Source organism: Labrenzia sp. THAF82, from assembly GCF_009363435.1.
In the GTDB taxonomy this organism is placed as follows: Bacteria; Pseudomonadota; Alphaproteobacteria; order Rhizobiales; family Stappiaceae; genus Roseibium; species Roseibium porphyridii.
Genome location: NZ_CP045354.1, coordinates 702,125 through 758,231, shown reverse-complemented (window position 1 = coordinate 758,231; position 56,107 = coordinate 702,125). Strand labels below are relative to the sequence as shown.

Annotated in this window: 52 protein-coding genes, 2 tRNA genes and 12 pseudogenes (2 of these 66 cut by a window edge); 31 read left to right on the top strand and 35 right to left on the bottom strand. The window is 55.9% G+C overall.

Going from position 1 to position 56,107, the window contains the following annotated elements; all coding sequences use genetic code 11:
• The 5 genes from FIV00_RS03790 to FIV00_RS03775 all read right to left on the bottom strand — a co-directional run.
• Positions 1–29: the start of a MucR family transcriptional regulator gene (locus FIV00_RS03790; RefSeq protein WP_152499395.1), read on the bottom strand. 400 nt of this gene lie to the left of the window's left edge; only the first 29 of its 429 coding nucleotides appear in the window; it begins with the start codon at positions 27–29; its stop codon lies beyond the left edge, outside the window.
• A gap of 313 nt (positions 30–342) precedes the next feature.
• Positions 343–609 (bottom strand): WGR domain-containing protein, encoded by a 267-nt coding sequence (locus FIV00_RS03785; RefSeq protein ID WP_247649335.1) that lies wholly within the window; start codon positions 607–609, stop codon positions 343–345.
• Positions 610–676: 67 nt separating this feature from the next.
• Positions 677–753: transfer RNA gene (locus tag FIV00_RS03780), tRNA-Arg, on the bottom strand.
• Between the two features lie 10 nt (positions 754–763).
• Positions 764–925, bottom strand: coding sequence for a hypothetical protein (locus FIV00_RS29590; protein ID WP_173005872.1), 162 nt, complete (start codon positions 923–925; stop codon positions 764–766).
• A 217-nt stretch (positions 926–1,142) separates the two neighbouring features.
• On the bottom strand, positions 1,143–2,831 hold the full coding sequence (locus FIV00_RS03775) for an ATP-binding domain-containing protein (RefSeq protein ID WP_371419567.1): 1,689 nt from the start codon (positions 2,829–2,831) through the stop codon (positions 1,143–1,145).
• On the opposite strand from FIV00_RS03775, the gene FIV00_RS03770 reads away from it, so the two are divergent.
• Entirely contained in the window at positions 2,806–3,570 is a 765-nt protein-coding gene (locus FIV00_RS03770; protein ID WP_371419578.1) for an IS110 family transposase, read from the top strand. The two genes, FIV00_RS03775 and FIV00_RS03770, sit on opposite strands and share 26 nt — an antisense overlap.
• Positions 3,571–3,833: 263 nt before the next feature.
• On the opposite strand, the pseudogene FIV00_RS03765 reads toward FIV00_RS03770, so the two are convergent.
• Positions 3,834–3,941: pseudogene (locus FIV00_RS03765) on the bottom strand (integrase core domain-containing protein); the annotation flags it as partial.
• 141 nt (positions 3,942–4,082) lie between these two features.
• On the opposite strand from FIV00_RS03765, the pseudogene FIV00_RS03760 reads away from it, so the two are divergent.
• Both FIV00_RS03760 and FIV00_RS30235 read left to right on the top strand, forming a co-directional pair.
• Positions 4,083–5,341, top strand: a pseudogene (locus tag FIV00_RS03760) (IS110 family transposase).
• A gap of 491 nt (positions 5,342–5,832) precedes the next feature.
• On the top strand, positions 5,833–6,060 hold the full coding sequence (locus FIV00_RS30235) for an antirestriction protein ArdA (RefSeq protein ID WP_247649337.1): 228 nt from the start codon (positions 5,833–5,835) through the stop codon (positions 6,058–6,060).
• A gap of 24 nt (positions 6,061–6,084) precedes the next feature.
• On the opposite strand, the gene FIV00_RS03750 is transcribed toward FIV00_RS30235, so the two are convergent.
• The 4 genes and pseudogenes from FIV00_RS03750 to FIV00_RS03735 all read right to left on the bottom strand — a co-directional run.
• The gene (locus FIV00_RS03750; protein WP_152499515.1) at positions 6,085–6,384 is read right to left on the bottom strand and encodes a type II toxin-antitoxin system RelE/ParE family toxin; all 300 of its coding nucleotides are present in this window, start codon (positions 6,382–6,384) and stop codon (positions 6,085–6,087) included.
• Entirely contained in the window at positions 6,374–6,634 is a 261-nt protein-coding gene (locus tag FIV00_RS03745) for a type II toxin-antitoxin system ParD family antitoxin (RefSeq protein ID WP_152499514.1), read from the bottom strand. Before FIV00_RS03745 ends, FIV00_RS03750 begins: the two co-directional genes overlap by 11 nt.
• 53 nt (positions 6,635–6,687) lie before the next feature.
• The gene (locus FIV00_RS03740; protein ID WP_152499513.1) at positions 6,688–6,996 is read right to left on the bottom strand and encodes a hypothetical protein; all 309 of its coding nucleotides are present in this window, start codon (positions 6,994–6,996) and stop codon (positions 6,688–6,690) included.
• A 226-nt stretch (positions 6,997–7,222) separates the two neighbouring features.
• A pseudogene (locus tag FIV00_RS03735) lies at positions 7,223–7,858 on the bottom strand (IS6 family transposase); the annotation flags it as partial.
• Between the two features lie 292 nt (positions 7,859–8,150).
• On the opposite strand from FIV00_RS03735, the gene FIV00_RS03730 reads away from it, so the two are divergent.
• Positions 8,151–9,238, top strand: a protein-coding gene (locus tag FIV00_RS03730) for an IS3 family transposase (protein WP_371419552.1) whose coding sequence is annotated in 2 segments (ribosomal slippage) — positions 8,151–8,412 and positions 8,412–9,238 — 1,089 coding nt in all. Because the reading frame shifts where the segments join, the coding sequence is not laid out codon by codon here.
• A gap of 180 nt (positions 9,239–9,418) precedes the next feature.
• On the opposite strand, the pseudogene FIV00_RS03725 reads toward FIV00_RS03730, so the two are convergent.
• From FIV00_RS03725 to FIV00_RS03715, 3 genes and pseudogenes are all read right to left on the bottom strand, one after another.
• A pseudogene (locus tag FIV00_RS03725) lies at positions 9,419–9,535 on the bottom strand (transposase); the annotation flags it as partial.
• A 183-nt stretch (positions 9,536–9,718) separates the two neighbouring features.
• The gene (locus tag FIV00_RS03720; protein ID WP_152499435.1) at positions 9,719–10,210 is read right to left on the bottom strand and encodes a GNAT family N-acetyltransferase; all 492 of its coding nucleotides are present in this window, start codon (positions 10,208–10,210) and stop codon (positions 9,719–9,721) included.
• 14 nt (positions 10,211–10,224) lie between these two features.
• A pseudogene (locus FIV00_RS03715) lies at positions 10,225–10,521 on the bottom strand (IS6 family transposase); the annotation flags it as partial.
• 83 nt (positions 10,522–10,604) lie between these two features.
• Between FIV00_RS03715 and FIV00_RS30230 the strand changes: the two are divergent.
• Positions 10,605–10,856 (top strand): annotated as a pseudogene (locus tag FIV00_RS30230) (IS630 family transposase); the annotation flags it as partial.
• Here FIV00_RS30230 and FIV00_RS03705 read toward each other — a convergent pair.
• Together FIV00_RS03705 and FIV00_RS03700 are read right to left on the bottom strand one after the other, a co-directional pair.
• Positions 10,820–12,322 carry a hypothetical protein gene (locus tag FIV00_RS03705; protein WP_152499512.1) on the bottom strand — a complete coding sequence of 501 codons (1,503 nt, stop codon included), beginning with the start codon at positions 12,320–12,322 and terminating at the stop codon, positions 10,820–10,822. The pseudogene FIV00_RS30230 and the gene FIV00_RS03705 overlap by 37 nt on opposite strands.
• Before the next feature lie 286 nt (positions 12,323–12,608).
• Positions 12,609–12,977 carry a hypothetical protein gene (locus FIV00_RS03700; protein WP_173005873.1) on the bottom strand — a complete coding sequence of 123 codons (369 nt, stop codon included), beginning with the start codon at positions 12,975–12,977 and terminating at the stop codon, positions 12,609–12,611.
• Between the two features lie 454 nt (positions 12,978–13,431).
• On the opposite strand from FIV00_RS03700, the gene FIV00_RS30465 reads away from it, so the two are divergent.
• Positions 13,432–14,874 (top strand): calcium-binding protein, encoded by a 1,443-nt coding sequence (locus FIV00_RS30465; protein WP_152499509.1) that lies wholly within the window; start codon positions 13,432–13,434, stop codon positions 14,872–14,874.
• Between the two features lie 203 nt (positions 14,875–15,077).
• Here the strand turns inward: FIV00_RS30465 and FIV00_RS03685 are convergent, their stop codons facing one another.
• From FIV00_RS03685 to FIV00_RS29580, 3 genes are all read right to left on the bottom strand, one after another.
• The gene (locus FIV00_RS03685) at positions 15,078–15,344 is read right to left on the bottom strand and encodes a WGR domain-containing protein (RefSeq protein ID WP_247649335.1); all 267 of its coding nucleotides are present in this window, start codon (positions 15,342–15,344) and stop codon (positions 15,078–15,080) included.
• Between the two features lie 67 nt (positions 15,345–15,411).
• Positions 15,412–15,488: transfer RNA gene (locus FIV00_RS03680), tRNA-Arg, on the bottom strand.
• A 10-nt stretch (positions 15,489–15,498) separates the two neighbouring features.
• A complete protein-coding gene (locus tag FIV00_RS29580; RefSeq protein WP_173005872.1) occupies positions 15,499–15,660 on the bottom strand; it encodes a hypothetical protein in 162 nt (53 codons plus the stop codon).
• 82 nt (positions 15,661–15,742) lie between these two features.
• Here FIV00_RS29580 and FIV00_RS03675 point away from each other — a divergent pair, with 82 nt between their 5' ends.
• The 20 genes from FIV00_RS03675 (at position 15,743) to FIV00_RS03585 (ending at position 35,922) form a co-directional block, all read left to right on the top strand.
• Complete coding sequence (locus tag FIV00_RS03675; RefSeq protein ID WP_152499508.1) at positions 15,743–16,525, top strand: conjugal transfer protein TraL; 783 nt, start codon at positions 15,743–15,745, stop codon at positions 16,523–16,525.
• Entirely contained in the window at positions 16,522–17,031 is a 510-nt protein-coding gene (locus FIV00_RS03670; RefSeq protein WP_152499507.1) for a hypothetical protein, read from the top strand. Before FIV00_RS03675 ends, FIV00_RS03670 begins: the two co-directional genes overlap by 4 nt.
• A gap of 12 nt (positions 17,032–17,043) precedes the next feature.
• Positions 17,044–17,382 carry a TrbC/VirB2 family protein gene (locus FIV00_RS03665; protein ID WP_152499506.1) on the top strand — a complete coding sequence of 113 codons (339 nt, stop codon included), beginning with the start codon at positions 17,044–17,046 and terminating at the stop codon, positions 17,380–17,382.
• 3 nt (positions 17,383–17,385) lie between these two features.
• Positions 17,386–17,706, top strand: coding sequence for a hypothetical protein (locus FIV00_RS03660; protein ID WP_152499505.1), 321 nt, complete (start codon positions 17,386–17,388; stop codon positions 17,704–17,706).
• Positions 17,706–20,057: a VirB4 family type IV secretion system protein gene (locus FIV00_RS03655; protein WP_152499504.1), complete on the top strand. Its 2,352-nt coding sequence runs from the start codon at positions 17,706–17,708 to the stop codon at positions 20,055–20,057. Before FIV00_RS03660 ends, FIV00_RS03655 begins: the two co-directional genes overlap by 1 nt.
• Entirely contained in the window at positions 20,039–20,887 is an 849-nt protein-coding gene (locus FIV00_RS03650) for a hypothetical protein (RefSeq protein WP_152499503.1), read from the top strand. Before FIV00_RS03655 ends, FIV00_RS03650 begins: the two co-directional genes overlap by 19 nt.
• The gene (locus FIV00_RS03645; RefSeq protein WP_152499502.1) at positions 20,887–21,936 is read left to right on the top strand and encodes a type IV secretion system protein; all 1,050 of its coding nucleotides are present in this window, start codon (positions 20,887–20,889) and stop codon (positions 21,934–21,936) included. The genes FIV00_RS03650 and FIV00_RS03645 overlap by 1 nt, the downstream gene beginning before the upstream one ends.
• Before the next feature lie 27 nt (positions 21,937–21,963).
• Entirely contained in the window at positions 21,964–22,131 is a 168-nt protein-coding gene (locus tag FIV00_RS29575; RefSeq protein ID WP_173005868.1) for a hypothetical protein, read from the top strand.
• Complete coding sequence (locus FIV00_RS03640) at positions 22,131–22,832, top strand: VirB8/TrbF family protein (RefSeq protein ID WP_152499501.1); 702 nt, start codon at positions 22,131–22,133, stop codon at positions 22,830–22,832. Before FIV00_RS29575 ends, FIV00_RS03640 begins: the two co-directional genes overlap by 1 nt.
• Positions 22,829–23,833 (top strand): TrbG/VirB9 family P-type conjugative transfer protein, encoded by a 1,005-nt coding sequence (locus FIV00_RS03635; protein ID WP_152499500.1) that lies wholly within the window; start codon positions 22,829–22,831, stop codon positions 23,831–23,833. Before FIV00_RS03640 ends, FIV00_RS03635 begins: the two co-directional genes overlap by 4 nt.
• Before the next feature lie 3 nt (positions 23,834–23,836).
• Complete coding sequence (locus tag FIV00_RS03630; protein ID WP_152499499.1) at positions 23,837–24,196, top strand: hypothetical protein; 360 nt, start codon at positions 23,837–23,839, stop codon at positions 24,194–24,196.
• The gene (locus FIV00_RS03625; RefSeq protein ID WP_152499498.1) at positions 24,196–25,296 is read left to right on the top strand and encodes a TrbI/VirB10 family protein; all 1,101 of its coding nucleotides are present in this window, start codon (positions 24,196–24,198) and stop codon (positions 25,294–25,296) included. Before FIV00_RS03630 ends, FIV00_RS03625 begins: the two co-directional genes overlap by 1 nt.
• A gap of 10 nt (positions 25,297–25,306) precedes the next feature.
• Entirely contained in the window at positions 25,307–27,832 is a 2,526-nt protein-coding gene (locus FIV00_RS03620) for a hypothetical protein (RefSeq protein ID WP_152499497.1), read from the top strand.
• A gap of 98 nt (positions 27,833–27,930) precedes the next feature.
• Positions 27,931–28,875 carry a CpaF/VirB11 family protein gene (locus tag FIV00_RS03615; protein ID WP_152499496.1) on the top strand — a complete coding sequence of 315 codons (945 nt, stop codon included), beginning with the start codon at positions 27,931–27,933 and terminating at the stop codon, positions 28,873–28,875.
• Complete coding sequence (locus FIV00_RS03610; RefSeq protein ID WP_152499495.1) at positions 28,872–29,282, top strand: type IV secretory system conjugative DNA transfer family protein; 411 nt, start codon at positions 28,872–28,874, stop codon at positions 29,280–29,282. The genes FIV00_RS03615 and FIV00_RS03610 overlap by 4 nt, the downstream gene beginning before the upstream one ends.
• The gene (locus FIV00_RS03605; protein WP_209006801.1) at positions 29,273–31,171 is read left to right on the top strand and encodes a type IV secretory system conjugative DNA transfer family protein; all 1,899 of its coding nucleotides are present in this window, start codon (positions 29,273–29,275) and stop codon (positions 31,169–31,171) included. Before FIV00_RS03610 ends, FIV00_RS03605 begins: the two co-directional genes overlap by 10 nt.
• Positions 31,168–31,383, top strand: coding sequence for a hypothetical protein (locus FIV00_RS03600; RefSeq protein ID WP_152499494.1), 216 nt, complete (start codon positions 31,168–31,170; stop codon positions 31,381–31,383). Before FIV00_RS03605 ends, FIV00_RS03600 begins: the two co-directional genes overlap by 4 nt.
• Before the next feature lie 10 nt (positions 31,384–31,393).
• On the top strand, positions 31,394–32,929 hold the full coding sequence (locus FIV00_RS03595) for a DUF5710 domain-containing protein (RefSeq protein ID WP_152499493.1): 1,536 nt from the start codon (positions 31,394–31,396) through the stop codon (positions 32,927–32,929).
• Positions 32,926–34,953: a DNA topoisomerase gene (locus tag FIV00_RS03590; protein ID WP_152499492.1), complete on the top strand. Its 2,028-nt coding sequence runs from the start codon at positions 32,926–32,928 to the stop codon at positions 34,951–34,953. Before FIV00_RS03595 ends, FIV00_RS03590 begins: the two co-directional genes overlap by 4 nt.
• 132 nt (positions 34,954–35,085) lie before the next feature.
• Positions 35,086–35,922: a hypothetical protein gene (locus tag FIV00_RS03585; protein WP_152499491.1), complete on the top strand. Its 837-nt coding sequence runs from the start codon at positions 35,086–35,088 to the stop codon at positions 35,920–35,922.
• Between the two features lie 475 nt (positions 35,923–36,397).
• On the opposite strand, the pseudogene FIV00_RS03580 reads toward FIV00_RS03585, so the two are convergent.
• Both FIV00_RS03580 and FIV00_RS03575 read right to left on the bottom strand, forming a co-directional pair.
• A pseudogene (locus FIV00_RS03580) lies at positions 36,398–36,775 on the bottom strand (transposase); the annotation flags it as partial.
• Positions 36,756–36,926 (bottom strand): hypothetical protein, encoded by a 171-nt coding sequence (locus FIV00_RS03575; RefSeq protein ID WP_247649458.1) that lies wholly within the window; start codon positions 36,924–36,926, stop codon positions 36,756–36,758. The pseudogene FIV00_RS03580 and the gene FIV00_RS03575, both read right to left, overlap by 20 nt.
• Positions 36,927–37,058: 132 nt before the next feature.
• Between FIV00_RS03575 and FIV00_RS03570 the strand changes: the two are divergent.
• Together FIV00_RS03570 and FIV00_RS03565 are read left to right on the top strand one after the other, a co-directional pair.
• A pseudogene (locus tag FIV00_RS03570) lies at positions 37,059–37,337 on the top strand (transposase); the annotation flags it as partial.
• A 345-nt stretch (positions 37,338–37,682) separates the two neighbouring features.
• Complete coding sequence (locus FIV00_RS03565; protein ID WP_152499489.1) at positions 37,683–38,144, top strand: hypothetical protein; 462 nt, start codon at positions 37,683–37,685, stop codon at positions 38,142–38,144.
• Positions 38,145–38,235: 91 nt separating this feature from the next.
• Here FIV00_RS03565 and FIV00_RS03560 read toward each other — a convergent pair whose 3' ends face one another.
• The 3 genes and pseudogenes from FIV00_RS03560 to FIV00_RS03550 form a co-directional block, all read right to left on the bottom strand.
• Positions 38,236–38,988: an IS6 family transposase gene (locus tag FIV00_RS03560; RefSeq protein WP_152499488.1), complete on the bottom strand. Its 753-nt coding sequence runs from the start codon at positions 38,986–38,988 to the stop codon at positions 38,236–38,238.
• A 335-nt stretch (positions 38,989–39,323) separates the two neighbouring features.
• A pseudogene (locus FIV00_RS03555) lies at positions 39,324–39,542 on the bottom strand (IS110 family transposase); the annotation flags it as partial.
• A 39-nt stretch (positions 39,543–39,581) separates the two neighbouring features.
• Positions 39,582–39,860 (bottom strand): annotated as a pseudogene (locus FIV00_RS03550) (transposase); the annotation flags it as partial.
• A 274-nt stretch (positions 39,861–40,134) separates the two neighbouring features.
• Between FIV00_RS03550 and FIV00_RS03545 the strand changes: the two are divergent.
• Positions 40,135–40,887, top strand: coding sequence for an IS6 family transposase (locus tag FIV00_RS03545; protein WP_152504096.1), 753 nt, complete (start codon positions 40,135–40,137; stop codon positions 40,885–40,887).
• Between the two features lie 467 nt (positions 40,888–41,354).
• Here FIV00_RS03545 and FIV00_RS03540 read toward each other — a convergent pair whose 3' ends face one another.
• The 4 genes and pseudogenes from FIV00_RS03540 to FIV00_RS03525 form a co-directional block, all read right to left on the bottom strand.
• A complete protein-coding gene (locus FIV00_RS03540) occupies positions 41,355–41,675 on the bottom strand; it encodes a hypothetical protein (protein WP_152499487.1) in 321 nt (106 codons plus the stop codon).
• Positions 41,676–41,836: 161 nt separating this feature from the next.
• Entirely contained in the window at positions 41,837–42,343 is a 507-nt protein-coding gene (locus FIV00_RS03535; RefSeq protein WP_152499486.1) for a hypothetical protein, read from the bottom strand.
• 665 nt (positions 42,344–43,008) lie between these two features.
• Positions 43,009–44,534, bottom strand: a pseudogene (locus tag FIV00_RS03530) (type IV secretory system conjugative DNA transfer family protein).
• A gap of 601 nt (positions 44,535–45,135) precedes the next feature.
• A complete protein-coding gene (locus FIV00_RS03525; protein WP_152499485.1) occupies positions 45,136–45,423 on the bottom strand; it encodes a mobilization protein in 288 nt (95 codons plus the stop codon).
• Positions 45,424–45,639: 216 nt separating this feature from the next.
• Between FIV00_RS03525 and traA the strand changes: the two are divergent.
• Positions 45,640–49,305: pseudogene (gene traA, locus FIV00_RS03520) on the top strand (Ti-type conjugative transfer relaxase TraA).
• An 8-nt stretch (positions 49,306–49,313) separates the two neighbouring features.
• On the top strand, positions 49,314–50,045 hold the full coding sequence (locus FIV00_RS03515; RefSeq protein WP_152499484.1) for a DUF6118 family protein: 732 nt from the start codon (positions 49,314–49,316) through the stop codon (positions 50,043–50,045).
• Between the two features lie 80 nt (positions 50,046–50,125).
• On the opposite strand, the gene FIV00_RS03510 is transcribed toward FIV00_RS03515, so the two are convergent.
• The 8 genes from FIV00_RS03510 to FIV00_RS03480 all read right to left on the bottom strand — a co-directional run.
• Positions 50,126–50,968, bottom strand: a complete 843-nt coding sequence (locus FIV00_RS03510; protein WP_152499483.1) for a TauD/TfdA family dioxygenase — start codon at positions 50,966–50,968, stop codon at positions 50,126–50,128.
• A gap of 2 nt (positions 50,969–50,970) precedes the next feature.
• The gene (locus FIV00_RS03505) at positions 50,971–51,789 is read right to left on the bottom strand and encodes a TauD/TfdA family dioxygenase (protein ID WP_152499482.1); all 819 of its coding nucleotides are present in this window, start codon (positions 51,787–51,789) and stop codon (positions 50,971–50,973) included.
• A 15-nt stretch (positions 51,790–51,804) separates the two neighbouring features.
• Positions 51,805–52,290, bottom strand: a complete 486-nt coding sequence (locus FIV00_RS03500) for a hypothetical protein (RefSeq protein ID WP_152499481.1) — start codon at positions 52,288–52,290, stop codon at positions 51,805–51,807.
• Entirely contained in the window at positions 52,274–53,896 is a 1,623-nt protein-coding gene (locus FIV00_RS03495) for an ABC transporter ATP-binding protein (RefSeq protein WP_152499480.1), read from the bottom strand. The genes FIV00_RS03500 and FIV00_RS03495 overlap by 17 nt, the downstream gene beginning before the upstream one ends.
• Before the next feature lie 48 nt (positions 53,897–53,944).
• Positions 53,945–54,067 carry a hypothetical protein gene (locus tag FIV00_RS30410; protein ID WP_256366673.1) on the bottom strand — a complete coding sequence of 41 codons (123 nt, stop codon included), beginning with the start codon at positions 54,065–54,067 and terminating at the stop codon, positions 53,945–53,947.
• Positions 54,068–54,490: 423 nt separating this feature from the next.
• Positions 54,491–55,198, bottom strand: coding sequence for a UPF0149 family protein (locus tag FIV00_RS03490; protein WP_152499479.1), 708 nt, complete (start codon positions 55,196–55,198; stop codon positions 54,491–54,493).
• Positions 55,195–55,380, bottom strand: coding sequence for a hypothetical protein (locus FIV00_RS03485; RefSeq protein WP_152499478.1), 186 nt, complete (start codon positions 55,378–55,380; stop codon positions 55,195–55,197). The genes FIV00_RS03490 and FIV00_RS03485 overlap by 4 nt, the downstream gene beginning before the upstream one ends.
• Positions 55,381–56,019: 639 nt before the next feature.
• Positions 56,020–56,107, bottom strand: partial view of a YfbU family protein gene (locus tag FIV00_RS03480; protein ID WP_152499477.1) — the 3' end only. It continues 608 nt past the right edge of the window; 88 of the gene's 696 nt are visible here — the last part of the coding sequence; the start codon falls outside the window, past its right edge — the gene reads right to left on this strand; its stop codon occupies positions 56,020–56,022.

Here is a 56,107-nt window from a genome sequence, read left to right as displayed (position 1 = left end):
AGGCTGGTTTCGGCGTTGATGTCGTTCATAAGGTTCCTGCATGTGTTCAAACGGGTGAGGAGAGCTGGCAACATTCCTCTTCTCAAGAGCGGCACAGCCACCATTCTGAATTGCGTTATTCAGTAATGCATACAAGAATGGTCGACAGTGCCGTTTGACACTGCCGACCTGTCTGCGATCGAAGTTATAGCGGGCAATGCGAATGCTTCGACTTCGACCGCACCTGATGTTCAAACACATGTTGAGTGGGTATGCCTGAATACCAGGTCTTCGGCTGACATCATGCCAGCAGACGGAGAACTATAGCTGTCCCTGCCTGTTTTCAATTCTGACCTCTGTCGGTCAGTCAAACATAGTCCTCTGTTGAGGCTCGGCCCAATATCCACGTGCACGTTTGGAAGCCTCCAGGGCCATCAGCGCTGCGACCGCCTGGCTTTCGTGTTCGTAGCAGTCCAGCCGGACCTGCCCACCCTGACCGATGCGGCCCCATTCCCGGTAGAGTGTCCATTCCCCAAACAGGTTCGGCAGAACCGCCATCCGGTAGAACCGGGCGGCATTGTTCGGGGGATCGAGTTTTTCCAGATAGGTTTGCAACATCTGTGTGCCCACGATAGCCCTCCACGCCCGGGCGCTTGCGCACATCGTTCACCTGGACCAAGACGCCAGTTCACGAAGCTGGCGACCCCGACAGGATTCGAACCTGTGGCCATTCGCTTAGAAGGTGAGTGCTCTCTCCAGCTGAGCTACGGGGCCATGTTTTGCGTCAGATCATGAACAGGATCTGCACCCTTGCGGCGATGAAGATACAAATCCTGTCCACAATCTGGGGAGCGAAGAGGCCGGGGGGCCAGCCAAGCCGCTCCAGGGGACAGGCATAGCTCAAAACCTTCCAGGCTTGAAGCCTTGGCGTTGACAATGCTGTCATTCGCTGGCCGAAAGCAGGCAGGCTTTCAGGGTGCCGCGCGTCACAGGTGTGTGGTGTTTTGATGGGCTATCTAAAGATCAGCAGCGAGGCGAGGCTCGTTCGAGCCGAAGGTTCCTCCCAAGACGTCTTGCTGCTGTCTCTTAGCTCCGATAATGAGCGCCCGTTCCTCGTGAGCGGGCGCTCTTTTTTGGAGCACTCGATGGCAACGCGGGGGGCCTCACCGAGACATGCCCCTGTCCTTGCCTCTGTTTCTGGCTGTTGTCTGACTTCGGGCTTTGTTTTCCATCCCGCGTTTCTGGCCCGTCTCTTTCTGCTTGTGGTTTTCCTTTTCTAGGTCAGGCTTGGGGGCCAGTGCCTTGTTCACGGCGTTGGCCAAAGGCTGCGTCTCTGCATTTTGAGCCAGTCTGTCTGCGAGCAGCTTCCAGGCGTCCGGATGCTCGCGTGCCTTTTTGAAAAGGCTGACCATCATTTCCCGCTCTCTGCCTGACTGAGCTTTTTTGTGAAGTGTTGCCCGTCTCGCGAGTGCGGATAGAGCCACGTCTGGATCTTCGTGGTGCGATATTTTTTCCAGCTGCCTGTCCACGAGGCTATCGTTGAAGGGGAGTTGCTTGACTGGCGGCTGCGGGGTCTTCTGTGCCCCGTTGCTTTGCGGTGCCGGCCCGGCTTTTCCGTCCGGCCTTTCCACACGGCCAAACGTTTCGAAGGGATCGGCCTGCGAGCGAACGCGCTCCCCCATAGCGCCGTAGTGAGCCGCAGGTCGGTCCCGGTCTGGACTTGCCTCTGATTCCTGGTCGTTTTCCTTCACAGGTCCTCCCGAATGCTCATCAATGCTGCCGTTGTCCATGGAGAACACGCGCTTTTCCGGCGCGTTGTCGTGCCGAGCCGCCAAGCCGCCCTCAAGCCCCTTGACCTCAATCTCGCTGTTGATGCCAAGGGTGCTGGCAATCCCGCGCCGCTCGGCAAAGGCGGCGGTGTAGTCGAGGGTGGTTTCTTTTGCACCCGAACGCGACAGCTGCTCTGCCAGCTTGTCATATGCGAGCTCTTCGCCGCTCTGCACGGCCCAGGCATTGCGCTCCACCGTGCGCCCGTCGGGAAGACGAACGCTCTGTGATCCCTCACGCCGAAGCCCGATCATGTCGCCAATCTTCGGCCTGGCCTCACCAAGCGCCCGCTCCAGATCAACACCCCATGTGGTGTGCTGCGCGCCCTGGGCCGTTTCCAGGGTGACAAAGTAGCTCTTGGCGTTGCCTTGCTTGTGCTCGAACGGAGCAGCGCCATGAGCGACCAGACGCCCAGAAGTGTGCCCAGACGACTGACCTGAAGCGTGGCTGGCTGAACGGCCGGCAAACGCGCTTGCGTCGGCATAGAGCTGAACGTCCTTGCGATGCCGGGTCATGGCGACATAGGTCAGGTGCCGGTCCATGGTGCTGGAGGCCAGCACAAAGGCCCGGTCCACGGTCGCCCCCTGGCTCTTGTGGATCGTGGTCGCATAGCCATGGTCGATGGCCTTGTAGGTGTCCAGATCAACCTGGACGCTTCTGCCGTTCTCGCCGTCAAGCCGGGCGACGAGCCGGGGTGCAAGGTTGTCCCCGGACGTTTCGATGCGTTCCACCGTGCCAAGCATTCCATTCTTGACACCGAGCTCGCGGTTGTTTTCAAGGAAGACGATCCGGTCTCCGCTCGCAAAGGACCGCGTGCCGTCATTGGTTTCAGCCACGACCTCGCCGGCCTCCGCGCCCTTTGTCAGTGCCCCCCACTCTTGCAGCGTGGACCGGATCGCCTCATTCAAAGCCTTCACATCCGCCCGGCGATGCGCCAGCACCACGCGGCTGGCCTGCGGGTTGCCGTCCATGTCGGCCAGATAATCCCGAACAACAGCGCTGCGCGGTGCGAAGAATGACGCCACTGATGCGGCCGCAATTTGTGAAGCGGTAACCCGTCCCAATATGCGCTTTGTCGCGATCAAATCTCGAGAGGATCAGGCGTTCTTGATGCTGCATAGAGCCCGAGGCCTTTTAGTTCGGCAGCGAACCATGGCGGCATGTGCGTTCCGGGCGCATTTGGCTGAATATGGAGTTGTTGTCGCGCAGGGCCGACACCGGGTAGATGTGCTCATCGCGAAGCTTGACGAGATACGACAAGATCTGCCCGATGATGCGTGCTTTGCCTTGGATGCCCTCATCGGCCAACTGGACGCGTTGAACCGGCAGATCGAGGGGATCGATGCTCGGTTGGTTGAGATACACAAGACCAATGCGATCTGCCGCTTGCTTGCGACCATACCGGGGATAGGTCCGATCACCGCGACTGCGTTTGCCGCCACCATTCCGGATCCGTCCGCCTTCAGATCAGGGCGCGAGTTCGCTGCCTGGCTCGGCCTGACGCCACGCCAAAACTCGTCAGGTGGCAGGCACAGGCTTGGCGGTATCACCAAACAAGGTGATCGGTATCTCCGTCATTTGTTGGTTTTGGGGGCTCGTACGGTGGTGCGATATCCCAAAGCCCGTTCTCGTGTAGATGGTCCATGGATTGAGGCCTTGTTAGAACGGCGTCGACCCATGGTCGTTGCTGTCGCAGTCGCAAACAAGCTGGCTCGGGCGATTTGGGCAATGCTCTCTACCGGAGAGGTGTTCCGGAACGCATAACCGTGAAGATCGAACAAACTGAGACACGAAGAGATGGCACAGGTGCAATGACCAAGTGATGGCAAATCGGCAGAGCTGAGGATCGAGAAAGCCCGGAGAGCTTTAAGCGCGCCAAAGCGCGTCCCGTTGATGAGGCCTCGATCCGCGGATACCATCAGGGCCAGCAGTCATGTATGGGCTGCACGAACAGGCCGAATACATGAACGCACCCGCCGATGAAGATCACGTTCAAAACACTTGCGCCCGCGGGGCCGTCTATACATGAAGCTCTCGACAAAACCATTTTGCATCGGTTTTCCAGGTGCAATGTAGTGCCATTCGACGTTGCGGTCCTGTTGCCATTCAAGCATGGCGTTTGATGTGAGTTCCGTAACGTAACACCTTCGGAATGATGTTGATTTATAGGCTATGATTGCCTGTGCAGCTCTCAAATTGCGGAGCAGGTGATCATAGCCGGGTCTCAGGTCCCTACAGTGGTTTTGCACCAAACCATACCGCGAGGGAGACCGACTATGACCGATGCCAGTATTGCACAGACCGAGCCTGTTCTGGTGGCAATTGATATTGCCAAGTCACGCCACGAAGTCTTGCTGTCCATTCCCGGCAGAAAGCGTCGACGCCGCCTGACCGTTTTGAACCAGCTCGACGATTTCAACCGCTTGATCGCGCTGCTTCGCGATTATGGCCGTCCTGTTCGTGTCGCTTTCGAAGCCACCGGCAATTATCACCGTGCCCTGGCCTACAGGCTTGGAAGCGCAGGTTTTGAGGTGAAGCTTGTCTCTTCGGTTTCACTGGCACGTACCCGTGAAGCCTTGAACAACAGCTGGGACAAGAACGACCCGAAGGACGCACAGGTCATTCTTCATATGATGCAAATCGGGAACGAACAGTTCTACCATGACCCGGTGCTGTGCGGCACGAACGATCTTCAGGAACTCTCCAAGACCCACGACATTGTCTCGCGCTCGAAGACCGAGCTTTGGCACCGGGTTTTGACCCATTATCTGCCGCTGTATTTTCCCGAAGCAGAACGTTTTCATCGCAGTTCACGCAGTGACTGGTTCTTTGCCTTCCTGGAACGCTACCCATCACCGCATTTTATTTCTGCCATGAGCCAAGAGGCATTCATTGCCGACGCTTGGGAGGTTGTTGGCCGCAAGGTCTCAAAAGAGCGTTTGCTCGCAGATATTTATGAGACCGCCAAAACCTCCGTCGGTTTACCAATCGCCCCAGATTCCGATGCCGCAAAGATGTTCCGGATGGTTCTGGCAGAAGGGCGAAGCCTGATTGCGCAACGCAATCAGATTGAAGGGCTTGCCGAAGCTCTGCTGAAGGAAAACGCAGACTACACTCTTCTGACATCCATCCCCGGGATAGGTGCCATCAATGCGCTCACCATCTTGGCAGAGGCCGGAGACCTACGCCGGTTTCAACATCACCGCCAGTTCCTGAAGTTCTGTGGCATGGACTTGGCGACGATCCAGTCTGGCACATTCCGAGGTCAGACCAAGCTGTCAAAATACGGAAACGCCCGATTACGGCGCACCCTTTGGATGGCTGGGCAGGTCGCGATCAATCAACGCACCAACAGCTTTAGGGACAAGTTCGAGCGTTACATCGCCAAGGATCGACAAAACACACATTTACGCCGAAAGGCCTATACCGCAATTGCCGCCAAGATGGCCCGAACCATCCACGGGATAATCAAACGCGGCGAGCCCTATCGCCCCTTCTTTGAGGGGTGATCGAAAGCAGAAGGACCCTTCTCTGATCGGGCCGTAGAGGCAGGCATCTGACCTCGTAGATAATGTTCAGGCATTCTGCTCAACGACCCAAAGATCTCGTCTTAAGGACGGTGAGAGCCGCATAAGCGTACTCTGTGTTTGTTATGGGAGAGACATGTTGTTGACCTAAATGCCGAACTGATACACTTTCAAACATGCTGAAAAGCTTCAGCATGACAATGACCTGATGCCAAGTCTGCTAATCATTCCGAATATAGGACGTTGTCCACCCTGATGTTAAGGGGCTTGCCGCGCCATTCGATGATCCGCTCCAGCGTACGGATTAACCTGTCGCAATAACTGCGGCGAGATTGTTGAAGAATTCGAGTTCAGCTATCACGGCGATAGCGATCTGGATTTCTACCTATTCAGCGCCCTTGGCATCGGGCAAAGCACAATCCTGCCATTTATCGAGAAAGTCGACGAGTGGAGCGAGGATGCAAAATACTGCCTGATCGTTGCTGTCGGTGAGTGCGGGATGGCGTTCGATATTGAAGCCGACGATCCCTATGATCTGGATGTCGATTTCTATCACGATATGAATCTGATCGAACTGGCGCGCGTCTTTGTTGATGAAGGGCTATTCGGGAACATCCCAAGCAATCTAGAATACTATATCGACTATGACGCCATGGCGGCGGACCTAGCCCATGACTACACCGAAATCCTGATCGACGGCGTGGTCTGCGTCTATCGGTGTGCGTGAGGGAGGACTGCTGAACCGATTTGCTCAAGGTTCAATCGGATTATCTTGCCAATCCTCGCGCCCATGCCGAACGCGGATAATCAGGATATCGCGCTGTTCATCAACACTATAGACGATGATATGCGACCCGATGGGGTGGATATGGACAGGCGGATTAATTTCTTCGCGTGCACGAGAGATATGCGGGTTGCCTGCCAGAAGCTCGAAGCAGGCTTCAAGCTTGCCATGATATTTAATCGCTTGGGCTTCGCCGAACATCAATGTGCCTTCACCAAAGATGTTCTGAATATCTTCCGCTGCTTTGCGCGTGAGCCTATAGGCCATCGTCAGTGGAAGCGCTTTTCATCCGAGCGCGTGCAGATTGTAAGATATCCGCCATTGATTGATCGCTGATCCCGCTATCAAGTCCCTCAGAAACAAGCTTTTGCATCTGAGCAATCTTGTCGGCCCGTTCCTGATCGCGGCGGATCAAGTCACGGACATAATCGCTTGCATTTGCATAGCGGCCTGTCGCGGCCTGTGCTTCTACCCAGTCTTTCATCGGGTCAGGAAGGGATACATTCATCGTTGCCATAGTTCTCTCCATACTCTTTAAGTATGGCAGATATTGGCAAAGATTGTCAATCTCTAAATGAACTCAAGCCAGCTTGGGAGCGGATGAAAGGCTTTCTTGCGTTCAGTCATATCGAAATAAAGCCAATCCATCAGGTTTTCAGATAAGGTTCGTTCACCGCGTTCGTTGTCGCAATCGACGATATAGCGTTCAATCTCGACGGCCTCTGCCTCGACCAGCCAATCCACATACCGCCAGTAGGCATCGGGCAGAACGAGCTTTTCCTCAACGCCAAAAGCGTTTTTGACAAATCGCCCGACAGGCTCTGTTCCGCTTATTTTAGGTTGGTTTTCAAGATACTTTTCAAATTCATATTGATCCATAAAACCAGAATAGCAGAGCGGGTGTCCGCTCTGCTATTTGAAGATATTCCTAGCGTTCACGCCCGTGATCTTTGTCTTGTGATGGCGGTGCGATTGGTTTGAACTCTTTTTCTGGAGGATCGAAGTGTTGCTGGATTTTCTCCAGAGCCTGCATGTGTTTTTGCGTTTCCGGCCTCATCGCCCAGCCATTGCTGTAAAAGGCCACCAGATTTGAATCCTTGTTGATCGCCAATCCTGTAATGCGGCCACGCATCACTTCAAATCCTTTGATGGTCGCATAGGCAGACTTTAGGGTTTTGAACCCGCGCACCGGCCGGATCAGCTGCTTCAGCTTGCCGTGATCGGCTTCAACGACGTTGTTTAGATATTTGACCTGGCGGTGCTCAGTGTCTTGTGGGCATTTGCCCTCCGCTTTCAGCTCGGAAATAGCCACGCCGTAGGTGGGAGCCTTATCGGTATTGATCGCATGGGGCTTCTCCCAGTCTTTCAGTCCCCTTAAGGTTTTGCCCAGGAACCGCTTCGCCGCCTTGGTGTTTCGGGTGGCCGAGAGATAGAAATCGATGGTGTTGCCGAACTTGTCCACCGCCCGGTAGAGATAGGTCCATTTTCCGCGGACCTTGATGTAGGTCTCATCGACCCGCCAACTCCCCGAAACTGGCCAGCGCCATTGCCAGCGCAACCGTTTTTCCATTTCAGGTGCATAGGTCTGCACCCACCGGTAGATCGTGGAATGATCGACCCGAACACCGCGCTCGGCCATCATCTGTTCAAGATCCCGCTAACTGACCCCGTAACGGCAATACCAGCGAACAGCCCACAACACGACTTCGCCCGTGAAATGACGGCCCTTAAACGCATTCATAAAATCACCAAAACAAAGTTGAAAGCTGCCTCATCGAAAAATCAGTCGACTTTTGCAACAGAGCCATATTTGCCATGCTGCGACAAAACACGGAGTTCCGTACCGCTTAAACACGAGGGGCACGGCAGAGAGGTGCAAGACTGCGAGAAATGTGACGACCGGTTTGAATCCGGTGTGAAGGGAACCTGAGTATTATAATGGCTCATCGAAGCCGGTCACTTGGTAATCGTCCCCAAAAACCAACGGGTTGAAAATTGGACTTCTCCGGCCTTTGATGCGCTTGGAGAACGACATGAAGAAATCAAGAATTACGGAAAGCCAGATCCTGGCAGTTTTGAAGCAGGGTGAGAGCGGGGTCCCAGTCGCCGATCTTTGCCGGGAGCACGGGATCAGCAACGCGACGTATTACAACTGGCGTTCCAAATATGGCGGGATGGACGCTTCGTTGATGTCTGAGATGAAGGCGATGGCCGAGGAGAACCGCCGACTGAAGAAGATGTATGCCGAGATGGCAATGCAGAACGAACTGCTGAAGGATGCTCTGGGAAAAAAGCCTTGAGGCCGTCTCAACGTAGAGAGATGGCCATGAATGCAATCCGTCTGCGTGGCGTGAGCATTGCGCTTGCTTGCCGGACTTTCCAGATCAGCGAAAGCTGCTATCGCTATGAACGCAAACTGGGCGACGAGAATGCCGAGATCGCAGACTGGCTGGTGCGGCTGACGACAACACACCGTACCTGGGGCTTCGGCTTGTGTTTCCTTTACCTGCGCAATGTCAAAGGCTTTGCTTGGAACCACAAGCGCGTCCGGCGGATTTATCGTGCTCTGGAGTTAAACCTGCGCATCAACCCGAAGAAGCGTCTGGTTCGGGAAAAGCCGGAGCCGTTGGTTGTGCCAAACGAGGCAAATGTCACCTGGTCAATGGACTTCATGTCGGATCAGTTGGCCGATGGGCGTAGCTTCAGGACTCTGAACGTGCTGGACGACTTCAACCGGGAGGGGTTGGGCATTGAGGTGGACATCTCCATTCAGGCCCTACGGGTAATCCGTACGCTGGAGCGGATTATCGAATGGCGCGGCAAGCCCCTTAACATCAGGGTGGACAATGGCCCGGAAAACGTCAGTGCGGCGTTGCAAATGTGGGCTTCACGGCGCGGGATCGGGCTGCAATACATCCAGCCCGGCAAACCGCAACAGAACGCCTATATCGAGCGCTACAACCGAACCGTCCGCCATGAATGGCTCGGACAATACATATTCAACACGATCAAGGAGGCACAGGATCACGCCACACGCTGGCTATGGACATACAACAATGAGCGGCCAAATATGGCCATCGGCGGCGTTACGCCGAAAATGAAACTGACAGCTGCAGCCTGAAGTCCAGTTATCGACCCCGCGAAAAATGGGATGATTACCACTTGTCGAGGCCTTCACACACGCAGATTTCCCATTTGGGCGCACCAGCACCGTTCTGGTGACGCCGGATAGATGTTGGCACCCAGATACCGGCTTCGATCAGATCTCAAAAACCTTGCATCGGGAGAGCTGTCCATAGATGTAATAGGTCGCGTTGCTGATCCCGTGCTCCCGGCAAAGGTCAGCAACAGGAACGCCACTCTCGCCCTGCTTCAAAAGGGCCAGGATCTGGCTTTCCGTAAATCGTGACTTCTTCATCTCGTTCTCCAAGCGCATCAAAGGCCGGAGAAGTCAAATTTTCAACCCGTTGGTTTTTGAGGACGATTACCCAATGCCGTCATTCAAATCGCCCGAACACCAGATTCAATCATAGCTCAATGGCATTCCCCTTAAGACAAAGCCAGAGTTCCGACTACGACAAAAAATTTGCGGCTCTACCGCTCACAAATCAGGAAAGTTATCTAAAATTGGGCTATCTATCCTGAAAAATACTACTGAATCACAGTCTTTGGCCCCAATTTGCTTATAAAAATCATGGGCTTTTTTATTGTCTGCTGAGGCAAGCCAATCGATTCGAAGCATTCCTCTATCTCTAGCGGATGCAACAACTTTTCTGATTAGCATCTTACCTAACCCATGGTTTCTATAGCTAGAAGATACAAAAATCTCCTTCAAAAATAGACCGGCCTTTATCCCCGGCCCAGGAATGGAAGCGCACATTGCCAAACCAACCGGAATATCATTAGCATCGCAGACAACCCAAACTTCAAACGATGCTGGAATATTGTTCAGGTCCCATAAAATGTCTTCTCGGTCCTGCACGCTCAGATCATGAAACACCTGAAGCTCTGCAATTAAATCCGCTACTCGGAATATGTCCGTGGCTTTATACGACCTAACGGAAAAGTTCGATTTAAAAGATATTTCTTGCATTACTTTCCTTGGAAATTGCCGTCAATCGCCCGCCAGAGCCAGTATTTCACACCGCCAATGACAATCACCATCTCATCAAGGTGCCGCTTGTTGTTGGGCTTGGGCCGGTCCTGGCGAATGCAGCGCGCGAAATACCGACCAAACCGGTTCACCCAGTTGCGGATCGGTTCCCGGCTGACACGAATACCGCGCTCCGCTAGAAGGTCTTCAACATCTGCGATACTTAGCGCGAAACGCTGATACGCCCAAACTGCGTAGAAGATGATCGACCTGGGAAAACGGAACTCTGAATTATTAAAGCGATCTACCAAACCGAAACCAGATTAACAACTACGCAACCCCCATCCCTTTTCTCAATCTGATCTAGCGCGAAATGCCCAAGGATGAGGCGATCCACTTCACGCCAACCCCTTCCTCATGGCTCAATGCCGTCGAAGGCTTCTTCGCCAAACTGAGCCGGCGGCAGCTCAAAAACGGCGTCTTTCATTCCATCGTTGATCGCTAGGAAGCCATCAAACGCTTCATCCGAGAGTACAACGCCAACGAGCCCAAGCCAATCGTCTGGAAGGCCGATCCTGACAAGATCATTGCCGCTCGAAATCGAGGGGTTCAAAGGTTGGAGTCAATTCCATTAGCTCTTATTTGAAAGCTGTTGGAGGGTTTTGTCTGGCGAATTCCTTTTTTGCGTGGTGAGCCAAACCATGTTGAAAGATCTTTGAAGGACGCTTCAGGAAACAGCTCTCGTAGCTTTTCGAACCGCCTCACACCACCGGCCTTAAGCCAACGAGCTTCATTAGAAAGCTCTTCAAGGGACGCATTAGGAAACAGCTTTTTCAACTCTTTGAGCCGCCCGATAGTCGCGTAATCAAGACAATTAAGTACATCAACAAGCTCTTTGAAGGACGCATTAGGAAACAGCTTTTTAAACTCTTTGAGCCACCCCACAGCCGCGTCATTAAACATTTCAACTACAACAACAAGCTCTTTGAAGGACGCATTAGGAAACAGCTTTTTAAACTCTTTGAGCCGCCCCACAGCCGCGTCATTAAACATTTCAACTACAACAACAAGCTCTTTGAAGGACGCATTAGGAAACAGCTTTTTCAACTCTTTGAGCCGCCCCATGCCTTCACCATCCAGCTTGCAAGCCGCCTTAGAAAGACTTTTAGGGGATCCATTTTCAAACAGCTGTTTCAGCTCTTTAAGCCGCCTCATGCTCTCGGCATCAAGTGTATGAGCCAGTTTATAACATCTTCTCATGGACGCACCAGGAAACAGCAATAGCAACTCACACATCAGCAACATAAGCTTTTCATCAGTGTTACGAAAGTACAACAGGAAATCAAAGAACTTTGTGCTATTTTCTGAGAATCTGGATTTGCGTACCTGTTCTAGCTTTTCAATTAAAGGCTTTCTTAACTTATTTAAAGCTTTGACCAATGCAGTCTGGATTTTGATCCGTTCTTCGGTTTGCTGTTTGATCCGTTCTTCAGGTCTAAGTTTGCACTCTGCCAATACCTTAAACCAAGCAACAGCTATTTTGGCGACACCCTTTTCTTCTAACTTTTCGTGAAACTGCGAAAACGTCAGGCTGGTTTCCTCGCCTACTTTGGCTTTTCCTGTCAGGAGATTCGTGTCATCACGTAGCGGATCGGTCCTACAGCGATACTCAGACTTTAGCAGTTTTATTAGAGCATTGTATCTATCTAGTCGTGTCCCAAGAGAGGGGCCGACTTGCCGGACAGAGCCGCCCTCGTCGCTCTCTTTTTGCTCTGCCGCATTTCGTGCTAACTTTTCTGACTTATCTAATTTAGTGAGTATTGCTGGTATTGCTGGCATTGCTGATTTAGCGAGTGCACTAAATGTACATTGCGGTTTAAGAGGCGCCGTCAGAGCCGCTCCTCTAAGGGCCTCTATAGCCTCGCTATTTTTATTTTGTGCCAATCGCAACAGATACCTAAAGGCACCTACAGGATCACTCTCCTTTCCAATCTTGACAATCTGATCAACAGTCTTGCCATTAAAGTGACCGGTTATCACCCTTCCTTGGGGAGGCACCGCACCCGACTGGCTAGCTTGTGAGCCAGATCCTGGAACTTTGATGTCACCCATGTGAGCGCCCTCCCTCAACAGTTTGTTGCTGGCGGTATTGCTTCATTGCGGGGCTTGGCCGCACACGACATGTCGCGGGACATGTTGCATCAAGCATCATGGCACTCACATACCTCTTGGGTTTGAAATAGGATTCAACAAATTCAGCTGCTGAATACACGAGGTAAAAGCAAGCAGGAGTAATATTCATCACCGCGTGCCGGACAATCATTTGTGCAACATGTGTAACCTGGGGATTGCCAACTTATTTTGTACGGTCGGCAAGATGCCCTGCTTTTGACGGATTTCAGGCGTTCATTTCGCGTGTGTAGTCGTGCCACAAGCCGAAGGGCTTGATGATGTAGACGCCCTTCCTGGACAGCTTTGCCATGATCCGTCTTCTCATCCAGCGGGCATCGCCGAACAGGTCGCTTTTGGATTGCTTGCGGCTGTCAGGATTGAGACTTGTCCGCGCAATTGCAGCGAGCGCGGCAATTCCAGCCAGGCCGTTGGCGCAGCCAAGAACCAGGAACTGAACGTCTGCTTCTGTCAACAAGCCGAAGACCTGATTGAGGTAGCGCAGGTGTTGAACCGCGTTGCCGTCAGGCATGGCGGCCAGGTGTGGTTGGAACCAAACCCAATAAAGGGTGATGATATCGTCGGACTTCCAAAACACAGAGCCGCCGCGCCGCCCGCAATGAACCGGGCAGCCCCGTTGACGCTTAGGAACGCAACAGCCCCACCCAGAAGCACAACAGACACCAGCCCCTTGACCAATTCCTCGTTGTTGCCTGGCAAGAACAGAACAACACGCCCGGCCATGACCGCGGCAAAGAAATTCTGGAACAGGCGCACATCGCTCGAGATGTAGCGCACGGGCAATATCATGCCGCCCGAAGACGCTCTTCTCGCCGCTGACCAGGGTCAGAAGATCCTCAGGATGGGCTAGAATGGGGATTGCCAACTTATTTTGTACGGCCGGCAAGGTGCCCTGCTTTGGCCGGATTTCAGGCGTTCATTTCGCCGGGCGCATAGCAGAGATCGCACCGGCGTACCTATGACGCGCGTCACTCCCATGAAAAGAACCTATCGTTAGCCTTATATTCGAAAGTACTGAAGGAAATCTTTTCATGAAATCTAACTATTTTGAAATTAACGCGAGTTATCCTACAGAGCAATCAACGGTAGCAACTCAATATCCGACTGCTGAAATGACATATTTGAGCGACGACGCAGCCAATTACAGCCGCGCGACCCACACTGACATGCCCACAAACTTTGCATCCAACGCTATCAGTGATTATTCAGCATCCTTCGGGACCATGTTGGACAACGGGACCGTTCTCGTTTCAAGCGGGCAATTTGATGTGACATGGTCTGCAGGTTCAACCGCCGAACCTCTTGTCTTGACGGGTTCTTCAGGTGACGACACGCTCATCGGAACCGCCGACGATTTCACCATCGACAGAACGACAAGTTCCTCAGGTAGCGACACGCTGACGGGTTCTTCAGGTGACGACACGCTCATCGGAACCGCCGACGATTTCACCATCGACAGAACGACAAGTTCCTCAGGTAGCGACACGCTGACGGGTTCTTCAGGTGACGACACGCTCATCGGAACCGCCGACGATTTCACCATCGACAGAACGACAAGTTCCTCAGGTAGCGACACGCTGACGGGTTCTTCAGGTGACGACACGCTCATCGGAACCGCCGACGATTTCACCATCGACAGAACGACAAGTTCCTCGGGTAGCGACACGCTGACGGGTTCTTCAGGTGACGACACGCTCATCGGAACCGCCGACGATTTCACCATCGACAGAACGACAAGTTCCTCAGGTAGCGACACGCTGACGGGTTCTTCAGGTGACGACACGCTCATCGGAACCGCCGACGATTTCTCCATCGACAGAACGACAAGTTCCTCGGGTAGCGACACGCTGACGGGTTCTTCAGGTGACGACACGCTCATCGGAACCGCCGACGATTTCACCATCGACAGAACGACAAGTTCCTCGGGTAGCGACACGCTGACGGGATCTTCAGGCGACGACAAGCTCATCGGCGGAAAGGGCGACGACAAGCTCATCGGCGGAAAGGGCGACGACAAGCTCATCGGCGGAAAGGGTGATGACAAGCTCATCGGCGGAAAGGGTGACGACAAGCTCATCGGCGGAAAGGGCGACGACAAGCTCATCGGCGGAAAGGGTGATGACAAGCTCATCGGCGGAAAGGGTGATGACAAGCTCATCGGCGGAAAGGGTGATGACAAGCTCATCGGCGGAAAGGGTGACGATCAAATGTACGGCGGTGCCGGATCTGATACCTTTGTATTTAAGCCGGGCTTCGGCTCCGATCGGATCTCTGATTTCGACATGGACGCCGATCGTCTAGACTTTAGCTCCATGATTGATGCAAACGGAGTGTACATGCTGACTGCGACGAAGCAATCCGATCAGGGACTGGAGTTGGCGTTTTCCGATGGTAGCTCACTTATGCTTGACAGTGTATCCGCCACAAAGATAGGTGATCCGAACATGATGTTTTTAGACGACTTAACATTCTAGAGTGAGTCACGTCAAAAGTAGGGCATCTTGCCGGCCATACAAAATAAGTTGGCAATCCCGGCAATCGCCGTGATGAACAAGATGGATATGAAAATCGACCAAAAACTCTACCGCGAATTCCGGTCCTTGATACTGCCCAGGGAAGGTTTCGGGCGGGTCCAGAGGGCCTGAGGGTGACATTCCCTCGGGCTTACTTGACCCGGTCAGTCAAACATAGTCCTCTGTTGAGGCTCGGCCCAATATCCACGTGCACGTTTGGAAGCCTCCAGGGCCATCAGCGCTGCGACCGCCTGGCTTTCGTGTTCGTAGCAGTCCAGCCGGACCTGCCCACCCTGACCGATGCGGCCCCATTCCCGGTAGAGTGTCCATTCCCCAAACAGGTTCGGCAGAACCGCCATCCGGTAGAACCGGGCGGCATTGTTCGGGGGATCGAGTTTTTCCAGATAGGTTTGCAACATCTGTGTGCCCACGATAGCCCTCCACGCCCGGGCGCTTGCGCACATCGTTCACCTGGACCAAGACGCCAGTTCACGAAGCTGGCGACCCCGACAGGATTCGAACCTGTGGCCATTCGCTTAGAAGGTGAGTGCTCTCTCCAGCTGAGCTACGGGGCCATGTTTTGCGTCAGATCATGAACAGGATCTGCACCCTTGCGGCGATGAAGATACAAATCCTGTCCACAATCTGGGGAGCGAAGAGGCCGGGGGGCCAGCCAAGCCGCTCCAGGGGACAGGCATAGCTCAAAACCTTCCAGGCTTGAAGCCTTGGCGTTGACAATGCTGTCATTCGCTGGCCGAAAGCAGGCAGGCCCCCTGGTGCCTGAGGTCAACGGTTTCCGAATGCCGCGCGGATCTCATGGAGGTGCGTCATGGTGAATACGGTTCACTTTGTCATGCAGGGGAAGGGCGGGGCCGGCAAGAGCCTGACCTCTTCCATGCTGGTTCAGTATTTGCGGCATAAGGATCGGCCGGTCCAGGCCTTCGATCTTGATCCGGCGACACCGACCCTGTCGGCGATTTCAGCGCTTGGCGCGCGCAAGATCGACATCATGGCGGGTGATGACATTGACCCGCGCCGGTTTGATGCGGTGATCGAGGGGATCTTCGAGGCAGCTGAGGGCGGGCACACGGTGATCGACACGGGCACGTCCTCCTTCATTGCAACGTGTTCCTACCTTCTGGAAAACAGCGCGTTTGAGCTTCTGGAAGGCTCGGGCGTGCGGGTCTATCTGCACTGTCCGCTGTGCGGTGGTGCTGCGCTGGACGACACGTTCAACTCGTTGCTGGCCATGGCCCGGAATTTTCCGGGCGTGCCGCTGGTCGTGTGGTTGAACGAGTTCTTCGGGCCTGTTGCCAAAAACGGCAAGCCGTTTGAAGAGAGTGGACTTTGTCAGGAAAACGCGGGCCGGATCGCTGCGATCATGCGCCATCCGAAGGTTCAGGCGGGCACGTTCGGCGAGGACATCCGCACGATGATGGCCGCCAATCTGACATTTGTGGAAGCGATCGGGTCGCCGGATTTCAATCTGATGGCACGCCAGCGTTTGAAGATTTACTGGCAGCAGGCGATTGACCGGTTCGACCAGGCGGCCTTTCTGAAGGAACCTGCTGCTGAGCCGGCTGCCGCTCCTGTCATCGAGGCCGCGCAATGACAGCCCTGGTCCAACAGGAAGATCCGTTCCAGGAGCCGGAGCTGGAAGCGACGAGTGACGGGGGAGCAACTGCGCCCTTGCAGGGAACACCGGCCTGGCACGTCTCCACCGAGGAAGCCATTGCGGTGGTTCACCAGCAGACCAATGTCTCCTTGCAGCCCGATGATCCGGTTCTGGCCGTGACGTCTGTTTTGAACCTGTTCGGCGACAATCTGAACGAGCTGTTGCAGGCTGAGCGGGCTGCCCTCAAAGGTCAGATCAAGGCGGATGTGTCGGTTGCCAACACGGCTATCAACAAGACGATTGCCGAGGTGTCTGATCAGCTTGAGACGGTGGCGAAGAACCTTGGCAACGAGGCAATCCAGACACTGATCGATACGGTGACACGGCACGCTGTTGATACGGACAGGATTCGCCGCGCGCTCCGCAATTCCACCTATGCCCTCTCTCTTCTGGCGCTGGCGAACTGGTTCGCTGTCGCTGCTTTCTACTTCATCCTCAAATAGGGACGTTTGAACATGACACTCATCAAGACACCCGGCATCCGTTCAAGGCTTCTGGCAAAGGCGGAGCGCGCCTCTCTTTCCCTGTCGTCTTTCCTGACGACTTGCGTGGCCTTCCCCGCCACAGCCCTGGCGGCGGCCGGATGGGCAGACCAAGCCACAACCATGTTCACGGATCTGGAAAACGGTCTGGTGTCCTTTGCTGCGCCTGTGATCGGGATCGGTGTGATTGTCTATGGCATCTGGGCGATGGGCACGGGCCGGATTGACATTGTCCGTCTGGGCCAGCTGGTCTGTGGCGGGGCCCTGGTGATGTTCGGTCCGGCGGCCCTTCGCACCCTTGTCGGGGCGTAACCCATGAAGGCGCAAAGTGCCATATTCCTGCATATCCAGGAGCCGATGAAAGTGGCGGGCATGCCGCCCCTTCATGCAATTCTCGTGCTGATCGGTGAGCTGGTTCTGGCAAGTGCTGTCGGTCTTTTTGCGGGCAACGGGGTTGCCTTTGCGCTGGTGCTTGTGACGCTGCCGCCTGCAATTGCCTGGATCATTGTGCTGCGTCGTCGTGAGCCCCACTGCGAAACCCTCCTTCTTCACCCGGCCTCGTTCTACCAGGCTCGCAAGATGCGCCAGCTGGTGAGCGGCTTTCCCTTGAAGACCCCAAAACGGCGGACCCGATAATGTTGTTGGGCACCTTGATGACGGGCGTTGCTGCTGTTGGCGCTGCGGCGCTGGTGAGTTCCAAAAGCCGCAAGTACCTGCTTGGTGATGTGGAACAGGACTGGCTTGCCAATGAGCTGGAATTCGACCAGCTGCTGGCCGACAACCAGACGGTCTCGCTGAAGGATGGCTCGTTTGTGCGGGTGTTTGCGGTGTCGGGTCTGGCGTATGAGACGCGCAGTGTGAGCGAGCAGGAAACGCTTGCCATCGGGCGGGCGAATGCGTTCCTGCAATTTCTGTCGGCGGGCTCCGTGCTGCGCCTGTTCGGTATCAAGCGCCAGCGGGATGTGAGCTTTCTGGCTGAGTGGCCGTCGCCGACCTTGCGGGAAGTCGGGGAGGCGGAACAACGGCTTTACCGGAACGCCTATTCGCTTGTCTGGTATCTTGTGCTCAGCGTGAAAACGTCCGGGGAGCTGGAAAAGACCACGCGCGGACTTTTGAGCAGCTTCAACGCCTATGGCATCCGACTGGTGGAAGCCGCCGGGGACGCGGGCAAGGCCTGCGAGCTCACACGTGTGCTGAACTATCTTGTTTGCGGTGAGCTGAAGCCGGAGCTTGCCCGTGTGAGTGCGGGCATCAGCGCGAACCTGCCGGCGTCTGACATTCACGTTTCCACGGGCGGGGCGATTGATACATTCACGCCGCACAGGACCTTCAACCGGGTCATTGCGGTGCGTGGCTGGCCCGAGACGGTCTCCGGTCTTCTGGTCTCCCGGCTGCTGGCATTGTCAGGGGAGATCGAGGTTTGCCAGATCGTCCGCCCGCTGGACAACACTGGTCAGATTGCGCTGACCACGCGCCAGATTACGGAGCAAAAGCACAATTATTTTGGCACGGGTGCGGTTCTGGCCGAGCTTGAGGCGGTCAATGAAGACCTTTTGACCAACGCGCACCAGCTTCAGGAAACGCAGTTCCAGATCACGGTGCGCGCGCGCGAGACACATGAGCTGAGCGCGCTTCTGGATCAGGTGACGGCCCTTCTGGACACTGCGCGCATTCGTTATTCCATTGAGACGGCCGGGGCCGCGACGGCCTGGTTCAACCGGATGCCGGGACGCGACAAGCTGCTGCGGCCGTTGAAGATCACCGAAAGCAATGTTGCGGCCCTTTGGCCGTTCCAGTTCTCGCCGATCGGCCTGTGGTCGAGCCCGTTCGGAGATCGTCCTGTGCGTTTGTTCAAAACGCCGACAGGGCAGAATTATGCGTTCCAGTTCCATGTGTCGGACAAGCCGCAGTCGCCGGGCAACTATTTGATGTTTGCACCGACTGGCGGCGGTAAATCGACCTTGCTGCTTCATCTTCTGGGCGGTCTTGCCAAGTTCCCTGGTGTCAGGAATTACGTTTTTGATTCCAGGGAGGGCGCGCGCTTCATGATCGAGGCATTTGGCGGCGTCTACCAGGGATATGAGGATCTGGCGCTCAATCCTCTTGATGTGGACCTGTCGGACAAGACCGCGCGTCACGGGGTGCGGCTGATCCTGCAATCCATGCTTGGTGAGAGTTTTGACGACAGCATGGACGATGATCTGCATGCCGCACTCGACATGGCGTGCGAGTTGGAGCCAGGTCTTCGCACGCTGAACAACATCCATGGGGCCGCGTTCCCGGTGCAGTCGGCGATCCGCAAGCTTTTTGCCCGTTGGGTGTCGTCCGATGACGGGGCGCAGGGTCAGTTCTCGCACGTCTTCAATGCTCCGCGTGATCAGATCACCGGCTTTCTGAGGCGTTCGTTTCTGGTTGGCATCAACATGAACGAGGCGCTGAAGGACCCTGTTCTTGGGCCGCCTGTGGTGGCGCATATCTCGGCGGCGATTTCTGCGGTGGCGCGCCGGGGGGAAGGCGGGTTTTCGATCTTCATTGACGAGGCTGCCAATCTCTTGCGCAACAACGGCTTCAGGGACGTTGTTCAGGAGATGTACCGGGAATACCGGAAGCTGAACGGTCTTGTGGGGCTTGCGTTCCAGGAGCCGGGGGCCTTGCTCGACTTCGCTGGCGCTTCGGCGATGATTGAGAACGCGCAGACGTTGTTTTTCCTGCCAAACTCCCAGGCGAAGGTGGAAAACCTTGAGCCGTTCAATCTGTCGAACGAGCAGATCGCCTTCATCAAGGGCGAGGGCGAGATGAAGGGCGGCCGTCAGGTGCTTGTGGTCAAGCGCTTTGAGGCTGCGAATTTCAACGAAAGCACGATCCTTGACGTTGACCTGTCGGGCCTTGGCGATGCCTTGCGCTTTTACCGGTCTGGCGATGAGCCGATGCGGACAATTCACGAACTCAGGAAGAAATGGGGTGAGCAATGGCTCGCAAAACTCTAACATGCGTCCTTGCGGCGGCGCTGCTGGTGTCTGGTGGTGTGCCAGGCAGTTTACCAGGCAGTGTATCTGGGGCCCGGGCTGCGATGGCTGTGATCGATGTGAAGGCGATTGCGGAGGCGCAAAAGCAGCTGACGACGATGAAGGAGCAGCTTTCTGTTGTCACCGAGCAGCTTGAAACAGCCAAGGAGCAGCTTTCTGTGGTGACCGACCAGCTGAAGGTTGTTGAGGAAGCCAAGGCGATTGCCGACGAAACCCTCGCCTCGATCGGCGAGATTGGCAATGTGTCGATCCCGTCGGTGAACTTTGACGCGCTTGCCTCCAGCGTTACCGGTGACATGGCGTGCCTCATTCCAGATTACGAGCAGCTGATGCCGTCGATTGATCTGGAAGAGGTGGACTTCGGGTCGATCTGCGAGCGCTCGAATGCCTACAAGTCCGGTCTTGTGGCAACGCAGCAGTCGCTGACGGAAGGCAGCTGGGACGAGAAGGTCGAGATCCAGAAGGCGGTGACGGAGAACCGCGTTGCCACGATCACGGATGCGACCCTCAAGGGGCTTGCGCAGTCGGACGAGGCGCATGAGACGGCGGTCACCACCCTTGAGACGGCGCAGGACTACAAGAGCGCAGGCGTGGGCGCTGAGACCATGCAGGACCGGCTTCAGGTTCTGATCGAGCTTCAGGTGGCACAGCTTACGACGCAGGCCCAGACCAACCAGCTTCTGGCGCAGATGCTGAAAATCCAGGCCTCGCAAGCCCTGAACAACGGAGTTCCGATCCTGAGCGAGATGGCTGAAGAGCGCACCTACAGCGATGACCCGGAGAGCGAGTGATGGCTGAGGCAGCCTGCAACATCTGCGCAATTTTTAAGGCCTACCAGACGCATGCGCAAACCACGCTCGAGACGGTGGTGACGGCGATCCATGGGCCGTTTCTGGGTCTTGTCGCGGCCATGATCGGCGGCTGGATCGTGTGGACGGGCATCAAGGTTCTGATCGGTCGCTTTGAGCTGGGCGAGGCGCTCAGGCAGGCGATCTTCCTGGTGCTGGGGTTCGGGATCTACAAGGCGCTGGCAAGCGGTGCCCTGGTGGTCACGATCTTCACGACCACCGTCAATATGATGGGGGGGCTTGCGAGCCTGACGCTGGATGCGCAGTCGGCCGGGTATTCCGGGATGGACGCGCTTTTGAAAGCCATCGAAGAGGTCATCAGCCAGATCTGGAGCATTGCGACGGCGCTGATGGCAGCCGGTGGTGGCAGCGGTTTTTTCGCAGCTCTCACAGGCATTGGGGCCGCGCTTGTGGGGATTGTCTTCGGCGTCAGTCTGATTGTTCCCTATCTCATTTTGCTGGTTCTGTTCCTGTCCCATACCGCTGTTGCGCTGTTCCGGATCACGCTGGTGATGGGCATGTCACCGTTTGTGGTGGGCATGGCGTCGTTTCCGTTCGGCCGCGATCTGGCAGGTGCTGCGACGCGCACGGTCACCGGGGCGATTGTGACCATGGTCTCCATGTCGATGGTGTTTGCACTGGTGAAGGCGAGCATTGACGCCATTGGGGTCACGGCCACCGGCGAGAACATCAAGGTCGAAGAGTGGCTGAACCTTGCCGGGGGCAAGTATCTGCTGGCGCTGATCATGGGCTGGCTTGGGGTGGCGCTGATTTCCGAGGCCGCGAGCTTTGCCGGTCAGCTCACCGGTGTTCTCTACAACGGGGTGGCTGCTGGAACGCTGTCAAAGTCAGCCTTGCGACCGGCGGCAAGGGGAGCCGGTGCTGTGGGGAATTTTGCCGGTGGAATGGCTGCGCTCGGGGCTGCGGCCAGCGCTGGCAAGTCCTTGTCCGCCAAGGCCGGCGGGATCATCCGGTCCTCGGACCAGTCTTAAGTTTTTCTCTCAAAGGGTCTTTGATCAATGAAACACGTCACTCTTGTAGTGTGCCTGGGGTTTTTCCTGTCCAGTTGCGCCCAGGTGGAAATGCCGATCGAGCCGAACGGCATTGACCAGATGCGCAAGTCTCCGTGTGCCTGTCTTGAGGTTGAGTTCCAGCCGGGCACGTTCGAGTGGGTCGAGGCGGCTTGATGAGTTCGCTCGCGCTCTCTCCGACCGACATGCAGGACATGCCCAAACACGCCAATATTCTGGCGGCGGACCCGTTTGCCTACAAGACCGCGCATCGTCGTCTGGCGTGGCTGTTGCGTCTGTCGGTTGCCATGAACATTGCGCTGATTGCCTGTGTGGTTGTCTCCATCCAGGCGCTTGTGTCTCTGGTTCCGCTGAAGGAAACGCAGATCGCGCTTCTTCGGGCAGACCCCAGCGACGATCGTCTTTACCGTGTGGAGCCGATCTCTGTTGAGGTCGATGGGTTTGAGCTGATGCTTGAGAAGCTGGCGCGCCGGTATGTGCGCCAGATCCTCACGATTGACGGCACGACGCAGAACACGCGCTTTGAAGAGGTGCGGACCTATTCGGATGCGGAGTTCTTCAACACGTATCTGGATGCCAACAAGAGCCTGATCGAGGCTGGCCTTGAAGATGGCCTGAACCGCTCGATTACGATCAAGGGCGCGCATCAGGTGGACGCCTATGATGGCGTTTATCTCTATGTCGTTGAATTCCTCCAGAGCGACCGGATCGGTCGCGACAAGCCCAAGCGCCGCCATCTGCGCGCGTTTCTGGAAATGACCCCCCGCCCTCATGACGTCACGACTGCTGAACGGTTCGAGAACCCGCTTGGCATTCGCGTTCTCGGCATGTCCATCAAGGAGCAAGCTTCGAAATGATCGCCCGCCTTCTCACCGTTTTGGCCCTTGCGGCTCTGTCTTCTGCGGCATCGGCGCAGACAGCGCTTTCTCCCGATGAGGGCGGGCGCGCCTCAACGCGACCTGTCCCCACGACCCCCAAACAGCGCATTGATGGAGCCAACGCAGTGGTGACTTCTACCGTGCCGCCCGGGTCGCTCGCCCAGGCTCAGGCCCAGGCATCCGGCAATTACGGCCCCCTGGCCCGTCCTGCGTCCATTGGCGGCCAGATCCAGGAGGCCTGGTCGCGTCCCGGCAAGGATCAGGGCATTCATGTGGAGGCCTGGTGCGGGGATTGCGTCTACAAGGTGCGCCTGCGCGAATATATGGTCAGTGCGATCCAGTTGCCTGAAGGGGTGCGCATTGCCTCTGCGGATCTGGGGGATGCGTCCCGGTTCGAGGTCAGGAAGCGCTCAGACAACACGCTTGCGGTCAAGCCGCGTGGGGCAGGCGTTGACAGCTCCCTTCTGGTCTATACGGAGGCCGGGGAGGTTTATTCCTTCTATTTGCGCGCTGAAGGCATCAACTCCAAATCGGTGCCTGATCTGTCCTATCGCATTGTCGGGTCCGGATCGCCTGACATGGGCCATGTAGCCTTTGACGACAGGGGCCGGGCACTGCCGGCAGCTGGCGCGGGCGCTATCGGCACAGCAGCTGTTGGCACCCATGGTGGCAGCGACTTTCTGAAGACCGCCCGGTTTGATCCGGCATCCTTGCGCGGCTGGGATGACTACAAGCTTTGGGGAGACAACTCGCTGCGCCCGGAGCAGGTATTTCGGGATGACAACTTCACCTACATCCAGTTCGGCGACAAGTGGAACGATCTTGAGCTGCCCACGGCCTATGTTGTGGTCGATGGCATTGACGAGCTGGTCAACACCCGCGTTCAGGGCACGACCTTCATTGTTGAAAGCACGCACCGTCTGATCACGCTGAAATCCGGCCAGTCCTTCCTGTGCATCCAGTACAAGGGGGCAAAGTGAGCGATGGCGGTTTGTGAATTTCTTCTGTCGCTTGGTCTTGGCCTGTTTTGCCCTGATGTGGAGGGGGCAAGGCCTCCTGGTCCTCCAGGTCCTCCGCCGATCATGGTGGAAAACCGGCCTGTTATTCTCCCCCCTCCCATTTTCCGTCGGCACGAGGGCCTGGTGGAGGTTCGCGAGCCTGAGGATGTTGTGCCTTCTCCGCCGACCGGCAATGCCCGCGCGGCTGCGCCGTATCTGATTGATGCCACTGACGGTCGGGTGCGCATCCGTATTGCGGATGTGACTGTTGTTATTGAAGGCGGTGAGCCGACGCTCACCCTTACGCGCGATCACCTTTCTGTTCAGTATCGGGGCGGCAGCTGATGGCGGTTTGTGAGCTGATTGTTGCTCTGGGTTTGAGCTTTGGCGGTCTTTGCCGGCAAGAGCCAGCGGCTCCGCGGGGGTTGCCGGCAAGTGATCCGGAGGTTTTTTCCTACGAAAAGCCTGCGCCGCCTGAGCCGAAGCCGGAACCGACGGTCATCACGATGCCGGCGGTGGTGATTGAGAAGGAAGTCATCAGGGAGGTTGAAAAGCCTGTTGTTGAGACCCGCGAAGTGGTCCGGACGCAGGTGGTGACCAAGTATCTTGAGCCGGAAAGGAGCGTTCCGCGCGGGCCTGACCCTTATGAGCTTGCCTTGCAGGCGTCCTTGCGTGAGCGGGCCGAGATGCAGACAACACTTGCCGGGGCTGATCTGTCTGGCGAGTTCCAGGAGCCTCCGGCGGCTCCCTTGCCTGAGATGGCTTCTGTGCCGGCGTTTGCGCCACCTGTTGGCATTGATCCGCAAAACGACCGGTATTCCGCCCCACGCCGCTATTCGACCTCTGCCGTTGACAACAGCCGTATTCTGGCGGCCGACCGCTATATCACCGGCATTCTGGAAAGCGGCATCAACAGCCAGCTTGCCGATAACGGGACGGTTGTCGTGCAGGTGAGCCGGGATGTTTACGGCTACCACGGGCGCACGAAGCTTGTGCCGAAGGGCTCGCGGATGATCTGTGCCTATGAGTCGGTGGACAAGATCGGCCAGACGCGTGTCGGGTTCTCGTGCAGCCGTATCCTTCTGGGCGAAAGCCGTGCGGAGATTTTCCAACTGAATTCGAAGGTTGGAGATGCGCAAGGGTATGCGGGTCTTTCGGGCGAGGTGAACAACCGCTTCTGGGAGAAATACGGCTCTGCGATCCTGACGGTTGCCCTTGGCACGGCGGTGGAAGGGGCTGTGGTCGGCTCCAGCCAGATTGACAGCACCAACTCCAACATTGTTGCCAATGGTCTGACCGGTGCCAGCGAAAATATTGGCACGCTCACGGCGGCCTTCCTGGAAGACACAGTTGATCTCAAGCCGGTGATCCGGATTGCCCAGGGCACGCGTGTCCAGGTGCGTCCGGAGTTTGACTGGTATCTCGCCAATCCCCCCAAAAACTGAGGAGTTTTGAATGCGTTTGCGCAAGTATATGTATAGCGGCCTGATTGCCGCGACCCTGACGCCTACTTTGGCACCGTCCTTGGCTGTTCCCTCGGCTCTGGCCCAATCTTTGCCGGTGCCGGAAGTGGTGCGCTCTGCCGGCGCCGGCGAAGATGGCGCTGCCGGTGAAGCCGAAGCGCGGCTGCGGCCGGATCTCTTCGCGATCGCCCCTGTTCTTGAGACCGACCTGACCACGGATGCGGCGGTGCCGCTTGAATTCCGGTTTGCCAGACCGCCAGAGGTTGGCGGGGATGTGCAGGGCGTCAATGCGGAAGGCTTTGTCCGCCGCGTGCGCGCTGGTGGCAACAGTATTGCCCAGGTGGTTGTCTCCCGTCTGACGCGGGGTGCGGATTATGTCGATCTTGAGCCGCAGGATTTTACCAGCCAGTTTGTGCTTGTCGGTGAGCGTCTGTTGCCGACGACGGAGATCTCCATAGATGGCGACGAGGCGGAGTTCCTGGCGGCGCTTGCGCGCCTGAGCACACAGGCGGTTGCCGAAGAGGACGAGCCGGAAGAGGACGCGCGCGAAGAAGAGAGCAGCGGCGACAGCTCCGGCTCCGATGGCAATGAGGATGGCGGCAGTTCCAATCCGATTGCAGGTGGCTACCAGACCCCTGAGCGGCTTGCGGCCGATGAGGATGAGCCGACGGTCACCTATGACGTGACGACGGAGGGGTGCGAGCCTGTTGTCGATCTTGTCAGCGGTGTGGTGCGTCAGCAATCGATGTCGCAAACGCTGGAAGACGGTGTTGTCGTTGAGAACGATGCGTGTTCTCCCAATGGGGTGGTGTGGCCGATTGAGAAGAACTACGACGCGTGTGAGGCGATCGTGGACATCGATGCCCGTCTTGCGTTCCCGCAGTTTGAGACGTTTTACACTGACGACAAGGGCGCGCGGTACGATCTGGAAGCGTGTCAGCCGGATGAGGCCAATTACCACGTGATCAACGAGGATTTTGACGCCTGCACGCCGGAGGTTGATTTTGAGGGCAAGACGGTCGCGCTTCTGTCCAGCTTGAGCTACCGGAACAGGACTGGTGAGGTTGTGTCGGTCAGTGAATGTGCGCCCTCCAACAAGACGTTCGAGCTTGAGCGTGACTACAGCGCCTGTGACGATTTTGTCGATCTTGAGGGGCGTGAGGCGAGTGCGCAGTACACTTACTTCTATGTGGACGGGCAGGCGAGCCGGCATACGGTCAGTGCGTGCCGTGCGGATACGGAGCGCACCTGGCCGATTGAAGAGCGTGAAGAGTGCGCGCTGACCTTCGATCTCGACAAGGGGATTGCCACGGTCAACACCATCCTGGCGTATAACAAGGAAGGTGTTGATGTGCGGGTGCGCGAGTGTGCCCCGTCAGAAACGATCGCGCCGATCCAGATGACGGCGGAGGCGGACAATTGCTCCTTGAAGCATGATTTTGGTGCCGGCGTTTCCACTCAGATGACCATGTGGACCTATACCTATAAGGGTCAGTACTACCAGGCCTCGCCTTGCATGACGAGCGAGGTGACCTATCCGCACGAGAAGGTGTTTGAGGTGGATGGGATGGACGTGTGCACGCCGATTGTCGATCTGGAGCAGGGCCTTGTCGCGCGCCAGTATATTACGGAAATCGAGGTCGATGGAGTTCGCGAGACGATCGCCGGGTGCCAGCCGGATCTGACAGACGAGTTGCCGCTTTATGCGACCACGGATGGCTGCACGGACCCGTCTCAGTTTACCCATGATCTGGAAGCGGGTCAGTCTTATGGACGTGAGCGGTTTTACTACGAGTCCCCGACCCAGGGGCGCATGTATGTGACGCAGTGTCAGGCGAGCGCACAGACCTATACGCATTCGCTGGATCTGTCGGGCTGGCAATATGATGATGCCGAGCTTCGAGCCTATCCTTTGGTGGATATCTCGATCAATGTTGCCGGAACCCCATACACCATTGTCTCCGATTATCTGGAACCGGGAACGACGGCGGTCGATTACACGTTTGTGCGCACCGAAGATACGCCCGATCTGACGAATGCCTATTACGAGGGCTGTTACCAGATGGTTCCGACCAACCGGACCGAGGTATATCAGCGTCCGGATGGCACGAGCCTGCGTGTTCCGGTTGGGAGCGGGCCGGCAGCAAATGGCGGTGATTTTTGCGAGCGAGTTCGCGAGGCACGGGTCAATTCTGGTTGGGGCATCAAGGCATATTTGGAGCGTGGCAATCTTCAAATGAAGTCCGACACGGGCACCGGCAACTGGTCGCGCGGCGATAACCAAGATCCGTACTGGCAGTCGATCTCGGGCGGAAACGCCTGGATCTCGCAATTCAGCTACAACGATGGCGAGATCTGTCATTTTTATTACATCAACCGGGAAGAAGAGCGGTTGAAAATCACGGAACCTGGAACGGACAAGGTCACTTATACGGACTGGACCGGTGTCCAGGAGGTTCAGGATGGAACCCGAAGAAACTGTGAGGTGACCCGGCCGATCGGAATTCCTTCCAACTAGGACGCACCAAAGGGTTCCCGGACCATGGGACGGGGGTCTTTGCCCCCGCCCCTTCTTCCGCCCCGCTTTTGAATGAATCCCGTTTTGAGGTTTTGAGCATGTCCCAGGTTCTCCTGGAAAAAATCCTTGAGCCGTTGTCGCGTCACTATGCTGGCTCTGAAGTTGTTGAAGTGCGCACGAAAGTTCCCGGCAAGCTGATTGTCGAGCGCCGTGATCTGGACAATCGGATCGCGGAAGTCGTTGAGCCGGAGCTGACGCTTTACCGGATCAAGACCATCTGCCGGGCGCTTGCGAATATGAAGGGTCTGGAGTTCGATCCAACGGCCAAGCCGCAGCTTTCGACCGTTCTGCCCGGTGGTCACCGGTTTGAATGCCTTCTTGGCAATTCTGTCGTCTCCGGTCTGTCTCTGGCAATCCGGTGCAAACATCCCCATCGGGTCCGCCTGGAAGACATGGGGCTGGGACCCGACATGATTGCCTATCTGAAGGCAGCGCTTGATCAGCAGCGCAACATTGCCATCTCCGGTTCGACCAATACGGGCAAGACCACGCTGCTCAACAATCTTCTGTCGTATCTGCCTGATGACCGGCGGGTGGTGAGCGCAGAAGATACGCCGGAGCTGGATGTTGGCCGGTTCTATAATGGCGTCTCGTTGCTGGCGGCCCGCGACACCGCGCAAGGTGCGGGGCTCAGAACCTGGCAGCAACTTTATGATCACAAGATGCGCATCTCGCCGGACAACATCCTGTTCGGGGAAATCTCCACACAGAATGCTTTTGCCGCGCTGAACGTTCTGAACACGGGTGCGCGCGGCTGGATGTGCACGGTGCACGCAGAAAGCGCCGAGCTTGTTCCAGCGCGGTTCCAGGAAAACATCAATGCAGCCGGCCAGACATTGCCGGATGCAGAAGGCTTCATGCGCAAGCTGGTGGATCTCGTCATCCACATCCGGCGCGATCCCCGCGGGCAACGTTCAATCTCCGAGATCTTCGAGATGAAGAATGACCGCTACATCCTAAGGGAAGGAAGGACTGTCCAATGACCAACACACACAATCTGCTTGAGACCGTGCGCCTTGCCAGTGACCAGGCGATCTCTGATTGCCGGACCATTGCCGAGGTGCTGATCGATCCGGCGGGGGCCGGTCTGAAGGACTTCTGGGAGGAACAGGGGTGTGAGTGGCTGTCCACGGTCATTTTGCACGTTCTGTTCCAGGTGGCGCGAGAGGAGCATCGCAGGGCCACTTTGGAAGATGTTCAGGGTTTTCTGTCGTCGTTTGATAAAGCATCCGGCGATGTGCTGAACAGCATGGAGAGTTATGACCATGGCCGGGAAGCGCTCAATGAGGCGATCCGCCGTGGCACGGCACGTATGCGCCAGCGGGCTGACAACGAGCGGTCCGCTGTTCACCTGACGGGGGCATCCCGTCTGCAGGCAACTTGCCCCTGATAGCGCGTCTGTTTGCGTTCCTCGGGCTTGCCTCACTGGTCAGCGTTACGCTGATCGGCTGGCATTTGAGCCTCGGCTTTGATCCGCTCAACGTTGCCTGGTGGCACTGGCTGAGAGCTGTCTGGCTTGAGAGTGGCTGGTTCCCGCCGGAGATCCTCAATCCTGCTTATGCGGGTTTTGGTGCGTTTGCGCTGTTTTTCTGCGTGGGTGCTTATGCCTCGTCGGGTGCGAAGTCGAAGACGGTCTCCGGGGGACGCAAGCAGAAGGATATTCATGGCACGGCCCGTTGGGCGATTTTGAAGGATGTGCGCAAGAGCGGCCTTTGGTCGAAGAGCGGCGTTGTTGTGGGCGGCTGGCCGCGCTGGCGCGGTGTCAGGATGCTGCGCCATAACGGGCCAGAGCATGTTCTGGCATTTGCGCCGACGCGATCGGGCAAAGGGGTTGGGCTTGTTTTGCCGACGCTGTTGTCGTGGCGCGAGAGCGCGCTCGTGCTCGACATCAAGGGCGAGAACCACGCTTTGACGGCCGGTTGGCGGGCTTCGCAGGGGCAGAATATTTACCGTTTTGACCCGGCCGCTCACAGCGGATCGGCCAAATACAATCCGCTTGCGGAGGTGCGTATGGGGACGGACCACGAGATTGCGGACTGCCAGAACATTGCGATCATGATCATCGATCCCGATGGTGCGGGCCTGAAGGACTTCTGGATGCAGGAGGGCTATGGCTGGCTGTCCACGGCCATTTTGCATGTGCTTTACCGGGTTCAGAAAGAGGATGATCGCAGGGCCACTCTGGCCGATGTGCGGGCCTTCATGTCGATGGGCCAGGAAAGCAAGGGGTCAGAAAGTAAGGAGCCAGAGAGCAACGGTACACAGAGTGGTCCGGGACCGGCGCAGCCGCAGTTAGCCGAGACCAGTGACGAACCCGGCGAAGAGCCCGCAACAAGCGAACAGGACACGCGCGTCAGCGACAGCTTTGAGCGTCTTTTGCTCGACATGGAGAGTTATGATCATGGCCGCGATGCCGTCAATGCGGAGGTTCGCCTTGGCGCTGCGCGCATGCGCAAGCGTGCTGACAACGAGCGTTCCGGTGTTCATTCGACGGGAACGGCGCAGCTTTCGCTTTACAGCGACCCGATTGTTGCGCGCAACACGTCGGCTTCGGACTTCTGCATCAGCGACCTGATGAATGGCGAGAAGCCGGCAACACTTTATATTGTCATACCTCCGTCCGAGATTGCGCGTCTTCGCCCGCTTGTGCGGATCCTGCTCAATCAGGTTCTGACACGCCTGACCTCGCACATGGCGTTTGAGGGGGGGCGTGCGGTGAAGAGCTACAAGCACCGGCTTTTGCTGATGCTCGATGAGTTCACGTCTGTCGGCAAGCTTGAGATATTCGAAAAAGCGATTGCCTTCATGGCTGGCTACGGTCTGAAGGCCTTCGTGATAGTCCAGGATCTGACGCAGCTGCAAAAGACCTATGGGCGAGAGCAATCGATCGTGTCGAATTGCCATGTCCGGGTTGCCTATGCGCCGAACACAATGGAAACGGCGCGTCTTTTGTCGGACATGAGCGGCAAGACGACGCTGGTGCAGAAGAAGACGTCGGCGAGCCGAACCTCCGGTCGTTCCGGTACGAACTATTCCCACACCTTGACGGAAGTTGCCCGCCCCCTGCTGACGGCAGATGAATGCATGTCGTTGCCGGGCATGGAGACTGGTTCGGGGGGCAAGGTGACCCGTTCCGGCGACATGCTGATCTTCGTGGCGGGCCGCCCGCCGATCTATGGCCGTCAGGTTCTTTATTTCCAGGACAAGGACTTGCAGTCGCGGGCCGAGGTTCTTCTGCCCGCTCCCCGGACCTCTCACAAAAAGGAAGCTTCGAAATGACCCCGACGATGAAAATCAGCACGGTGATCGACACGCTGCTCAAGATCCACGAAGAGTTCGGGGATATCAATATTACGGGCGGTCGTTTGAGCGAGGATTGCCCGCTTCGCATCATCACCGTCACCGATACGTCCGGACACCAGGTGTGGCCGTCTGTTCCTGGCAAGCGCCCTTTGGGCATGCAGGTCGTTGACGGCGTGCGTCTGTACTGAGGGGGCGGGAGTGTCTGAATACCGCAAAGTGTCTGAAGTGGTCTATGGCAGCGTTGGTGTTACGTGGTTGTCTGTTCCCTATGAAGACAGGGAGATTGCCAAGGCGGCCGGTGCGCTTTGGGACAGCAGGGCCAAATCCTGGTTCGTCAGGGGGTTGACGGTGCCAGACGCGCTTGTGCCGTATCTTCCGCAAAACCGGCCTTCCTGTCCGGGATCTGATCCGCATCGTGCGTTTGCGGCGTTCTTGCGAGCACAAGGAGCTGAGCTTGACGGTGCGCCGCGCATGGATGGTCAATGGCACCGGGTGAAGCTGGCAGGCGATGCCAGGGGGAAGAACGGGAGCTACCGGGGGTTCCTGGACGGTGTTCCGAACGGTCAGTTCAGGAACTTCAAGGGGGATGGCACGCAGCAGTGGACGGGCGTTGCCGTTGTGCCCTGCCCTGAAGACCGGCCGCATCTTGAGGCACAGGCTGCGCGCCAGCGGGCAGAGCGCGAACAGGAACTGCTTGACGCTCAGTCGGCTGCTGCCCGGCGCGCGTTCGGGATCTGGACGAACCTGAAGACCTCAGCGTCTCCCGACACGTGTGCTTATCTGGCGCGCAAGGGTGTTGAAGGCTACGGCGTGAAGGTGGCCGATGACGGCCGCCTGGTTATTCCCTTGCGCGACGACAAGGGCCATCTGTGGTCGCTTCAGTTTGTCGGCGAGGCCAAGACTTACCTGAAGGGTAGGCGCAAGAGCGGTCTCTATCACACGATCGACCCGGCTCACCTTCTTGCAGGGGACAATTCCGACCGCGGTGTTCTGACGGTGTTTGTGGCGTTTGACGCAGACAACCTTGTGAAGACGGCGACATCGGTTCGTGAGCTGTTCCCGCATGCTGGCATCTTGATTGCCGCCGACAATGATCATCACCTTCCGCACCGCACGCCAGCCTTGCCGAACAAGGGGCTGGTGAGCGGGCACCGGGCGGCGGAGGCGGTTGGCGGCACAGTGCTCGTGCCCTCGTTCACAGCTGAGGAAAAAGAGGGCCAGGCGACAGACTGGAACGATCTGAAGGCCTGGCGTGGTGAGGACGCGTTAGTCAGCGCCTTGCAGGACGGGATCAGGAGGATGTTGCCAGAGCCAGAGCCAGAGTTTGGGCCAGAGCTTGGGGCAGACCCTGAAGACGAGCGGGATGCCGAGCCGGCACAGGGAGCTGGCCGCAGCGAGGGCGCTGCTCAGGACGCCAAAAAGCGGGTGGTCACCTATATCAGCCCGTCTTTGTTTGAGCGTTTGCAGGCGAGTGCGGAGCGGGCCAACATGTCGGTCGCGCACGCGATGCTGCGCATTCTTGAGACGGGGGCCTATCCGGACCTGTCGCGGGAAAAGGCTCTTGTGGCGTTTGAGAAAGTGGCAGCTGATCATGACGGGCTTGAGAAGAAACTGTCCAAGGCCCTGCGTGGGCGGCGGGATCGCGAGGTCTTCGGGCAGATGGAACAGCTTCTTGCCGAACTTCGAAAGACACAAAGGGAAATCAGGTCCTGCGCGAGGAAGCTGTCACAATGACATCGATTGTCATCACGGAAAAACCGTCACAGGCGCGCAATGTCATGGCGGCCGTCGGCACGCGTTACGGTCAGGTTCTTGCCGCCCAGGGGCATCTTCTGCGGCTGCAACAACCCGAAGAGGTCAACGAGGCCTGGAAAAAGTGGGAGCCCCTGCTTCTCAAGCCGGACAGCGGTTTTTATGGCCTGGTGGCGGACCGTGCCAACGGCAAGGGTGCGCGGCTGGATCAGATCAAGGCTGCGCTGACCTCGGCAGACAGGGTCTATATTGCCACGGACTGTGACCGGGAAGGTCAGGCGATCGGGCAGAACCTGCTGAGGTTCTTCCGGTTCAAGGGCGCCGTTCTGAGGGTGATGTTCACCGCAGAGGACGAGAAGACCTTGCAGGAGGCTTTTGCCGGCGCGCGGCCGAATGAAGAGTACCGGTCTCTTTATCTGGCAGCTGAAGCCCGCTCGCAGGCTGATCAGATATACAATCTCAGTCTGACCCGAACTGCGACGACGACCCTTGTCCCGCGCGGTGTTCGCCAGGTGATCGGGATTGGCCGGGTGCGCACGCCAACCCTTGCGATTGTGTGCCGGCGGGAAGCGGACCTGGCTGCGTTCAAGGCGCGGGACTATTACGAGCTTGTCGCCGTGCTTGAAGGGGACTGTGGTCCTTTTGAGCTGCGCCATGCGCCGAAGGCGGAGGCTCGGTATTTTGACAAGGCCAAAGCTGAAGACCTTGCCCGGTCCGTGCAGGGCTGGCAGGGGCCGGTCAGTGTTGTTCAGCAGGAACGCCGTCAGCCGCCCGGCAAGCCGATGGATTTGCCGAGCCTGCAAAAACGGGCAGCAACATGGGGCTGGACGGCGCAAAAGACACTGGAAGTCGCCCAGAGCCTTTATGAGACCCATAAGGTGACAACCTATCCAAGGGCGGCGACGCGGTTTTTGCCGGAGAACCTGATTGAGGGATCAACAGAGGTATTCCGGGCGCTGGTGGGGATGGACGATGTGCCGGTGGACTGGAGCGATCCGGTGATCCGCACGGGCCGGAAGCGGATTTTCTGCACGGCCGGTCTTGAGGGGGAATCGCATCACGCCATCATCCCGAACCCGGCAAAGGCAGGTGAACTTGCATCCCTTTTGCCGAACCTGAGTGGCGATGAGCGGCGTTTGTTCGATCTCATCGCCAAGACCTTCCTGGCTGCGCTGGGGCCGGATCACGTTTATCTGAAAACCGAAGTCTCCCTGACAGTTGCAGCCGATGGTGGGCCAATTGTGTTCAATACGGTTGGCAGACAAACGCGTGAGCCCGGCTGGAAGGCGGTCTATGCGCCGTATCTGGACAAGGCCCGGGAGGCAGAGGATGCGGTGGAATTGCCGGCCCTTGAGCATGGGGCACCGGTCGCGATCCGCACTGTCGGGGTCGAAAGCAAAAAGACCACGGCTCCTGCCCGTTATACGGAAGGCTCACTGATCGAGGCCATGCAGAACGCCTGGAAGTTCGTGGAGGCCCCCGATCAACAGGCGCGGCTGAAAGCCGCGAAGGGGATTGGCACACCGGCGACCCGTGACACAATCATCGAAGGCCTGAAGCGCCAGGGTTTTCTGGAGACGGTCAAAGGCAAATTGCAGGCCTCCGGTGCGGCCATGGACCTTTACCGGATCTTGTCAGCGAAATGTCCGCAGGTGCTGGACCCGGCCTCGACCGCGCATATGGAGAACCGGCTGGACGATATCCTGCGCGGGACTGCAAACGCCCGCTCTGTTGTGAACGAGATCTGTGCGTCGGCGCAGTCGGTCATTGAGGCATTGACGGCCTCAGATGAGCGTCTCGCCCTCAAGCGCAAGCCGTCCGAGGCGATGGTGAAGGCGGCAAAGGCAAAGGCGGCCAGGACGGGCACCCGGCTCAGCCGTGCGCAGCTGGGGGATTACGACGCCCTTCGGGCCTTCCTCGGCCCCCTTCCCTCAAACAATGGCCCATCAAACAAGGACCCCTCAAACAAGGACGTTGGCCGAAGCGAGGTCAAGGCTGCGTCGTGATGGCCGGGCAACGGCAAGGCGGGTGCGCGCCTTGGAGAAGCAGCCCGGTGTGCGGCAATTGTCCCAAATAGCACAGCTTGACGCGAAGGTGCCGAGCTAATCAATCAACGGTTTAAATATAAGGAGCAGAAATTGTTCAAGAAACATCTGACAATTATTGCGACAGGTGCGGTGCTTGCAGCATGTAATCCCGGTCTTCCGGAGGCGACCGATGAGCAGCTGTTGATGTTGTTTTCTGAGCATGAAACGATGGGTGTTGCGGCCATTCATCGAAATGCGGTGGAGTGTCTTGAGATTCTCTCCGGCGATAGTCTTTATGTTGATCTTGGCCCGGAACTGCGGGGACAGCTTAAGACGAACTGTCGTCAGGCTCTGGATAAGGTTCTCCAGGACGCGGACCGCAATCCGGTTGGTTTCACAATGGCCCATATGGAAAGCCCGGACCTGACGGAGCGGGTGAAGAAACTGCGACAGACCCAGGACGCGCGGATTGACGAGCTTCGCGAGCAGCAACGGGCAGCGAAGGCTGAACAGCAACAGCTCGAAAATGATGCGCTAGACCATCAGAACAGGAAGACGCTGAAGCAGGCCAAACTGGATGCGGCACAGTATCTGGAAAGGGCAAAGACCTTCGTCGAGACAATGGAGCCCAAATGTCAGGAGTTGGTTGAGTTACAGGAGAAAAAGACCGAACGGGAGGTCATGTTCCTTCAGAAATTATCGCTCCGGATTTACAATACCTGTTCGTCGTATGATCCCAAAAAGGTGTCCGATCGGTTCCAAAAAAACCTCCGATCTGCCGAGGAGTTTAACGCGCGCATTCAGGCAATCACCTATTTGCCTCACGAGCGAGGTTATTTCAGTGTGCCCGACATTGAATTTGAAAGCGATTTTCTGGCGCGGGAGCAGGCGAAGATCGAAGAGCTTCTGAGCGAGGTGAAGTCCCAGATTGAGCACAACAATTCCTGATGGGACGCTTGCCGGCGCGGGTCAATCGGCCTGCGCCTGCCCCAGACTGCTTGAATGCGTGAATTAATGAGAGGAATCAGCATCTTAACATTTGCAATCAGGAGTGGGGTCTGAAAGACTCACCACCTGAGTAACCAGGTGAGGATCAAACCGCACACAGGCAGATTCCTGCGTGACATTGCGTCATTTTGGTGAATCTGGTCTAGTCGGCCCCGCCTCGTAAAAATCACAAGGCATAATTCGCAGCCCCCAAGCAGGCTCAAGCGCCGGCTAAACGGCTCCGCACCACTCCAACGGATAAGGAAAACAGAGGCCCAGAACGACAAAACCCGTCATCGGAACGCACCGACAACGGGGAATGCACTTACAAGAATTATCGCACCTTTCTTTTAGTGCATCCCCGACATGGCTGTCAATCACCAACACCGTTTCGGTGTGAGCTACTCCCCATCCGTTGGACAGGTTTCGGCGTAAATTAAGCTACTCTCTGCACCTGCTGATCGGGTTGGTTTTGTTCAATGCGCTGCCAATAGACCACGGCAGGCGGCTTGCCGCCAAGTGCTGAATGTGGGCGCTTCTGGTTATAGAAATCCACCCACTTTCGAACACCGGCCCTGGCCTGCGATCCAGTTTCCCAGGCGTGCAGGTAGACGCACTCGTATTTGAGCGTACGCCACAGCCGCTCGACGAAGATATTGTCGAGGAACCGTCCTTTGCCGTCCATCGAGATGCGCACGCCCATCCGCCGTAGCCGGTCCGTCCATGCAAACGAGGTGAACTGTGATCCCTGATCCGTATTCATGACTTCCGGCGCGCCGAATTTGTGGATCGCTTCATTCAACGCCTCGACGCATCAAGCGGTTGAAATCGTCGAGCTGGTTCAAAACGGTCAGGCGGCGTCGACGCTTTCTGCCGGGAATGGACAGCAAGACTTCGTGGCGTGACTTGGCAATATCAATTGCCACCAGAACAGGCTCGGTCTGTGCAATACTGGCATCGGTCATAGTCGGTCTCCCTCGCGGTATGGTTTGGTGCAAAACCACTGTAGGGACCTGAGACCCGGCTATGATCACCTGCTCCGCAATTTGAGAGCTGCACAGGCAATCATAGCCTCTAAATCAACATCATTCCGAAGGTGTTACGGGCCGGAAAACGTCAGTGCGGCGTTGCAAATGTGGGCTTCACGGCGCGGGATCGGGCTGCAATACATCCAGCCCGGCAAACCGCAACAGAACGCCTATATCGAGCGATACAACCGAACCGTCCGCCATGAATGGCTCGGACAATACATATTCAACACGATCAAGGAGGCACAGGATCACGCCACATGCTGGCTATGGACATACAACAATGAGCGGCCAAATATGGCCATCGGCGGCGTTACGCCGAAAATGAAACTGACAGCTGCAGCCTGAAGTCCAGTTATCGACCCCGCGAAAAATGGGATGATTACCCTTTCAACAGCCAAACCTCAAGGCGTAGTTAACGAGAAAAACTTTGTGACAAGCCCCAGAAAAATCATCGCAATTCTATGTATTATCGGAAACAAAAAACTTACGAAAATACAAAAAATTTTTCGCAATTATTTTGACCTTATGAATTGATATTAAACCTAAAAAGTGGAAATGCAAACAATAAGATGTACGAAAATACTAGAAAAATCTTGATCCCCTCAAGCAACTAAATCTCTTTGTAACATTTAATACAGCTGAGTCCGTCTTCTTGTTGTATTTTTAAAAAAATCAAAGTAGGTGATAAAAATGCCAGACCCCTATAGTGTTGGATCAGTAGATAGCAATGCATCGTATCTCAATATAAAAAATACAACTTCGGACCGTGAAGAGAGTCTCGTTGAATTGCAAAGAGCGGGTAGTGTTGATAGTCGGCTCATAATTTTGGATAAAAACTTATTGCCTCTCATTTATCGAGCGCCCAAAAGAAAGAATAGGTTTTTTAATAAGGTTTGTAAGTTTTTTGTTTTTCGTAGAAAAGCTCGTGAAATTGATTTGGAAAATCTCCGAGAGCGACGTCCGCGTCGCAAGCTGTTTGAGTTCGGTTGTATTTTTAAGGTTTTCAACAAGAAAGTTAAACAGCAAGATGGGGTTGAGTTGAATCTTCTTCCCGAGGGTGCCACGGATTCGAGGCGCTTTTCGAACCTCGAAATATTTAGGCATCCTTCGGACCTTAGCCTTTTGACGGATTGGGACGGTGAAGTGGCATAGGGACGGAATTTTCTTTTCAAAAGTCCCATTCGGAATGGTCCTGTCGCAACCCTCACTGGCGGACAGATTTCTCCCGTATTGGGAGCGCTTTTCAGGCTTCGTTAACTTTTTCAATTCCGAAGATCACTGCCAGCAGATCGTTATGTTCGCGGACACTCCATTGACCGGTAAAGTCAAAGCCCTTCTTGAGCCACAGCATGGCTTCAAAGCCGGCGATGGTTCTTCTGGCTGAGTTGAACGAGCGGAACCCGCCGACCTTCGGCATGTTCTTTTTCACCCTGAAATGATCGCTCTCTATGCCTTGTTGCAAATGCTTGGTCACATAATGCACCGGATCCGAAGCAAGCAGGCCACCGTCAACCGCGTCGCCGATGGCCGGAGGAAAAGTGCCAGCACCATCGGTGCCGATTTTGCCCGGTGACAGCAGTGGGGCCTCCCGCAACATTTTTTGAAAGAACCGCTTGGCAGCATTCAGGTTGCGCTTTGCCGTGAGCAGGAAATCGACCGGATGTCCATGCTTGTCGATGGCCCGATACAGATAGCGCCATTGGCCCTTGATGCGCACATAGGTTTCATCGATGCGGACCGAGCCGCAATGCGGTTTGCGGAAGCGGCGTAGCCGTTTTTCGATCAGCGGCGCATACGCCAAAACCCATCTGTTGATGGTGCTGTGGTCTACCTTAAAGCCGCCTTCCAGGAACATTTCTTCCAGGTCTCTATAGCTCAGAGGATAACGCAAGTACCAGGACACCGCCTGGATGATCAACCAAGCCTCGAACTGCCTGCCTTTGAAGTCATCCTTCGATTGGCGTTTCAGTTTTTCAACGATGGCCCTCAGAATCATGACGCGGAACTCCAATGACAGGACCGCTCTTTCAACAGCCAAACCTCAAGGCGTGGTTAACACGAAAAACTTTGCGACATGTGTAGACGCCCTGATTGCAAGAGGATTTTTTTGGTTATTTGATCGCACGGTCGGGTGCTGACATGTGTCCGGCCTTTGATGCGGCTTTTGACTTGCCGCGGGCCCGTATGGTGTTCGAGTGTCAGGTCCAAAATCAAGCCCACGTGCTCAAAGGCACTGTGTCGCAAACTGGTTTTCCTGACCTCATCCCAAGATCGTTACGCCAAACTTCTAAAGACCTCTCTTGCGCCGCCGTCCCCGTAGCTGCTCCCGTTTTAAGCTTGAGCAGCCGGAGCCCTATATGTCTGACCGCTTGACATCACCGCCCAGACAATACGTGCCATCTTGTTGGCCAGAGCGACCCGAACCAGCATCGCAGGCTTGCGAGCGAGCATACGTTCGAGCCACGACCCTGACATTGCCCCCTTCTTTGCTCGCCAGCTGACCACACTATTTGCGCCAATAATCAACAATCGTCGCAATGAGCGCTCTCCGGTAATCATCCCATTTTCCGTCGGGTGTAAAACTGAACTTCAGGCCGCTGTTTTAAGTTTCATTGCGGGTGTAATACCGCCGATAGCCATGTTGGGCCGCTCGTTGTTGTATGTCCATAGCCAACGTGTTGCGTGGTCCTGCGCCTCCTCGATCGTCTGGAATATGTATTGTCCGAGCCATTCATGGCGGACGGTCCTGTTGTAGCGCTCAACATAGGCGTTCTGCTGCGGCTTGCCGGGCTGGATGTACTCCAAGCCGATCCCACGTCTTGAAGCCCATATTTGCAGGGCGGCGCTGACGTTTTCCGGACCATAACACCTTCGGAATGGTGCTGATTTAGAGGCTATGATTGCCTGTGCAGCTCTCAAATTGCGGAGCAGGTGATCATAGACGGGTCTCAGGTCCCTACAGTGGTTTTGCACCAAACCATACCGCGAGGGAGACCGACTATGACCGATGCCAGTATTGTACAGACCGAGCCAGTTCTGGTGGCAATTGATATTTCCAAATCACGCCACGATGTGTTGCTGTCCATTCCCGGCAGGGGATTGCCAAGTTGTTGACGGGGCTCAGCGGTGGTAGATGGCTGTGATGATTGAGAGTTCCGATTTTCCGCGCCTTAAGGGCTTCCGTTTTCCTAGATCGATCATTTCCTACGCGGTTTGGGCGTATCATCGGTTTGCGTTGAGTACGGCAGATGTTGAAGACCTTCTGGCGGAGCGAGGTATCCGTGTCAGCCGGGAAACGATCCGCACCTGGGTGAACCGGTTTGGTCGGCATTTCGCGCGCTGCATTCGCCGGGACCGGCCCAAGCCCAACAACAAGTGGCATCTTGATGAGATGGTGATTGTCATTGGCGGTGTGAAATACTGGCTCTGGCGGGCGATTGACGGCGATGGCGATGTGCTCGACATCCTGGTTCAACCCCACCGCAATACAAAGGCAGCCAAGCGTTTCTTCAGCGGGCTGGTGACGCAATTCGGCGAGCCCAGGGTTGTGGTAACCCCCTCTCGTGACATTGCATGCGCAATGCACTGCCGGGCAATGGACAAATTACGCAGCTACACTAAGCCAATCCAGTCCCTGGCGCCGGATGCCGATCATCGCGCTCACAAGGGACTGAACAACAGGATTGAGAATTCCCATCGCCCGACACGCAAGCGGGAGAAAATAATGGGCCGGTTCAAGTCTCCCCGGCAAGCACAACGGTTTCTGTTTGCCCACGATCAGATCAACACGGTCTTCCGGCCGCGTCGATACACACTGTCGGCCGCCTCATACAGGCGTGCAAGGGCTGATGCATTCGGCTTATGGCACGACTACACACGCGAGATGAATGCCTGAAATCCGTCTAAAACAGGGACAATTGCGGGCCGGACAAAACAAGTTGGCAATCCCCTTTCGTGTTGTGACGCCTACAAGAAGGCCATGCTCAGTCAGTCTTTCCAAAAACTATCTTCAGACGTTCCTTCCTACTTGAATGTGTTTGATGTTGCTTGGCTGCAAGTTGCCATTTCGGTTGGTTCCGGATTGCCAGGGAGAGGTTGGCTCCACTGGAAGTTCGGGTATGTCTGCCGTATTTGAGGTAATAATCTGGCGCGTCCCTGCGCAGTTTCAATTGGTAGCGGTGTGGAAGAGCGTCGGAAAAACGTCACGCGCCTCCCAAAAAAACGCACACACCCCGAAATAATTTTTCCGACATTGGGGAAAGAAAATGCCTTTCTTCTGGCAGGCCTGGAGTGGTCGCTAATTTGTGAGGGAGGATTAGAATAGATACTGACCATAAGGTGGCTCCTTGAAATCTACCTTTACTAGAGCCAATACAATATACCTATTTTTAGTTGTTTTCCAAGTCGTAGAATTTCAAAGGCCGTAAGGGAAGGTCTCTTCATGAAGGCAGGACTTGGCTCATTGGATTGAATGAGACAGGATTTTTGAGCGATCAACAAACACATTTGGCGGATGCAGTTCACAGACTGAGCCCTGAGCACCTCACGGCCTTGAACATCGGCCTTCTTCGAGTTTTGAAGCATTTTGTTGGACTGGTGGCGCGTCATTTGCGCGATGTCCTGCCGGTCCGGCCAGGCCTTGAGAATCATGGACTGTGCGTGCTCGGGCTCGCCGTCGTCCATCGGCGCGCCGATGATCCATGTGGGTAGGTCGATTTCCTATATTATAAGGAACATGATACTGGCGATATCTTACATTTCTCCAGGACTTGCCTGTGTCTCGACGAAAATGAGATGGACGTAGAATTCCTGGGATTTGCTGCATTGCATGAGCTTTGAGGGGATCACATGGGATCGGCCCGCAGGGGAGGGGGGCTTTCAGCCTTTGCCTGTTCCAGCTCCTCAATGTTGTGCCGGTCACGTTCCTCGTTCTCGGCCCGCCGTCTCTCCGCTATCTCGGCGCGTTCCTGCTCCCGGAGTTCGGTAATCAATTTGTCCTGTTTCTCGCGCAACTGCTTTAGCAGCAGGCCCAGTTCAGGGTCCTCCAGATGTGCCATTGTATAACCCATCGGGTTTTGGTCCGCTTGCTCGATGCGTTCGTGCAGCCACTTGTAGCAAGTGGTCGTGAAATCGCTCGTTGTTTCGTCGGAAAAGTCCACATAAAAGCGCACTGCGTCATCTGAGATGAGATCAAGGCACTCAATCATGTGAGAACTGATTAACGTGATCCCCATCTCTTCACGATCACCAAACAGCTTGAGCAGTTGCTCTTCAGTTGCATTTGGAAGATCCGAATTACACGCCGCGAGCATGACACTCATCGCAACAGTGGCTAGAGATTTCTTGAACAATTTCTCCTCCTGACTTTACTTCTCTGTCTGATTAGCGCGGCACTCTGGCGTTGACCTGTGCCATTTGACACAGCTTCGCAACACGTCGCGCTCTGGCGCAGGTGAGACCAGCTCCAGCAAATCAAGTGTTGCCGTTGTTACCGTATTGGGTGTCTGGGAGTGTTTTGAAGAGCCTTCAGCACCGGGTCTTTGGGCACCCTGCTGGAGCCATCTTTGCTCTCGTTTTGTTGAGAGCGCTCTCTGGCCACCGTTTGCAAGGGTAGCACGGGATGATGTGGCTGCCCTTGCTGTGGATGGTCAGGCGGCCAGAGAGCTGACTGTCTTTGTTCACAAGGGGTGGGTAAGTGTGGGGCCCTGTGAAGACAGCACTCCCGGAACTTGGATATGGTGTGCTATAGACACGCCATGCGGGTACCAAGCTACGGTTGGTTACTCGTTAGGGGTGGGTGGTCCTCAGGTTCCAAACTTTGGCCACTCGCCCCGAAAGCGAGTTTTTTGGTTGTATCAGCCAAAGTTGCGCTCGCGAAGCCCCTTTTTTGTTTTCCGACCAAATTGTTGTGTCTTGTCAGAGGGTTGCCCGGACGACGGTGAACTCGCCTGTAGCGCGGTCGTCGGGATTTCAGGTCGCCCGGGATGCTCATGCCAGATGGAAAGCCTTGTTGCCATCAGCCCTGGTCGAATTCGCCCTTGAACTCGGGGTCTGTGAAGTAGGCGAGCTTTTGGGCAACGACGGGCCTTTGACCTGCGAGAAAGAGAAGCTCGGACTGGCCGGGCAGATTGCGGACCTCGTCGGGGGTCAGCAAGGGCCGGGCAACGTGGTGCGTGGACCATGTGATGCCGGATGCCTCGGCATCGAGGGCGCGGGCCATGGTCTGGAAGACGGCGGTTTCCTGTCCGAGCAGGTCGGAGATGAGGCGGGCACTTTCGTGATCGTTGACGCCAAAGATCTGAAGAACGCCGGCATTGGAGAGGAAAGTGCCGGCTTTTTGTCCGTAGGTCGCACGCAGCTGATGGATATCCTGGAGGATCGGCCAGAGCTGGACGCCATAACCGGCCATGAGGCCCATGGCGCGCTCAACCGCTGCCAGGTGTCCGAGGGCGGCGAATTCATCGAGCAGGTAGAGAACGGGAGAGGCAGGCTGTACGGGATTGCGGGCCATGTCGAGCAGGCTTTGTGTGATTAAGAGGCGCAGCCAGCGAGAATAGGTTGACAGGCGATCGGGGGGCAGGACGAGGAAGACGGTTGCGTTTTTGCGCTTCAGATCCGTGAAAGAGAAGGAACTGTCATCAAGGACGCGATGCATGCGCAGTGAATCGAGAAAGTGTGTGTGGCGCTGCGCGGCAGACAGGACACCGGCCGCTTCCCGGTCTGATTTGCCGAGATGTCGATTGGCGGCACGGGCGACCAGTCCATTTGCCGCGGTTGAGGCCTGCATCTGTTTGAGAAGGGCGACAAAGGCGTCCGGGGCGAGAGTGAGGTTCTCCCGAAGGGTCATGAGGGTGCGCCGGTCTACGGGCTCATGGCAGACGATCTGGAGGATCAGGCCGGCGACCAGGGCTTTGGCCTCCTCGTTCCAGTGGGCTTCGCCGCTCATGCCCGGTTCGTCGAAGACGAGGGCATCGGCGAGCGTTCCGGCGTCTTCGGCAAGGTCGAGGCTATCCGGGTCAAGGCTGTCCATGGGATTGAAGGTGGTGGTCCGGGTGTCGGTCGCGCCGAAGGGATCGAGAACATGGACGGCCCGAACTGTTCACGGGCACGGCCGGCGATCCTTGCGTTTTCTCCCTTGGGATCGATGCAGATGATGGAGCGATCGGCGGTCAGCAGATTTGGAATGATTGTGCCGACGCCTTTTCCGGTTCTGGTCGGTGCCATAGTGATGAGGTGGGACGGGCCGTCATAGCGCAGGAGGTTTTTCGACCTGGGGTCCCGGCCGATGATGAGGCCGGAAGACTTTTGCGACTAGGGCGCCAACTCCTTTGCTGTCGCGAAGCGGGCGGAGCCGTGGGTTTCTCCGGCGATGTTTCCAAAATGATTGATCATCGGATTGGTGATGAGACGGAACGCGATGGTCAGAAGCAGGATGACTGACGCAATGTCGAGCACGATTGCGACTATCGCCCATACGGGATCGCGTGCGGCGGCTCTTGCCATGTTCTTGAACGCGGCCCATGCCATGATTGCCTGGCTCATAAGTTTTCTTGTTTTGATTTTGTATGCGGATAAACCGGTCGGTCAGAAGCCGGTGGGACAAAGAGAGGTGGGAAGGGGAGGGCGCGCACTCATTTGGAGAGTGCCGTGCTTGGCTCTCGCCATATCCGGACATTCACTGTCATGCAACATGACCTGCCCTTGTGACCGAGGTGGGTTAATCACCTGGTTGGTGGCAACTGCGATGCGATCGTCTGATGTTGATTCTTTGTGGTCTCTGACATTGGAACTGAGCAGAAACGAAAAAACGCCCGTTCACGAGGAACGGGCGTCTGCATCACACACACCAAGAGGAGGCAGCAGCGAGACAGTCTTGGGAGGAATTTTTGGCTCAATTGAGCCGTGCACCGCTGCTGGTCTTGATATAGTGCGTCGGTATACGAGCCACCTGTGACGACCGACACCCGTGAAACATTGCAAGCTTCTGCTGCTGCCAGATGTTGCGCCACACATGCCCTGCTGTTTTTTGAACGTTGGCATTGCCGATTTCTTCGCCGGCGGCACATGCGTGGCATCCTTCCAGACTGGCACGCTGATGATGGCCGGGACGGTTTTGAGAACATCGGCATCAAGCAGATGATGATCATGAGGGATTGTTTTGTCCTTCGGACTTCACCCCGATCAGATCTGCGAACAGGTCCTTGTCGGCCTCACGGGTGAGGAAGTCGGGCAGCTCGCGGCGCAGCCAATCGGACAGACGCCGTGTGAATTCCGGATCGTTGGCGTTCTCAAGCCGGTGCAGCACGAGGGCTCCGAGCAATACCTTTCGGCGTGTGTCGCGGGTGCGCTCCTGTTTCCCCAGCCGTGCTTTCAGCGTCTTCTTTTTCGTTTCCAGTTCAGCCAGTCGCTGTTCGATGGATTTGCGTGCCATGATGATTTCCTGATGACGGTGCCACAGGGCTGCACTCTATAATTAATTTTACCGAGGAAGCAAAACGCAAAGTTGCGCAGATTGAGGCAAGCGACTATCCGCTTGCTCCGGTACCTGAAAATGAAAAAGCGCAGCGATTGGAATTTTAAGGGCGCACTTACGAGTTGATGCTCAACTCAGTGCTCGATATCCTCTTTGAGGATTAGGAGATCGGGATTGGCCGTCTATCATTGCAGCATCAAGCCAATATCGCGATCGGGCGGCCGCAGTGCCGTGGCGGCAATCGCCTATCGACCTGGCCAACGTCTGGTCAATGAGCGCGACGGCATGGTGCATGACTTCACCAAAAAACAGGGCATCGAGCACACCGAGATCGTTCTACCCGAAGGGTCATCCGCCGAGTGGGCGCGCGATCGCTCGGCTTTGTGGAATGCCGCCGAGTTTGCCGAAAACCGCAAAGACGCCCGTGTCGCTCGTGAGTTCGAGATTGCGCTTCCCCATGAGTTGTCGGCTGAAGCGCGGCTGGAGGCGGTTCGCGACTTTGCCACCGATCTTGTGAACCGCTACGGGTCGGCAGTGGACTTTGCCATTCATGCGCCGCATGTCGAAGGCGACATTCGGAACTTCCATGCACATGTGATGATGACGACACGTCGGGTCGAGGACAGCGGCTTCAGCGAGAAAACCTACATCGAGCGTGAGAACAAGTGGCTTTTGGGTCAGGGCTTGCCGGCAAGCGACATGCAGGTGCGTGACCTTCGCCGTTCCTGGGAAGGGATTGCCAATGAACATCTGGCGCGCGAGGGGTTTGATATCCGGATCGATCACCGGTCCCATGTGGATCGGGGTCTTGAGATCATTCCGACGGAGCATGTCGGGGTTCATGCGACACAGCTGCAACGGCAGGGGGTGGCGGTTGAGCGGGGCCGTCTGGATGAGGGGTCTGCGACACGCAACGCGGAGCTGATCCGGGAGAAGCCGGAAGAGGTTCTGTCGTTGATTGCGGACGAGAAGAGCGTGTTCGATCGGCATGATATTGCCCGCACACTGCATCGCTATCTCAACGAGGAGCCGCAGGTGTTCCAGAACGCGTTTGCTTCTGTCATGGCCTCGCCGGCGCTTGTGCAGCTTCAGAGCGAGGGTGTTGATCGGGAAACGGGCGAAGTGACGCGTGCGCGCTATTCAACGCGGGACATGGTGTCTCTTGAAAGCAGCATGGTGGAGCGCGCGCAGCGGATGCACGCGGCGCTTCAACGAGGGGCCGGGGACACCTCGGCGCGATTGTCGGATGAGCAGCGTGGAGCGATTGCGCATATCACTGGGAGGGAACGGATTGCGGCGGTGGTCGGGTTTGCGGGGGCGGGCAAGTCGACGATGCTGGCGGCGGCGCGCGAGGCTTGGGAGCGACAGGGGTACCGGGTTCATGGGGCGGCCTTGTCGGGGAAGGCCGCCGAAGGGTTGGAAGAGAGTTCCGGGATTGCGAGCCGCACGTTGGCGTCGTGGGAGATGGGGTGGCAGAACGACAGGCGTCCGCTCGGTCGGTGCGATGTTTTTGTGATTGACGAGGCGGGGATGATCGGCAGTCGTCAGCTGGCGCGATTTGTTGGCGAGGCTGAAGCGCGCGGCGCGAAGATCGTTCTTGTTGGCGATCATGAGCAGTTGCAGGCGATCGGGGCGGGCGCACCGTTCCGGGCTGTTGCGGAAGAGACCGGCTATGTGGAGCTGTCGGACATTCGCCGGCAGAAGGTGGACTGGCAGCGCGAGGCCTCTGTTGCCCTTGCCACCCAAAAGACCGCTGAGGCCCTGGCAGCCTATCGCGACAACGGCTCCGTTCATCTTGAGCAGGATGGGGAGGCGGCGCGCGGAGCCATCATTCGGGACTATCTGGCAGACATGGCGTCCAACCCGCAGGCAAGCCGCGTGGTCCTGGCCCATCGCCGGGCGGATGTGAAGGCTTTGAACGAAGGAATCCGGTCCACGCTCCAGGATTGGGGGAAACTGGCAAAGGGCACAGAGGCCGGTGAGGTTGGGATGGTCACCAATGACGGCATGCGGTCCTTTGCATGCGGGGACCGGATCGTCTTCCTTAAAAACAACCGCGAGCTGGGTGTCAAGAACGGAATGCTGGGCACCGTGGAGCGCATCGAAACGCCAGGGGACAACCTTGCGCCCAGGCTGGTCGCCCGGCTTGACGGCGCGGACGGCAAGAGCGTCCAGGTCGATCTGGAGACCTACAAGGCCATCGACCATGGCTATGCGACCACGATCCACAAGAGCCAGGGGGCGACCGTGGACCGGGCCTATGTTCTGGCCTCCACCACCATGGACCGGCATCTGACCTATGTCGCCATGACCCGGCACCGCACGGACGTACAGCTCTATGCCGACGCGATCGCCTTTGCCGGCCGCGCAGCGGGCCAATCTTCAAGTCAGTCTCCAGGCTAGGCGGCCGGGCACACTTCCGGCCAATCTTTTGGGCGTCTGGTCGCCCATGGTCCTACCCCCTTCGAGCATAAAGAAGGCAACGCCAGGAGCTACTTCGTCACCCTGGAGAACACAAAAGGCGAGCAGCACACGACGTGGGGTGTTGATCTGGAGCGGGCGCTTGGCGAGGCTCGGGCGGAGATTGGCGAGACGATCGGGCTTCGCCATGAGGGCTCGCAGAGCGTTCGTCTTCCCGACGGACGCACGGTAGAGCGCAATGCCTGGGCCGTGCAGAGCGGAGAGGACCTCGCATACAGCCGGCTGGCAGAGCAGCTCTCGCGCTCGGGTGCAAAGGAGACCACCCTCGACTACACCGCCGCCTTTGCCGAGCGGCGCGGGATTGCAAACGCCCTCGGCATCAACAGCGAGATTGAGGTCAAGGGGCTTGAGGGCGGCTTGGGGGATCGCCTGGCGGCCTGGCAAGCCAGGACGCCGGAAAAGCGCGTGTTCACTGTCCCCCAGGGCAGCATTGACGAACACTGGGGTGGGCCCGTCAAGGACAACGACAGGGACAGGGAACAAGTGACAAGTCCAGCCCGGGACCGGCCTGCGACTCACTCCGGCGCTATGGGGGAGCGCGTTCGCCCGCAGGCCGATCCCTCCGAGACGTTTGGCCGTGTGGCGGGTCAGGGCCTGGGTGTCGGCGAGAGAGCGAGCGGACAGAAGCTGGAACGCAGTTCAGAGCCATCCGCCCCGGTGGAAACACCGCAGGCTGGCAAGCCGGCGCGCAGTATGTTCGACGGTCTCAAGCTCAATGCCCGCCCGAGGCCGGAGCACTCCCCGGAAACCCGCGATATGGGCCAGGACAGGCTTGCTGAGCGGCTGCGCCGGCGCTCCCCGTTCGAAGCGGCTGTTGATCGTTATGCGCGGGCGTTTAGCGCCGGACAAAAGCAGCGTGAGCAGGGCTTGCCACTTCTGGAAAGTCAGAAACGGGAAATGCAGGAGGCCGGCCGCCAGCTCGAGGAGGCGCAGCCCGGTTCCCTGGAGCTGATCGGATCGGCGGTGCAGCACGATCCGCAGACCGCGCGGGCGATGGTGGAACGGTCCGGCGGGGACCGTGTCGATCATCTTGTTGCCGGCATGGAGCGTGAGCGGGCGGCGGTTGCGGATCCGGCTGTTCGGGCCGATCGCTTTGTCGAGCGCTGGCAGGAGTTGACGGCCGAGCGCCGGGAGCTGCTTGGGCGACAGGAGACGCAGACGCGCGGCAGGGTCGAATCTGATATGCGCGATTTGACGAAAAGCCTTCAGCGCGATCCGCAGATGGCGCAGGTGCTTCAAAGTCGGTCGAAGGACCTTGGACTTGACCATATCGGCCAAGAAAAGAGCCTTGCCAAAGACCTGGAACGGCAAATTGCGCGAGAGCAAAAGCGCGACAAGAGCCACGGACTGGAATTGTAAGGGACACGATGACGGACGCGCACGCGGACTTTGAACGGGACGATAGGAAAACGGCCGGCGATCCGGCTCAGGCTTTTGAGGATTTGCGCCAGGCAGTAGAAAAACTCTCACGTGAGATCGGCGGAGAAATGACCGTGATCCGCAAGGGCGTCGAGACGGCCTTCGATCAGTTTGACAGGATCGGTCAGCCGGTCGACTACAGTGCCGATCTCGGCCGTCTGATGGAAAACCTTGCCCGGAACGGGGAGCGTCTCCAGGCGATCGAGAAACTGCCGGTGCTCCGGCTTCAGCCCGCCCAGCTGACCCGCGCCGCCGAACAGGGCGGGGACAGGCTGGTAAAATCACTAGCGCGTAAAGTGGATGATGCTACCAGCGATCTGGCGCGCGAAGCCCGGAATCTCGCTGCCTATACCAAAAGCGCACGAGACCGGGAAACCCAGACCAGAAACCTGTACTTTGCCGGCCTTGGTGGACTGGTGGCCGGAATGCTCCTGGTCGGTGTGGTGCTGTTCTGTCTTCCCGATACTCTGGCCGCGCGGGCATCTGCCTTCTTCATGCATGACACGCGCTGGAATGCCGGCTTTGCCCTCATGAGCGCCGAAGACCCGGTCGGCGCGCAGTTCATGAATGCAGCCAGCCAGCTGGTTTATGACAATCACGACACCGTCGAGAAATGCCGCGCCGCCGCCGCAAAGACCGGGCGTGACCAGACATGCACCATTGTCGTGCCCGGAAACTGAAGGATGAGAGGAACGTCTATCGCGCTCCGGGAGCTCAAATCTGGCTGGGGAGCAGTGGCGCATTGCTGCGCAGTCGCCGCCTAAGAAGCGGAGGTGTGCGGGGCAGGGTCATTGTTAGGACCATTCGATTCCGCCCTCCACGGCAACGGGGAGCTTCGCTGCGGGCGGGTTCCCCAAGTAGCAATACGGAGCATGTGCCTCCTGTATTGTTCTGAATTATATGGCATTGCCTTGTGCGCAACGTAAGCGTTGTTCCACACAATCAATTGGTTTCGGGAACATTCGGCGACATGGGATTTCCCTTCCTGTTCCAGGATATTGTACATATTTTTGATGAATCCCTGATTTTCAATCAGCGCTCTTGAGTATGCAAAGCTTCCAAGACTGATATAGCACCCTTCTCCTTTCATTCCCTTTCGGAATAACGGATGCGTGGCTGATTTCATCGTCTTGTCTGCCTTGGGGTTGGAGTGTTCAACATCCACTTCACACGGGTTTCTGCCACAGAATTTTTCGATTAGAGAACACGCTCTCTTGGGCAAATCTCTTGTATCAAGAGAAATAAACTTTGTGCCCCCACCGACTTCAGGGGCGTCCAAGCAGTAAAGGGCCGTGTATCCTCCTGAAATAGAAGTTGTCGTATAGTCTGTGTGCCAATTTCTCCCAAATCGATACAGGTCGGAGAGTTGTCCGTCCTCCCCATGGCTTTTCAAATCTAAGACAACATTGCTACCGTTGGCGTGGAATGACTTTAACTCCACGGGAGTTCCTAGCGCGTGCGCGAGACGCTCAAGATGGTGAACTTGCAGGTGCACGTTTTGAATGATCAACACCCCAATGCCCTGGCTGAGTTGATCAACAATTATGTCGATGAGTGACGTAGCTTGGTCCGCGACTACGACGGTTTTTACAAAGTAGTCCATGCTCAGACCGCCATCCCTAAGGTATGGTCCGTTCTATTGGCTTTGAACCAGAAACGGCTAAGATTTCTCTCTCCCGCGAATGCCGTCCTACCATGAAGCATGGAAGTATTATCCAGAATAACAAAATCGCCATCTTCAAGCAAAAAATATCTAGAATATGCCGGTGAATTGCTATTTTGAATGATACAATCATATAGACTGACGTCTTCTTTGCTCTTGAACATGGCAGACAATGCAAATGGTGTGAAAGCGAACTCTGCCCGTTCAGTATTTGGGTTCATCTTCACAAACGGCTTTTCCACACGGATTTTCTGTCTTGAGTATATGACGTCTATCTGTTGGTGCGCTCGCAAGCGCTCCTTCAGATACTCCATGTGATGATCGGACAAGAGCGACCTGATATCTATTATGATAGACAATCCACCGGACGAAGCTGCTTTCGAGCATCCCAACATAACGATATCCGGCATGGTTTCATGATAGGCGCTGTCACAGTGGGCAGGTTGCCCCTTCACAGTGTAAATAAGCTCTCGATGTTCGCCATCCCGTGGCTTGATCTCCAGGCTTTGGTCACCTCGGTTATTCTGTGCCATGAGGTCGCCGATGTCCCCATGATCTAACCAAGAGGGCAACCTGGCGTGAGTCTCTCCGGGCTTGAAGTATCCTTTGATGAGCGCAAAACCTTGACTGGCGAACGATTTGCGGAATTCGCTCAATGAGCAAGAATAGGAAGGCTTGTTAATGTTTTTTTCTTCCCCGAAATCCTCATAATCGAAGCAATTTCGGAGAAACTGAGCGGGGAATGTTACGGCTGAATTCATCGTTCCCAAGCCTCGCTAAGCCGATAGTTGAGCTAGTTCACCGTTAAAAGTTCTCAGATCCCAAGAGTAAAGGCTCATAATCTCGAGTGCCCCGGGCCAGTAAGTCAGCGTTTCATCGGCAATTTCCCCAAAATTTTCAATGTAACTACTGAAGAAATCCAGATTCCTTTGCGCAATCTTATCCGGTTCAACAAGCATCTCGTTTTCCCTGTAATCGTTAGACGAGTGATGGACGAATTTTCCTGTTGGCAATTTTTTACAAAGATCTTGATACTGCTGAGTCTGGAGTATCCAATAATGCCAAATATTATCTATTTCCTCTGAAAATAGGACTTCTCCTTTTAGATCGTCGTGGCAGCAAAGCATTAAGAACTTCAGAAGCTCAGAAATTTTAGTCCTGAGTTCTGTTTCGTCTTTGTGGGGAAATTTTTGAGTGAAATATAGAAACATTGGCTCATCCAGAAATGTTTCCAATATTTGTTCTTTAGTTATATTCGACACTCTTGTCCTCCTGTTCCTGAAAGTGAATTACTCGAGAGAAATTATCGGTGTTGTCAGCATCTTGCGTCGCAATGATCACGGTACAATCGAGATTGACCAACAAATCGGAAATTTTTCTCGCAAGCCTCTTCTCGATGTTAGCGAACGGCTCATCGATCAATATTATTGGAGCGTTGCTTGTTATCGCTCGCGCTAGGTGTATTCTCTTCAGTTGCCCTTGTGAAAAGGACGGCGCATTACTGGAAAAATCGATTTCATTGTCTGCCGGTATCGCCAGGTCTAGCGACTTCAATATTTCATAAGCGCTCACATTTGTGTCCCGATCGAAGAAATGCAGATTTTCTGTCAAGGTCGTCGGATAAATAACCGGAGATGCCGAATTGTATGTCACATCGGGCCTCGAAAGCCGGGGGATATAGGCGGATGTGTCATGCCTGATAATGATTTCGCCGCGTTTGATGGGTATCAATCTCGCAATTGCCCGCAAGAGTGAACTCTTGCCGCAGCCGGAAGGGCCTACCAGTGCCAGCTTGTCTCCTTTGTGAACACGAAGGTTTTTCAGAGCACTAGTTAATCGGGCTCCTCTGATCTCGACATTCCGGCATTCGATTTGAAACTCTGCTTCAGAGTTTGGAGTGTCCTGCGACCTAAATGAAGTTGCCGTATTGCTGATCAGGTCCCAGGTGGCAGATACGAATGACCAGCTCAGTTGAGCCTGCCGTATCGAAGTGCTCAGCATTTCCAAACGACGGGTTAGCGTGAACAGGAGCATGTTCACCAGTATGACCGCGCTAAGATCTACGGAACCAGACGTGTAGCCTTGATAGAAATAAATATTGTGAAATATTATTGACAATAATATTGGCGAGAACTGAACCAGGGCGAGTATTGATCTCTTCAAATTGTATTTAAGGATAGCATCCCTGCTCTTTTCTAGGTATATTGATAGTAGTTTTGATGATTTGTTAATTGCGTTCAGTGCGAGTGTTTCATCGGAGGCTATCATCAGTGATGTCAAAACACTGTCCACACGCGTCTGTGTATCGCGTGTGTCGGCCGCAAGCCCTTTGAGCTTTAAGAGAGCATAATGATTAAACAAAAAATATACGAAAATAGTAAAAGAAAACGATATTATAAGATGAGAATAAAATATCGCAATAACAGAAATTGAAAATAAGACATCGAAAATCACTGGAATGATCGAAAATATAACATTTGTCGTGAATTCTCTTAAGCTCTTACTTGAATGCATCAATCTTGATGCAATTCTCTCACGAGATTCGCTATTTGGCGACAGTCCTCTCATCGCCTCGACATATGTCTTCGAAAGGTATGACTTTATGTATTCCCCGTCCCAAAGGGCGTAGGCAATCCATCTCGGCTCAAACAACAACCGTGCCACGACGAACGTCAGAACGAAGTAGACGAGCATGCCGACAAATTCGTCCGAGCTTTTCTCAGCTAGTGAAAAAGCTTTTGACAGGAAGTATGTTGACAAGGTGTTCAGAAGAGAGAAAGTTATTGACGTTACAATAGCAACTAACAATCCAACTTTCGCATATGTCTTTTGCTTTTTAGCAATTTCTATTAATAATTCTATCATCATTGGCTTTACAAATGACCACTCCGATTTCCTTCGGAGTGGTCTGCTTAATCAGAACGGCAAAGCAGTGCAGTTTGGATTTCCGTCACAGAGCGTGTCGCGACAAGCAATTGCTTCTGCCAACATGGCTTTCTTTGCATCGGAAATGACAGCTTTTTTGATTGTGATGGACATATTTGCTCCTTTAAAATCACTCGATTATCCCAGATTCCCCTTCGCGGAAGGGCAATCATAGGGTGCGGATAGAACGATAAAAAATCTAAGGTTGGTGTACTTTTTGGCGCATCAGCGCGCGTTATACCAACCATCAAATGAATTGACTCATGTTTGGGCTTCCGGTTTCCCCCTCAGTCAGGGTAGTTGCCGCTTGGTTTTTAAAATGTTTGATGGACTGAGTTGGGCGGAGAACGGAAACGAACGTGGCTTATTTGTAGCGACTTGCATTTATCCGCGGCTCGGATTGCAAACATCCCGAATTTTAGCTCGAATTAAGTGCACCTATCCGGTGCGGTAAACTCACATTCAGTGCGACTGAGATCATATTATTTGCAACGGGATCGCAATCATCCGGTTTGGATCCCTTTATTTGCGAACGGTTCAATGCAGCAGAGCCCTTGCGCCACAGCACTTCTTGTATTTCTTGCCCGAGCCGCATGGACAGGGTTCGTTGCGGCCGGTTTTCGGGCCTTGCCGGACAAAAGTTCCGGTTGGCGCTGAATAGGAATTACGATCCGCCAGAAAGTACCGGTGCATACGCATGACACCTGCGGCGGCACCCGCCAGCAATTTTTCCCGTTGCTCAGTTGAAATCGGTTCCTTGAAGGGGCGGATTTCAGGGTCTGGATGATGCTCATAGGCTAGCGCCCAAATTGGCACCATTGCCCCAGCTTCCTTGTCCTCATCGATAAACTCCGCCCAAATAGGGAAGCGGAGTTTCGTGCCGTGCAGAAAACCGTTGGCCCAATCATTGGCCTGGAAGTTGCCGTTTTCGTCTTCCAACACAAGGGGCCAATAGACGTCTTCGGAATCGAGCTGACGGTTCACGTGGTTCCAATGCCGGTTGACCAGTTCTACGAACTGAAGAGCTTCCTTTTCAGTCTCAAAATCAAGATCGACATCTTCCGAAGAGCCGCGTTGCAGCACTTCCATATATTCACTCGGCTTGACGAGATCCGAACAACACGCGAGGGCTGCAAAGAAGCCGTCCAAGGCCTCGATGTTGGGGATCGCGCCGCCTTTGACGCGGCCGAGGAACACGTTCAGCTGTTGCTCTTCGCTGTCGGACAGCTCGGTATTGAGATTCATAGCGGCAAACCTGCCCTTCTCATGAGTGTTGAAAGTTCGTCGATCCTGTCTGTATCCAACTGACCTTTGAGAAAGCGTCGGATTCCCGGGAGACGGGTATCGGTCAGATCGGCAAAGGCCTCCGGGCTATATCCGATCCGGGCGTAACCGTCTGAAAACTCAAGATTTCCGCAAATTTTCATACGATGATTTCCAGACGCGGTAAACAGACAAGTTTCCGCCGTGAAATCAGAATGGCCGTTTCGCTTATTTTGACCGGCTGGAAAACGTCCGTTTCCTGAACGCCCCATTCGCAAATAAAGGGATCCAAACCGGATGATTGCGATCCCGTTGCAAATAATATGATCTCAGTCGCACTGAATGTGAGTTTACCCCACCGGATAGATGCACTTAATTCGAGCGAAAAAGCGCGATGTTTGCAATCCGAGCCGCGGATAGATGCAAGTCGCTACAGGTAGTGACAGCGGCCAGGGCCGCTTGAGTGGCCTATTGGCCACGGGGGACGCTGCGCTCCCCTCCCCCTCGCAATGGCCTGGCCCATGCCCGTCGCCGGCGCAGATTCTGCGCTCCGCCGGCGGAGGTTCCGCCATAGCCGCTGTAAACAGTGGTAGGCCGTATTCTGTGGCGGAACATGCGGCGGCTCTTTTCGAGAGCCAGGCGGCCGAAGGCCGCAAATTTTCTGAGTGATTTCTGGGGGCGCTGCCCCCAACGCCGTATCAAGGGGCCGTGTCCTCGCCGTTCCGGCTGCGGGCCGCACCAACCCCTTGACACTCTGCCCCCCGCGTTCGCCACGTGGCAGAGGTGCAAGGGATTGCACCTGTTTATTTATCTGCGTTGAGCACGTCAGCGATTTCGTCAACCGTCATTTCACGTCCGACTAGGTTGGCGCGAATGGGTTCGAATTGCCGC

Excerpts from the sequence above, each read along its gene's own strand:
- FIV00_RS03635 (WP_152499500.1), top strand. The coding sequence starts at position 22,829 with ATGATCGCCCGCCTTCTCACCGTTTTGGCCCTTGCGGCTCTGTCTTCT.
- FIV00_RS30465 (WP_152499509.1), top strand. The coding sequence starts at position 13,432 with ATGAAATCTAACTATTTTGAAATTAACGCGAGTTATCCTACAGAGCAA.
- FIV00_RS03490 (WP_152499479.1), bottom strand. The coding sequence starts at position 55,198 with ATGAATCTCAATACCGAGCTGTCCGACAGCGAAGAGCAACAGCTGAAC.
- FIV00_RS29575 (WP_173005868.1), top strand. The coding sequence starts at position 21,964 with ATGAAACACGTCACTCTTGTAGTGTGCCTGGGGTTTTTCCTGTCCAGT.
- FIV00_RS03750 (WP_152499515.1), bottom strand. The coding sequence starts at position 6,384 with ATGGCCTATAGGCTCACGCGCAAAGCAGCGGAAGATATTCAGAACATC.
- FIV00_RS03600 (WP_152499494.1), top strand. The coding sequence starts at position 31,168 with ATGACCCCGACGATGAAAATCAGCACGGTGATCGACACGCTGCTCAAG.
- FIV00_RS03640 (WP_152499501.1), top strand. The coding sequence starts at position 22,131 with ATGAGTTCGCTCGCGCTCTCTCCGACCGACATGCAGGACATGCCCAAA.
- FIV00_RS03650 (WP_152499503.1), top strand. The coding sequence starts at position 20,039 with ATGGCTCGCAAAACTCTAACATGCGTCCTTGCGGCGGCGCTGCTGGTG.
- FIV00_RS03505 (WP_152499482.1), bottom strand. The coding sequence starts at position 51,789 with ATGAATTCAGCCGTAACATTCCCCGCTCAGTTTCTCCGAAATTGCTTC.
- FIV00_RS03705 (WP_152499512.1), bottom strand. The coding sequence starts at position 12,322 with ATGGGTGACATCAAAGTTCCAGGATCTGGCTCACAAGCTAGCCAGTCG.
- FIV00_RS03645 (WP_152499502.1), top strand. The coding sequence starts at position 20,887 with ATGGCTGAGGCAGCCTGCAACATCTGCGCAATTTTTAAGGCCTACCAG.
- FIV00_RS03740 (WP_152499513.1), bottom strand. The coding sequence starts at position 6,996 with ATGGATCAATATGAATTTGAAAAGTATCTTGAAAACCAACCTAAAATA.
- FIV00_RS03630 (WP_152499499.1), top strand. The coding sequence starts at position 23,837 with ATGGCGGTTTGTGAATTTCTTCTGTCGCTTGGTCTTGGCCTGTTTTGC.
- FIV00_RS03625 (WP_152499498.1), top strand. The coding sequence starts at position 24,196 with ATGGCGGTTTGTGAGCTGATTGTTGCTCTGGGTTTGAGCTTTGGCGGT.
- FIV00_RS03525 (WP_152499485.1), bottom strand. The coding sequence starts at position 45,423 with ATGGCACGCAAATCCATCGAACAGCGACTGGCTGAACTGGAAACGAAA.
- FIV00_RS03560 (WP_152499488.1), bottom strand. The coding sequence starts at position 38,988 with ATGATTCTGAGGGCCATCGTTGAAAAACTGAAACGCCAATCGAAGGAT.
- FIV00_RS29580 (WP_173005872.1), bottom strand. The coding sequence starts at position 15,660 with ATGACAGCATTGTCAACGCCAAGGCTTCAAGCCTGGAAGGTTTTGAGC.
- FIV00_RS03720 (WP_152499435.1), bottom strand. The coding sequence starts at position 10,210 with ATGCAAGAAATATCTTTTAAATCGAACTTTTCCGTTAGGTCGTATAAA.
- FIV00_RS03675 (WP_152499508.1), top strand. The coding sequence starts at position 15,743 with ATGGTGAATACGGTTCACTTTGTCATGCAGGGGAAGGGCGGGGCCGGC.
- FIV00_RS03510 (WP_152499483.1), bottom strand. The coding sequence starts at position 50,968 with ATGGACTACTTTGTAAAAACCGTCGTAGTCGCGGACCAAGCTACGTCA.
- FIV00_RS03620 (WP_152499497.1), top strand. The coding sequence starts at position 25,307 with ATGCGTTTGCGCAAGTATATGTATAGCGGCCTGATTGCCGCGACCCTG.
- FIV00_RS03610 (WP_152499495.1), top strand. The coding sequence starts at position 28,872 with ATGACCAACACACACAATCTGCTTGAGACCGTGCGCCTTGCCAGTGAC.
- FIV00_RS29590 (WP_173005872.1), bottom strand. The coding sequence starts at position 925 with ATGACAGCATTGTCAACGCCAAGGCTTCAAGCCTGGAAGGTTTTGAGC.
- FIV00_RS03515 (WP_152499484.1), top strand. The coding sequence starts at position 49,314 with ATGACGGACGCGCACGCGGACTTTGAACGGGACGATAGGAAAACGGCC.
- FIV00_RS03665 (WP_152499506.1), top strand. The coding sequence starts at position 17,044 with ATGACACTCATCAAGACACCCGGCATCCGTTCAAGGCTTCTGGCAAAG.
- FIV00_RS03615 (WP_152499496.1), top strand. The coding sequence starts at position 27,931 with ATGTCCCAGGTTCTCCTGGAAAAAATCCTTGAGCCGTTGTCGCGTCAC.
- FIV00_RS03590 (WP_152499492.1), top strand. The coding sequence starts at position 32,926 with ATGACATCGATTGTCATCACGGAAAAACCGTCACAGGCGCGCAATGTC.
- FIV00_RS03660 (WP_152499505.1), top strand. The coding sequence starts at position 17,386 with ATGAAGGCGCAAAGTGCCATATTCCTGCATATCCAGGAGCCGATGAAA.
- FIV00_RS03540 (WP_152499487.1), bottom strand. The coding sequence starts at position 41,675 with ATGGACGACGGCGAGCCCGAGCACGCACAGTCCATGATTCTCAAGGCC.
- FIV00_RS03565 (WP_152499489.1), top strand. The coding sequence starts at position 37,683 with ATGCCAGACCCCTATAGTGTTGGATCAGTAGATAGCAATGCATCGTAT.
- FIV00_RS03545 (WP_152504096.1), top strand. The coding sequence starts at position 40,135 with ATGATTGAGAGTTCCGATTTTCCGCGCCTTAAGGGCTTCCGTTTTCCT.
- FIV00_RS30235 (WP_247649337.1), top strand. The coding sequence starts at position 5,833 with ATGGCGTTCGATATTGAAGCCGACGATCCCTATGATCTGGATGTCGAT.
- FIV00_RS03485 (WP_152499478.1), bottom strand. The coding sequence starts at position 55,380 with ATGAAAATTTGCGGAAATCTTGAGTTTTCAGACGGTTACGCCCGGATC.
- FIV00_RS03495 (WP_152499480.1), bottom strand. The coding sequence starts at position 53,896 with ATGATGATAGAATTATTAATAGAAATTGCTAAAAAGCAAAAGACATAT.
- FIV00_RS03575 (WP_247649458.1), bottom strand. The coding sequence starts at position 36,926 with ATGACCGATGCCAGTATTGCACAGACCGAGCCTGTTCTGGTGGCAATT.
- FIV00_RS03745 (WP_152499514.1), bottom strand. The coding sequence starts at position 6,634 with ATGGCAACGATGAATGTATCCCTTCCTGACCCGATGAAAGACTGGGTA.
- FIV00_RS03670 (WP_152499507.1), top strand. The coding sequence starts at position 16,522 with ATGACAGCCCTGGTCCAACAGGAAGATCCGTTCCAGGAGCCGGAGCTG.
- FIV00_RS03655 (WP_152499504.1), top strand. The coding sequence starts at position 17,706 with ATGTTGTTGGGCACCTTGATGACGGGCGTTGCTGCTGTTGGCGCTGCG.
- FIV00_RS30410 (WP_256366673.1), bottom strand. The coding sequence starts at position 54,067 with ATGTCCATCACAATCAAAAAAGCTGTCATTTCCGATGCAAAGAAAGCC.